The organism is Streptomyces racemochromogenes, assembly GCF_044129415.1.
Classification (GTDB): Bacteria; Actinomycetota; Actinomycetes; order Streptomycetales; family Streptomycetaceae; genus Streptomyces; species Streptomyces racemochromogenes_A.
In genome coordinates, this window is record NZ_JBBDHD010000027.1 from 1 (window position 1) to 55,885 (window position 55,885).

The 55,885-nt window shown below is 74.8% G+C and carries 49 protein-coding genes; 23 read left to right on the forward strand and 26 right to left on the reverse strand.

Annotated elements, in window-relative coordinates:
- Positions 1 to 184: 184 nt before the first annotated feature.
- The 4 genes from WDV06_RS13320 to WDV06_RS13335 all read right to left on the reverse strand — a co-directional run bounded on the left by WDV06_RS13320 (position 185) and on the right by WDV06_RS13335 (position 6,351).
- Complete coding sequence (locus tag WDV06_RS13320; protein ID WP_395509908.1) at positions 185 to 1,621, reverse strand: amino acid permease; 1,437 nt, start codon at positions 1,619 to 1,621, stop codon at positions 185 to 187.
- A 220-nt stretch (positions 1,622 to 1,841) separates the two neighbouring features.
- Positions 1,842 to 3,392 carry an APC family permease gene (locus WDV06_RS13325; protein WP_395509909.1) on the reverse strand — a complete coding sequence of 517 codons (1,551 nt, stop codon included), beginning with the start codon at positions 3,390 to 3,392 and terminating at the stop codon, positions 1,842 to 1,844.
- Between the two features lie 84 nt (positions 3,393 to 3,476).
- The gene (locus WDV06_RS13330) at positions 3,477 to 4,421 is read right to left on the reverse strand and encodes a hypothetical protein (protein WP_395509910.1); all 945 of its coding nucleotides are present in this window, start codon (positions 4,419 to 4,421) and stop codon (positions 3,477 to 3,479) included.
- Positions 4,422 to 4,695: 274 nt separating this feature from the next.
- Entirely contained in the window at positions 4,696 to 6,351 is a 1,656-nt protein-coding gene (locus WDV06_RS13335) for an FAD-binding dehydrogenase (RefSeq protein WP_395509911.1), read from the reverse strand.
- A gap of 84 nt (positions 6,352 to 6,435) precedes the next feature.
- Between WDV06_RS13335 and WDV06_RS13340 the strand changes: the two genes are divergently transcribed.
- The 6 genes from WDV06_RS13340 to WDV06_RS13365 all read left to right on the forward strand — a co-directional run bounded on the left by WDV06_RS13340 (position 6,436) and on the right by WDV06_RS13365 (position 11,350).
- The gene (locus tag WDV06_RS13340) at positions 6,436 to 7,002 is read left to right on the forward strand and encodes an NUDIX hydrolase (RefSeq protein WP_395509912.1); all 567 of its coding nucleotides are present in this window, start codon (positions 6,436 to 6,438) and stop codon (positions 7,000 to 7,002) included.
- Positions 6,999 to 7,397 carry a YidH family protein gene (locus WDV06_RS13345; protein ID WP_395509913.1) on the forward strand — a complete coding sequence of 133 codons (399 nt, stop codon included), beginning with the start codon at positions 6,999 to 7,001 and terminating at the stop codon, positions 7,395 to 7,397. The genes WDV06_RS13340 and WDV06_RS13345 overlap by 4 nt, the downstream gene beginning before the upstream one ends.
- Positions 7,394 to 7,714, forward strand: a complete 321-nt coding sequence (locus tag WDV06_RS13350; RefSeq protein WP_395509914.1) for a DUF202 domain-containing protein — start codon at positions 7,394 to 7,396, stop codon at positions 7,712 to 7,714. Before WDV06_RS13345 ends, WDV06_RS13350 begins: the two co-directional genes overlap by 4 nt.
- 353 nt (positions 7,715 to 8,067) lie before the next feature.
- Positions 8,068 to 8,976 (forward strand): MBL fold metallo-hydrolase, encoded by a 909-nt coding sequence (locus tag WDV06_RS13355; protein WP_395509915.1) that lies wholly within the window; start codon positions 8,068 to 8,070, stop codon positions 8,974 to 8,976.
- Positions 8,977 to 9,097: 121 nt separating this feature from the next.
- Positions 9,098 to 10,123, forward strand: a complete 1,026-nt coding sequence (locus tag WDV06_RS13360) for a phosphotransferase family protein (protein WP_395509916.1) — start codon at positions 9,098 to 9,100, stop codon at positions 10,121 to 10,123.
- A gap of 12 nt (positions 10,124 to 10,135) precedes the next feature.
- Positions 10,136 to 11,350 carry an acyl-CoA dehydrogenase family protein gene (locus WDV06_RS13365; RefSeq protein WP_395509917.1) on the forward strand — a complete coding sequence of 405 codons (1,215 nt, stop codon included), beginning with the start codon at positions 10,136 to 10,138 and terminating at the stop codon, positions 11,348 to 11,350.
- Positions 11,351 to 11,372: 22 nt separating this feature from the next.
- Here WDV06_RS13365 and WDV06_RS13370 read toward each other — a convergent pair whose 3' ends face one another.
- Entirely contained in the window at positions 11,373 to 11,741 is a 369-nt protein-coding gene (locus tag WDV06_RS13370) for a MerR family transcriptional regulator (protein WP_395509967.1), read from the reverse strand.
- A 63-nt stretch (positions 11,742 to 11,804) separates the two neighbouring features.
- Between WDV06_RS13370 and WDV06_RS13375 the strand changes: the two genes are divergently transcribed.
- Positions 11,805 to 12,947 carry an alkene reductase gene (locus tag WDV06_RS13375; protein WP_395509918.1) on the forward strand — a complete coding sequence of 381 codons (1,143 nt, stop codon included), beginning with the start codon at positions 11,805 to 11,807 and terminating at the stop codon, positions 12,945 to 12,947.
- A gap of 3 nt (positions 12,948 to 12,950) precedes the next feature.
- Here the strand turns inward: WDV06_RS13375 and WDV06_RS13380 are convergent, their stop codons facing one another.
- The 3 genes from WDV06_RS13380 to WDV06_RS13390 are packed head-to-tail and all read right to left on the reverse strand — an operon-like array spanning position 12,951 to position 16,078.
- Positions 12,951 to 13,562, reverse strand: a complete 612-nt coding sequence (locus tag WDV06_RS13380) for a TetR/AcrR family transcriptional regulator (RefSeq protein WP_395509919.1) — start codon at positions 13,560 to 13,562, stop codon at positions 12,951 to 12,953.
- A gap of 36 nt (positions 13,563 to 13,598) precedes the next feature.
- The gene (locus WDV06_RS13385) at positions 13,599 to 15,308 is read right to left on the reverse strand and encodes a class I adenylate-forming enzyme family protein (RefSeq protein ID WP_395509920.1); all 1,710 of its coding nucleotides are present in this window, start codon (positions 15,306 to 15,308) and stop codon (positions 13,599 to 13,601) included.
- Positions 15,305 to 16,078 (reverse strand): SDR family oxidoreductase, encoded by a 774-nt coding sequence (locus WDV06_RS13390; RefSeq protein WP_395509921.1) that lies wholly within the window; start codon positions 16,076 to 16,078, stop codon positions 15,305 to 15,307. Before WDV06_RS13390 ends, WDV06_RS13385 begins: the two co-directional genes overlap by 4 nt.
- 100 nt (positions 16,079 to 16,178) lie before the next feature.
- On the opposite strand from WDV06_RS13390, the gene WDV06_RS13395 reads away from it, so the two are divergent.
- From WDV06_RS13395 to WDV06_RS13410, 4 genes are all read left to right on the forward strand, one after another.
- Positions 16,179 to 17,426, forward strand: a complete 1,248-nt coding sequence (locus tag WDV06_RS13395) for an exo-beta-N-acetylmuramidase NamZ family protein (protein WP_395509922.1) — start codon at positions 16,179 to 16,181, stop codon at positions 17,424 to 17,426.
- Between the two features lie 112 nt (positions 17,427 to 17,538).
- A complete protein-coding gene (locus tag WDV06_RS13400) occupies positions 17,539 to 18,930 on the forward strand; it encodes a serine-threonine protein kinase (RefSeq protein WP_395509923.1) in 1,392 nt (463 codons plus the stop codon).
- Between the two features lie 158 nt (positions 18,931 to 19,088).
- The gene (locus WDV06_RS13405; RefSeq protein WP_395509924.1) at positions 19,089 to 19,718 is read left to right on the forward strand and encodes a hypothetical protein; all 630 of its coding nucleotides are present in this window, start codon (positions 19,089 to 19,091) and stop codon (positions 19,716 to 19,718) included.
- The gene (locus tag WDV06_RS13410) at positions 19,715 to 20,461 is read left to right on the forward strand and encodes a 3-keto-5-aminohexanoate cleavage protein (protein WP_395509925.1); all 747 of its coding nucleotides are present in this window, start codon (positions 19,715 to 19,717) and stop codon (positions 20,459 to 20,461) included. The genes WDV06_RS13405 and WDV06_RS13410 overlap by 4 nt, the downstream gene beginning before the upstream one ends.
- A gap of 44 nt (positions 20,462 to 20,505) precedes the next feature.
- Here the strand turns inward: WDV06_RS13410 and soxR are convergent, their stop codons facing one another.
- Positions 20,506 to 20,955 carry a redox-sensitive transcriptional activator SoxR gene (gene soxR / locus WDV06_RS13415; RefSeq protein ID WP_395509926.1) on the reverse strand — a complete coding sequence of 150 codons (450 nt, stop codon included), beginning with the start codon at positions 20,953 to 20,955 and terminating at the stop codon, positions 20,506 to 20,508.
- 119 nt (positions 20,956 to 21,074) lie between these two features.
- On the opposite strand from soxR, the gene WDV06_RS13420 reads away from it, so the two are divergent.
- A complete protein-coding gene (locus tag WDV06_RS13420; protein WP_395509927.1) occupies positions 21,075 to 21,536 on the forward strand; it encodes a MaoC family dehydratase in 462 nt (153 codons plus the stop codon).
- On the opposite strand, the gene WDV06_RS13425 is transcribed toward WDV06_RS13420, so the two are convergent.
- On the reverse strand, positions 21,527 to 22,171 hold the full coding sequence (locus WDV06_RS13425) for a TetR/AcrR family transcriptional regulator (RefSeq protein ID WP_395509928.1): 645 nt from the start codon (positions 22,169 to 22,171) through the stop codon (positions 21,527 to 21,529). The two genes, WDV06_RS13420 and WDV06_RS13425, sit on opposite strands and share 10 nt — an antisense overlap.
- A gap of 83 nt (positions 22,172 to 22,254) precedes the next feature.
- Positions 22,255 to 23,409 (reverse strand): acyl-CoA dehydrogenase family protein, encoded by a 1,155-nt coding sequence (locus WDV06_RS13430; protein WP_395509929.1) that lies wholly within the window; start codon positions 23,407 to 23,409, stop codon positions 22,255 to 22,257.
- Between the two features lie 78 nt (positions 23,410 to 23,487).
- On the opposite strand from WDV06_RS13430, the gene WDV06_RS13435 reads away from it, so the two are divergent.
- Positions 23,488 to 24,153 (forward strand): TetR/AcrR family transcriptional regulator, encoded by a 666-nt coding sequence (locus WDV06_RS13435; RefSeq protein ID WP_395509930.1) that lies wholly within the window; start codon positions 23,488 to 23,490, stop codon positions 24,151 to 24,153.
- Positions 24,154 to 24,287: 134 nt separating this feature from the next.
- On the opposite strand, the gene WDV06_RS13440 is transcribed toward WDV06_RS13435, so the two are convergent.
- From WDV06_RS13440 to WDV06_RS13475, 8 genes are all read right to left on the reverse strand, one after another.
- Positions 24,288 to 25,367, reverse strand: a complete 1,080-nt coding sequence (locus WDV06_RS13440) for a Zn-dependent alcohol dehydrogenase (RefSeq protein WP_395509931.1) — start codon at positions 25,365 to 25,367, stop codon at positions 24,288 to 24,290.
- An 86-nt stretch (positions 25,368 to 25,453) separates the two neighbouring features.
- Positions 25,454 to 26,866 (reverse strand): aldehyde dehydrogenase family protein, encoded by a 1,413-nt coding sequence (locus WDV06_RS13445; RefSeq protein WP_395509932.1) that lies wholly within the window; start codon positions 26,864 to 26,866, stop codon positions 25,454 to 25,456.
- A 105-nt stretch (positions 26,867 to 26,971) separates the two neighbouring features.
- Entirely contained in the window at positions 26,972 to 28,444 is a 1,473-nt protein-coding gene (locus WDV06_RS13450) for a CitMHS family transporter (protein WP_395509933.1), read from the reverse strand.
- Between the two features lie 73 nt (positions 28,445 to 28,517).
- The gene (locus tag WDV06_RS13455; protein WP_395509934.1) at positions 28,518 to 30,761 is read right to left on the reverse strand and encodes a molybdopterin oxidoreductase family protein; all 2,244 of its coding nucleotides are present in this window, start codon (positions 30,759 to 30,761) and stop codon (positions 28,518 to 28,520) included.
- Positions 30,762 to 30,892: 131 nt separating this feature from the next.
- Positions 30,893 to 31,513 carry a TetR/AcrR family transcriptional regulator gene (locus WDV06_RS13460; protein WP_395509935.1) on the reverse strand — a complete coding sequence of 207 codons (621 nt, stop codon included), beginning with the start codon at positions 31,511 to 31,513 and terminating at the stop codon, positions 30,893 to 30,895.
- 20 nt (positions 31,514 to 31,533) lie between these two features.
- Positions 31,534 to 32,838 (reverse strand): hypothetical protein, encoded by a 1,305-nt coding sequence (locus WDV06_RS13465; protein ID WP_395509968.1) that lies wholly within the window; start codon positions 32,836 to 32,838, stop codon positions 31,534 to 31,536.
- Between the two features lie 86 nt (positions 32,839 to 32,924).
- Positions 32,925 to 33,740: a cupredoxin domain-containing protein gene (locus WDV06_RS13470; protein ID WP_395509969.1), complete on the reverse strand. Its 816-nt coding sequence runs from the start codon at positions 33,738 to 33,740 to the stop codon at positions 32,925 to 32,927.
- 142 nt (positions 33,741 to 33,882) lie between these two features.
- Positions 33,883 to 35,967 carry a right-handed parallel beta-helix repeat-containing protein gene (locus WDV06_RS13475; protein ID WP_395509936.1) on the reverse strand — a complete coding sequence of 695 codons (2,085 nt, stop codon included), beginning with the start codon at positions 35,965 to 35,967 and terminating at the stop codon, positions 33,883 to 33,885.
- Between the two features lie 135 nt (positions 35,968 to 36,102).
- On the opposite strand from WDV06_RS13475, the gene hmgA reads away from it, so the two are divergent.
- Complete coding sequence (hmgA, locus tag WDV06_RS13480) at positions 36,103 to 37,416, forward strand: homogentisate 1,2-dioxygenase (RefSeq protein ID WP_395509937.1); 1,314 nt, start codon at positions 36,103 to 36,105, stop codon at positions 37,414 to 37,416.
- A 72-nt stretch (positions 37,417 to 37,488) separates the two neighbouring features.
- Positions 37,489 to 38,238, forward strand: coding sequence for a GntR family transcriptional regulator (locus tag WDV06_RS13485; RefSeq protein WP_395509938.1), 750 nt, complete (start codon positions 37,489 to 37,491; stop codon positions 38,236 to 38,238).
- Positions 38,239 to 38,256: 18 nt separating this feature from the next.
- On the opposite strand, the gene WDV06_RS13490 is transcribed toward WDV06_RS13485, so the two are convergent.
- On the reverse strand, positions 38,257 to 38,427 hold the full coding sequence (locus WDV06_RS13490) for a hypothetical protein (protein ID WP_395509939.1): 171 nt from the start codon (positions 38,425 to 38,427) through the stop codon (positions 38,257 to 38,259).
- A 165-nt stretch (positions 38,428 to 38,592) separates the two neighbouring features.
- Between WDV06_RS13490 and WDV06_RS13495 the strand changes: the two genes are divergently transcribed.
- The gene (locus tag WDV06_RS13495; protein ID WP_395509970.1) at positions 38,593 to 39,714 is read left to right on the forward strand and encodes a type ISP restriction/modification enzyme; all 1,122 of its coding nucleotides are present in this window, start codon (positions 38,593 to 38,595) and stop codon (positions 39,712 to 39,714) included.
- A gap of 60 nt (positions 39,715 to 39,774) precedes the next feature.
- A complete protein-coding gene (locus tag WDV06_RS13500) occupies positions 39,775 to 40,971 on the forward strand; it encodes a CaiB/BaiF CoA transferase family protein (protein WP_395509940.1) in 1,197 nt (398 codons plus the stop codon).
- A gap of 114 nt (positions 40,972 to 41,085) precedes the next feature.
- Here WDV06_RS13500 and WDV06_RS13505 read toward each other — a convergent pair whose 3' ends face one another.
- Entirely contained in the window at positions 41,086 to 41,355 is a 270-nt protein-coding gene (locus tag WDV06_RS13505; protein WP_395509941.1) for a hypothetical protein, read from the reverse strand.
- Positions 41,356 to 41,626: 271 nt separating this feature from the next.
- On the opposite strand from WDV06_RS13505, the gene WDV06_RS13510 reads away from it, so the two are divergent.
- A complete protein-coding gene (locus WDV06_RS13510; protein ID WP_395509942.1) occupies positions 41,627 to 43,282 on the forward strand; it encodes a serine/threonine-protein kinase in 1,656 nt (551 codons plus the stop codon).
- Here WDV06_RS13510 and WDV06_RS13515 read toward each other — a convergent pair.
- Complete coding sequence (locus WDV06_RS13515; RefSeq protein WP_395509971.1) at positions 43,252 to 44,052, reverse strand: SGNH/GDSL hydrolase family protein; 801 nt, start codon at positions 44,050 to 44,052, stop codon at positions 43,252 to 43,254. The genes WDV06_RS13510 and WDV06_RS13515 overlap by 31 nt on opposite strands.
- 206 nt (positions 44,053 to 44,258) lie before the next feature.
- Here WDV06_RS13515 and WDV06_RS13520 point away from each other — a divergent pair, with 206 nt between their 5' ends.
- Positions 44,259 to 45,353, forward strand: coding sequence for a DUF5925 domain-containing protein (locus WDV06_RS13520; RefSeq protein ID WP_395509943.1), 1,095 nt, complete (start codon positions 44,259 to 44,261; stop codon positions 45,351 to 45,353).
- 212 nt (positions 45,354 to 45,565) lie between these two features.
- On the opposite strand, the gene WDV06_RS13525 is transcribed toward WDV06_RS13520, so the two are convergent.
- Positions 45,566 to 45,955, reverse strand: coding sequence for a GntR family transcriptional regulator (locus WDV06_RS13525; RefSeq protein WP_395509944.1), 390 nt, complete (start codon positions 45,953 to 45,955; stop codon positions 45,566 to 45,568).
- A 55-nt stretch (positions 45,956 to 46,010) separates the two neighbouring features.
- Here WDV06_RS13525 and WDV06_RS13530 point away from each other — a divergent pair, with 55 nt between their 5' ends.
- From WDV06_RS13530 to WDV06_RS13540, 3 genes are all read left to right on the forward strand, one after another.
- Complete coding sequence (locus WDV06_RS13530) at positions 46,011 to 46,967, forward strand: GNAT family N-acetyltransferase (protein ID WP_395509945.1); 957 nt, start codon at positions 46,011 to 46,013, stop codon at positions 46,965 to 46,967.
- Positions 46,964 to 47,446 carry a ribonuclease FAU-1 family protein gene (locus WDV06_RS13535; protein WP_395509946.1) on the forward strand — a complete coding sequence of 161 codons (483 nt, stop codon included), beginning with the start codon at positions 46,964 to 46,966 and terminating at the stop codon, positions 47,444 to 47,446. Before WDV06_RS13530 ends, WDV06_RS13535 begins: the two co-directional genes overlap by 4 nt.
- Positions 47,447 to 47,659: 213 nt before the next feature.
- Positions 47,660 to 48,742 carry a lytic polysaccharide monooxygenase auxiliary activity family 9 protein gene (locus WDV06_RS13540; protein ID WP_395509947.1) on the forward strand — a complete coding sequence of 361 codons (1,083 nt, stop codon included), beginning with the start codon at positions 47,660 to 47,662 and terminating at the stop codon, positions 48,740 to 48,742.
- A 16-nt stretch (positions 48,743 to 48,758) separates the two neighbouring features.
- On the opposite strand, the gene WDV06_RS13545 is transcribed toward WDV06_RS13540, so the two are convergent.
- Entirely contained in the window at positions 48,759 to 49,619 is an 861-nt protein-coding gene (locus WDV06_RS13545) for an esterase/lipase family protein (RefSeq protein WP_395509948.1), read from the reverse strand.
- Between the two features lie 212 nt (positions 49,620 to 49,831).
- Here WDV06_RS13545 and WDV06_RS13550 point away from each other — a divergent pair, with 212 nt between their 5' ends.
- Positions 49,832 to 50,947 carry a hypothetical protein gene (locus tag WDV06_RS13550; RefSeq protein ID WP_395509949.1) on the forward strand — a complete coding sequence of 372 codons (1,116 nt, stop codon included), beginning with the start codon at positions 49,832 to 49,834 and terminating at the stop codon, positions 50,945 to 50,947.
- 107 nt (positions 50,948 to 51,054) lie between these two features.
- Here the strand turns inward: WDV06_RS13550 and WDV06_RS13555 are convergent, their stop codons facing one another.
- Positions 51,055 to 52,128 carry a DNA polymerase Y family protein gene (locus WDV06_RS13555; protein WP_395509950.1) on the reverse strand — a complete coding sequence of 358 codons (1,074 nt, stop codon included), beginning with the start codon at positions 52,126 to 52,128 and terminating at the stop codon, positions 51,055 to 51,057.
- Positions 52,125 to 55,826, reverse strand: coding sequence for a DNA polymerase III subunit alpha (locus WDV06_RS13560; protein WP_395509951.1), 3,702 nt, complete (start codon positions 55,824 to 55,826; stop codon positions 52,125 to 52,127). The genes WDV06_RS13555 and WDV06_RS13560 overlap by 4 nt, the downstream gene beginning before the upstream one ends.
- Positions 55,827 to 55,885: the final 59 nt, after the last annotated feature.

The window sequence follows — 55,885 nt, forward strand, 5'->3', positions numbered from 1 at the left end:
GGGCGTGGGGGTTCAAGTCCCCCCTCGGACACACAGTGAGAAGGACCCCGCTCCGGCGGGGTCCTTCTTCGTTTCCCTCCCCGGCCCCCGGCCCCCGGGGCCGTTCCGGGGGCCCGGAACGGCGGAAGGGCCCCCAGGGCGGGCCGGAGCCCGTCCAGGGGGCCCCTGGGGCCCGTGGGGGTCGTCAGTCGCGCGAGGCGAGCTCGTTCACCCGGCGGCGGACCAGGAACCAGCCGCCGACCAGGGCCGCCGCGATCCCCGGCAGGATCATCACCGTGGTGCGGCCGACGCCGCCGTCGCACCACATCAGCACCAGGACGGTCACCAGGAAGACCAGGGTGACGATCTGCGTGTACGGCGCCCAGGGCAGCTTGTACGAGGGTCGCTCGACCTGCCCGTTCTGCGCCCGGCGCCAGAAGAACAGCGAACAGATCATGACCATGGCCCAGGTGCCGAGGATGCCGATGGAGGCCAGGTTGAGGACGAGCTCGAAGGCCTCGCCCGGCATCCAGTAGTTCAGGCCGACGCCGGCGACGCCGAACGCGGCGGTGAACAGGACGCCGCCGTAGGGGACCTTGCCCTTGTTCATGACGCCGGTGAACTTCGGCGCGGACCCGGACAGGGCCATCGAGCGCAGGATCCGGCCGGTGGAGTAGAGGCCGGAGTTCAGGCTGGACAGGGCGGCCGTGAGGACGACCAGGTTCATGATGCCGGCGGCGCCGGGCACGCCCAGCTTGTCGAAGACCGTGACGAACGGGCTCTGGTCGGCCGAGTACTCGGTGTACGGGAGCAGCAGCGCGAGCAGGACCACGGAGCCGACGTAGAAGAGGCCCACGCGCCACATGATCGAGTTGATCGCCTTCGGCATGATCTTCTCGGGGTTCTCGGTCTCACCGGCGGCGACGCCGCAGAGCTCGACGGAGGCGTACGCGAAGACCACGCCCTGGATGACCAGGAGCATCGGGAGCACGCCGGACGGGAAGATGCCGCCGTGGTCGGTGATGTTGGCCAGGCCCGGGGTGCTGCCGCCGATGTCGTGGCTGGTGGCGACCAGGTAGATGCCGACGATCAGGAAGATCGCCAGGGCGGCGACCTTGACCAGGGAGAACCAGAACTCCATCTCGCCGAAGTACTTCACCGAGATCAGGTTCGCGGTGAGGACCACGGCCAGGGCGATGAAGGCGAGCACCCACTGGGGGACGTCGGTGAACATCGACCAGAAGTGCGCGTAGGTCGCGGCGGCCGTGATGTCGGCCACGGTCGTGGTGGACCAGTTGAGGAAGTAGAGCCAGCCGGCGGTGTAGGCGCCCTTCTCCCCCATGAACTCGCGCGCGTACGAGACGAAGGCGCCGGAGGACGGGCGGTAGAGCACGAGCTCGCCGAGGGCCCGGACGACGAAGAAGGCGAAGACGCCGCACACCGCGTAGGCGATGGCCAGCGAGGGGCCGGCGCCGGCGAGGCGGCCGCCGGCTCCGAGGAACAGTCCGGTGCCTATCGCCCCGCCGATGGCGATCATGTTGATGTGACGGGACTTGAGGTCCTTGCTGTAACCCTCGTCACCTGCGTCGACATGGCGGGAGGACGCCTCGGCGGGGGCCTCGGTCAAGGTGCGGTCACTCATATACGACTTCGCCTTCTTGGGTCGGACAGGCAGGTCCGGGGGCCGCGCGCGGGAGAGCTGGGTGGTATCGCCCGTATCGCGGTTCCGGTGATTTTGTCGCCATAGGAGACCACGAGCCTCCGCAACCGCAAAAATCGGCCACCGGACGCGGAAGCCCCCGGCGACCGCGGGAAGGGTCTCCGGGGGCTTCGGAAGGGTGCCGATGCGGGGCTCCGGGCCCTCAGGCACCCGGTGCGGCCTCGGCGGCCTGGTCGAGGCGGAACGCCTCGTTGCCCAGGCCGATGCGGGCGTGCACCTCGGGCCGGCGGGCCCTGAGCACCAGCCCGTGGGCCAGTCCCGCGAGGGCGGCCACGCCGATGATCGCCGGCAGGACCCGGCCGAGCGCGGAGCCCTCCTCGGCGGCGACCAGGACGCCGAAGTCCTTGACGGTGTAGACGACGATGCCGACCAGGGCCAGCCCGGCGAGGCCCGCCGCGACGAGCCGCCAGACCTGGGCGCCGGCCGCGCCCCGGCGGACGAAGAAGGCGATGACGGCGAAGGAGGACGCGGCCATCAGGGCGGTCACGCCGAGGGCGCCGACGCTGCCCATCCAGGTGAACAGGTGCAGGACGGGTGCGGTCGGGTCGCCGGCCGGGGAGGAGTCGGTGAGCGCGAAGGCGAGGACGACGAGCGCGGCGACGGCGGTCTGGAGCAGGGACCCGGTGGCGGGGGCGCCGGTGCCGGGGTTGGTGCGCCCGAAGCGGGCGGGGAGCAGTCCCTCGCGGCCCATGGCGAAGGCGTAGCGGGCGACGACGTTGTGGAAGCTGAGCATGGCGGCGAACATGCCGGTGACGAAGAGCACGTGCAGGACGTCGGTGAACCCGGCGCCGAGGCGGCTCTGGGTGAGGTCGAAGAGCAGGGCGGGGCCGGCCTCGGTGGCCGCCCTGGTGATCTGGGCGGGCCCGGTGGCCACGCTGAGGGCCCAGGCGCTCAGGGCGAAGAAGAGGGCGACGAAACCGACGGCGAGGAACATCACGCGGGAGACGACGATGTGCGGCTTGCTGGTCTCCTCGGCGTAGACCGGGGACTGCTCGAAGCCGACGAAGGCGGCGATGCAGAAGCACAGGGCGGTGCCGAGGCCGGCGCCGCCGAGGGTGGCGGGGTCGAAGGCGTGCAGGGAGAGGCCCTGGGGGCCGGGCTTGCCGAGGGCGGCGAGGTCGAAGACGACGACGAGGGCGCACTCGATGAGCAGCAGGACGCCGAGGACCTTGGCGTTGAGGTCGATCTTCAGCCAGCCGAGGGCGCCGGTGGCGGCGACCGCGAGCAGGGCGGGGATCCACCAGGCGATCTCGGTGTGCAGGTAGGTGGCGAAGAGGCCGGAGATCTCGAAGCCGAGGATGCCGTAGACGCCGACCTGCATGGCGCTGTACGCGACGAGGGCGACGAGGGAGGCGGAGGCTCCGGCGGTGGGGCCGAGGCCGCGGGCTATGTAGGCGTAGAAGGCGCCGGCGTTGTGGACGTGGCGGCTCATCTCGGCGTAGCCGATGCCGAAGAGGGCCAGGACGACGCCGAGGATCACGAAGAGCAGCGGCTGGCCGACGATGCCCATGACCCCGAAGATCGTGGGCATGACACCGGCGACGACCATCAGGGGTGCGCTGGCGGCGAGTACGGAGAGCAGCAGTCCGGCGGTGCCGAGGCGGCCGGCGCGCAGGGCGCGGTCCTGGCCCTTGTAGGTGCGGATCTCGGCCTGGGGGGCGGAGGCCGTCGCAGTGGATCTGCCCGTCGGCATGGCAGGGTCCTTTCGGGCGACTGGTCGGGTCGCGGGTCGGGGAAGGGGACGGGGGTGGGGGTGGGGGTGGGGGTGGGGGCGGGGTCAGGCGGTGCCGAGCGCGGCGCTGCGCGCGGCGAGGAAGGCCTTGGTGGGGTCGCGGTCCGGGTAGGACCAGGGGGCGCGGGTGGCGTGGGCGCCGATGCGGTGGAAGAGGGCGGCCGCTTCGGCGGGGCGCCCTTCGCACAGCTTGGCGTGGGCGAGGAAGTTGAGGTCGACCCGGTTGCGGGGGTGGTCCTCGCGCTCCCACTCCAGCCACCAGTCGAAGGCCGAGCGCAGCACCTGGCGGGCGCGGCGGCCGGTCCAGTGCTCCACGGCGGCCTCGGGGGCGGTGCGGCCCTGGGCGGCGGCGAGGACGCGGTAGCGCTCGGCGTGGGCGATGACGGGGAGCACGGCGAGCGGGGAGTCCGCCGGGGACTCCTCGGCGGCCCAGGCGGCGAAGTCGTAGACCTCGTGGAGCGGGTCCCGGCCCGCCGCGGGGTCGCGTTCGGCGAGCCGGGCGACCATGAGGTGGTGGGCGTGGTGGTGCTCGCGGTGGCGGGCCCGGACCTGGTCGAAGGTGCGGCTGAACTCCTCGTCGGAGCCGAAGGCGCGGGAGAGCATGAGCAGGCCGAGCCAGGGGGTGGGGTCGGCCGGGAGCAGGGCCGCGGCGTGCCGGCAGGCCTCGTCGGCGGCCTGGGGGGTGCCCTTGCCGCGCAGGGCGGCGTGGACGGAGGCGCAGGCGAGGAGGGTCGCGGCGTCGGCGCTGTCGGGTTCGGCGAGGAGCCATTCGCGGGCCCAGGCGGTGGCGGACGGGGTCTCGGCGAGGACGGTGACGCGGTGGCCGCGGCGGTCCCAGTCGTCGCCGGTGGCCACCAGGAGGCTGCGGACCCGGGCCCACCGCCCCTGGGCGAACTGGCCGCGCACCGAGACGAGTTCGGTGTCGCAGAGGGCCGGGTCGAAGAGCTGGGCGTCCCGCTTGCGGGTGCGGCCGAGGGGCGGCGGGGACATCCGCGGGTTCCCTCCAGAGCGCGGGCGCGGGTGGACGACGTGCGGGGGTGCGGTGTGCGGGGTGCACGGGGGTGCGGTGCCGGAGCGCACGGGGCGCGGCTCCCTCATGCCGGTGGTCAGCCGGATGATCACTCACAGCAAACCGGTACGCACAGCTCCGCGTCAAGGTCCGTGCACAGGGAGTGGCCGGAATCAACTGGTGCGCGAAGGGGGTCAGTTGGGGCGGATGCGACAGGCCGGAACCGGGGCCGGCCTGCCGCGGCGATCCGGCCGTCTAGGACACGGCGGCCGCCGCGGCGCGGCCCGCGGCTCGGCCCGAGAAGAGGCAGCCGCCCAGGAACGTCCCCTCCAGCGCGCGGTAGCCGTGGACGCCCCCGCCCCCGAAGCCCGCCGCCTCCCCGGCCGCGTACACGCCCGGCAACGGCTCGCCCGAGGGGGTCAGGACGCGCGAGGACAGGTCGGTCTCCAGGCCGCCCAGGGACTTGCGGGTCAGGATCGAGAGGCGGACGGCGATCAGCGGGCCGGCCTTCGGGTCCAGGATCCGGTGCGGTGCCGCGGTGCGGATCAGCCGGTCGCCGAGGTACTTGCGCGCTCCGTGGATGGCCGTGACCTGGAGGTCCTTGGTGAAGGGGTTGGCGATCTCCCGGTCGCGGGCGGTGATCTCGCCCCGGACGGTGGCCTCGTCGAGGAGGTCCTCGCCGGTGAGTTCGTTCATCCGGCGGACCATCGCCGACAGGTCCCGTTCGACGATGAAGTCCGCGCCCCGGTCCATGAACGCCTTGACCGGTCCGGGCACGGCCTGCCGGGCGCGGACCAGCACCTCGCGGACGGAGCGGCCCGTCAGGTCCGGGTTCTGCTCGGAGCCGGAGAGGCCGAACTCCTTGCCGATGATCCGCTGGTTGAGCACGAACCAGGTGTGGTCGTGGCCGGTGCGCATGATGTGGTCGAGGGTGCCGAGCGTGTCGAAGCCGGGGAAGAGCGGGACGGGCAGCCGCCGGCCGGTGGCGTCCAGCCACAGGGAGGAGGGGCCGGGCAGGATGCGGATGCCGTGGCGGGCCCAGATGGGGTCCCAGTTCTCGATGCCCTCGGTGTAGTGCCACATCCGGTCCTTGTTGATGTGGCTGGCCCCGGCCTTCTCCGTGATGCCGAGCATCAGGCCGTCCACGTGCGCCGGGACCCCGGAGAGCAGGCGTGCGGGCGGGGTGCCGAGGCGGGCGGGCCACTGGGCCCGGACCAGGTCGTGGTTGCCGCCGATGCCGCCGCTGGTGACGATCACCGCCTGGGCGCGCAGGCTGAAGGAGCCGGTGCTCTCGCGGCTGCTGGCGGCGCCCCGTGCGGCGTCGGAGGGGGCCAGGACCTCCCCGGTGACGGTGTCCACGGCGCCGGCGGTGGAGGCGAGGCCGGTGACCCGGTGGCGGAACCGCAGGCTCACCAGGCCGCGGGCCACCCCGGCGCGGACCCGTCGTTCGAAGGGTTCGACCAGTCCGGGGCCGGTGCCCCAGGTGATGTGGAAGCGGGGGACCGAGTTGCCGTGCCCGTTGGCGTCGTAGCCGCCGCGCTCGGCCCAGCCGACGACGGGGAAGAAGCGGACGCCCTGGGCGTGCAGCCAGGGCCGCTTCTCGCCGGCGGCGAAGTCCACGTACGCCTCGGCCCAGCGGCGCGGCCAGGCGTCCTCCTCGCGGTCGAAGCCGGCGGTTCCCAGCCAGTCCTGGAGGGCCAGGGCGCGGCTGTCCCTGATCCGCATCCGGCGCTGCTCGGGCGAGTCCACGAAGAACAGCCCGCCGAAGGACCAGTGGGCCTGCCCGCCGATCGACTGCTCGGGCTCCTGGTCGAGGAGGATCACCTTCCGTCCCGCGTCGACGAGCTCGGCGGTGGCGACGAGGCCCGCGAGGCCCGCCCCGATCACGATCACGTCAGCGTCGTAGCTCATGCGTCTGCCCGTCCTCCGGTCGGTGGTGGGCAGATCCTTTGCTACGGAGCGGTAACCCGTCAACAGCGGTGGTTGGATGGACGCATGGGCGCAGCGGATGAGGTTCTGGACGTGGTGGACCGCGAGGACCGGGTCACCGGGCAGGCCCGGCGGGGCGAGGTGTACGCCCGGGGGCTGCTCCACCGGTGTGTGTTCGTGCAGGTCAGGGACGAGCTGGGGCGGGTGTTCGTCCATCGGCGGACGGCGTCGAAGCTGGTGTTCCCCGCGCACTGGGACATGTTCGTCGGCGGGGTGCTGGGCGCCGGGGAGGACTACCCGGGGGCGGCGCTGCGGGAGGCGGAGGAGGAGCTCGGGGTGAGCGGGCTGGAGCAGCCGGCGCCGCTGTTCAAGTTCCTCTACGAGGGTCCGGGCGGCTCCTGGTGGTCGTACGTGCACGAGGTGCGGTGCACCCTGCCGGTGGCCCCGCAGGAGTCGGAGGTGGACTGGCACGCCTGGCTGACGCCGGAGGAGCTGGAGCGGCGGGCGGCCGGGCGGGAGTGGGCGTGGGTGCCGGACGGGCTGGAGGCGTACCGGCGGCTGCGCGCCTTCCGGGAGGGCCGGTCCCGGCCGCCCGCGCCCCGCGCCTGGAGGGGACGTAAATTGGACAGGTGATCGACTTCGTCAAGGACGTGCGCCTCTGGTTCGCACCGCAGCGGCTGCGCGGCGAGGGCGAGACCCCGGACTACCGCTTCTCCCTGGCCAACGAGCGGACCTTCCTGGCCTGGATCCGGACCTCACTGGCGCTGGTGGGCGGCGGGTTCGCGGTGGACCAGTTCCTGCCGGACCTGCGCTGGGGGGTGCGGGTGGGGATGGCGCTGGCCCTGTTGGCGGTCGGGGCGGCCTGTGCGCTGCGGGCCGTGCACCACTGGGTGCGGTGCGAGCGGGCGATGCGGCGGGGCGAGGACCTGCCGCTGTCGCCGTTCCCCGTGCTGCTGAGCCTGGGGGTCGGGCTGGTCGCGGTGGCGATGGTGCTGGTGGTCCTGATGGGCTGGACGGCCCGGCCGTGACCCGTCCGGGGACGGCCGCCCGGGACGCCGGGCTCCAGCCCGAGCGGACCCGGCTGGCGTGGCGGCGCACCACCCTGGCCTGCTCGGTCACCGCCGTGCTGGCGCTGCGGCAGGCGCTGCGCGGGACCGGGTCGCCGCTGGAGGTGACCGGGGTCGCCGTGATCGCGCTGGTGTGGGTGGCGTTCCTGTGGGTGGCGCACCGGCGGATCCGGCTGCTCGCGGCGGCCCGGCCGGCGGGTCTGACACTCGGGGCGGCGGCCGGGGCGGCGCTGTGCACGGTGGCGCTGGCGGTGTTCGCGATGGCCGTGATCGTCTGACCCCGGCCCGCCCCTGACCCCGGCCGGGCCCGGCCCTGCCCCCGCGGGCCGGCCCTGCCGCCCTGACCCCGGCCCAACGCTGACCCCGCAGGCCGGCCCTGACCGCTGGCCCTGACCGTGGCCGGGCTCTGCCCCCCGGCCCCGTGGCCCGGACCTGACCGCCCTTGCCCTGACGCCGGCCGGGCCCCGGCCGTCCTGGCCCCGTGGCCCGGGACCCCTGGCCCCCGGCCGTGGACCCCGCCCCGCGCCCGCCCCGCCCGGTGGGCCCTCCCCGTCGAACCCCGCCCTCCGGCGGCCCGGGGGCGGCTGACAGGATGCTGACCGCCTGTCACAGCGACCCGGGGAGAGCGCCCATGACCGTCGAGAAGCCCTACGTCGTCCGGCCCGCGGCCGGGGTGCACGCCTACGTCCAGCCGGACGGTGGCTGGTGTCTGAACAACGCCGGCTGGATCAGTGACGGCACGCACACCGTGCTGGTCGACACCGCCGCCACCGAGCGCCGGGCGCTGGCCCTGCGCGACGCGGTCCTGGCCTCCGGGTCGCCGCTGCCCCGGACCGTGGTCAACACCCACCACCACGGCGACCACACCTACGGCAACGCCGCGTTCGCCCCCGCCCTGATCGTGGGCCACGACGCCGCCCGGACCGAGCAGCTGGCCGCCGGGCGCCAGCTGGAGCTGATCTGGCCCGAGACCGACTTCGGCGCCCTGGAGATCACCGCGCCCGACCTCACGTACGGCGACCGCCTGACGCTGCACGTCGGGGCGACCGAGGTGCGGGTCCTCCACCCGGGCGTGGCGCACACCAGGGGCGACTCGGTGGTGTGGCTGCCCGGGCAGCGGGTGGTGTTCACCGGTGACCTGGTCTTCGCCGGGGGCACCCCGTTCCTGGCGATGGGCTCGCTGGCCGGTTCGCTGCGGGCACTGGAGCTGCTGCGCTCGCTGGACGCGGAGACCGTCGTACCGGGCCACGGGCCGCTGACCGACCCGTCGGCGTACGAGTCCACCGAGCGCTACCTGCGGTACGTGGCGGAGTTGGCGCGGGAGGGCCGGGAGAAGGGGCTGACCCCGCTGGAGACCGCACGCCGGGCCGACCTCGGCGAGTTCGCGGCCTGGCGGGAGAGCGAGCGGCTGGTGGCGAACCTGCACCGGGCGTACGCCGAGCTGGCCGGGGAGCCGGAGGGGGCGCCGCTGGACATCATGGCCGTGCTGCGGGACATGACGGTGATGAACGGCGGCACGCCGATCCTGTGCCACGCGTGAGGCGCTGAGGCGGCGGGCCGGAAGGGCTTCTTTCGGCCCGCCCCCTGGACGGCATACCGACTGGTCGGCATGATGGCTCGGGACACCTGTCGTCGACCCGACTTCCTACGGAGGCGCGCCCATGACCCCAGCCGACCCCCGAGGCCTCGATCTGGAGCGGCTGCGCGCCCACCTCGACGCCGCGCTCCCCGGCCTCGTGGCCGGACCGCTGACCGGACGGCTGATCGAGGGGGGCCGGTCCAACCTCACGTACGCGGTCACCGACGGCCGCGGCCGCTGGGTGGTGCGCCGGCCGCCGCTCGGGCACGTCCTGGCCACCGCTCACGACATGCGGCGCGAGCACCGGGTGATCGCCGCCCTGCACGGGACGGCCGTGCCGGTGCCGGAGGCGCTGCTGCTGTGCGAGGACGAGGAGGTGCTGGGGGCGCCGTTCTACGTGATGGAGCACGTGGACGGGGTGCCCTACCGGACGGCGGAGCAGCTCGCGGGCATCGGCCCCGAGCGCACCCGCCGGGCGGTGCTCGGCCTGGTGGACACCCTGGTGGACCTGCACGCCGTGGACCCGCAGGCGGTGGGCCTCGGGGACTTCGGCCGGCCCGAGGGCTTCCTGGACCGGCAGCTGCGCCGGTGGGGCAAGCAGCTCGCGGCCTCGCGCGGCCGGGAGCTCGCCGGGATCGACGAACTGCACGGCGCGCTGGGCCGGGCGCTGCCCGACTCCCCCGCGCCGGCCGTGGTGCACGGGGACTTCCGGCTGGACAACGTGCTGATCGGCGGGCCGGACGACACGATCCGGGCCGTGCTGGACTGGGAGATGTCCACGCTGGGCGATCCGCTGACGGACCTCGGGCTGCTGGTGATGTACAGCTCGGACCTGGGCCTGGAGGACTCCCCCGTCAGTACGACGAGCCGCGCGCCGGGGCACCCGGAGCCCGCCGAGCTGATCGAGCGGTACGCCTCCCGCTCGGGCCGGGACACCGGGGCGATCGCCTGGTACACGGCCTTCGCCTGGTTCAAGCTCGCGGTGATCCTCGAAGGCATCCACTACCGCTACACGCTCGGTCAGACGGTGGGCGCGGGCTTCGACCGGATCGGCGAGCTGGTGCCGGTCTTCATCGCACACGGTCTGACCACCCTTCAGGAAGGCTGAGGAGCCCCGCAGATGGACTTCGCATTCGACACCCGGACCGAGGAACTCCGCGGGCGGCTGCTCGCGTTCATGGAGGAGTGCGTCCACCCGGCGGAAGCCGTCGCCGCCGAGCAGCGCGCGCGGCTGGCCTCGCCCTGGGACACCCCGGCCGTCTTCGGCGAGCTGAAGGCCGAGGCGCGCCGCCGGGGCCTGTGGAACCTCTTCCTCCCTGACGCGGAGTACGGGGCCGGGCTGACCAACCTGCAGTACGCCCCGCTCGCGGAGATCACCGGCCGCAGCCCGCACCTGGCGCCGATGGCCACCAACTGCGCGGCCCCGGACACCGGGAACATGGAACTGCTGGCCCAGTTCGGGAACGAGCGGCAGAAGAAGCAGTGGCTGGAGCCCCTGCTGGCGGGGGAGATCCGCTCCGCCTTCGCGATGACCGAGCCCGAGGTGGCCTCCTCGGACGCGACGAACATCGAGACCAGGATCGAGCGGGACGGCGACGCGTACGTGGTCACCGGGCGCAAGTGGTACATCTCCGGGGCGATGAACCCGGACTGCAAGGTCTTCATCGTGATGGGCAAGACCGACCCGGACGGCGCCGATCCGCGCCGCCAGCAGTCGATGCTCCTGGTGCCCCGCGACACCCCCGGCGTGGAGGTGCGCCGGGCGATGACGGTGTACGGGTACGCCGACCACGACCACGGCGGACACGCCGAGGTGGTCTTCGACGGGGCCCGGGTGCCGGTGGAGAACCTGGTCGGCGAGGAGGGTTCCGGCTTCGCCATCGCCCAGGCCCGCCTGGGCCCGGGCCGGATCCACCACTGCATGCGGCTGATCGGGATGGCGGAGCGGGCCGTCGAGCTGATGTGCCGGCGCGCGCTGGACCGTACGGCCTTCGGGAAGGAGCTCGCCGCCCAGGGGGTCGTGCAGAACTGGATCGCGGACGCCCGGGTCACCATCGAGCAGCTGCGGCTGCTGGTGCTGAAGACGGCCTGGCTGATGGACACGGTCGGCAACCGGGGCGCGCACACCGAGATCCAGGCCATCAAGATCGCCACCCCGCGCGCGGTGGTGGGGATCCTGGACCAGGCGGTGCAGCTGCACGGCGCGGGCGGGGTCAGCCAGGACTTCCCGCTGGCCGAGCTGTGGGCGGCGGCGCGCACCCTGCGGCTGGCGGACGGCCCGGACGAGGTCCACCAGCGCTCCCTGGCCCGCCGCGAACTGAAGCGCCACGGCTAGGGCGGTGTCTTCGGGACCGGGATCAGGGGGCGACGCGGCCGGAGGCCGTCTCGATGACCTCGTCCAGCACCTCGCGGGAGCGGACGAGGTCGTCGATCATCCGGTCGATCCGGTCCCGTTCGGTGACCAGCTCGGTTACGAGGGCGGGAGTGGCCCGGACCGACGGGCCGCCGTCCTCGTCCCGCATGCAGGGCAGGATCTGCGCGATCTTGGCGCTGTGCAGCCCCGCGGCGTAGAGCTCCTGGACGCGGATGACCCGGTCGACGGCCCGCTCGGGGTATTCCCGGTGGCCGCCGGGCGTCCGGTCGGAGACGAGCAGGCCCTGCTGCTCGTAGTAGCGCAGGGAGCGCTCGCTCACCCCGGTGCGCGCCGCCAGTTCGCCGATCCGCATGGTCACCCCGTCCGCCCTTGAGCTCTTGAACCTGACACCGGTGTCAGGTTCTACGGTACCGGCATGACGCAGACACGACAGACCCCCGCAGCCGGATCCCGTCTCTTCTCCCCCACTCGCCTGGGCCCGCTCGACCTGCCCAACCGCCTGGTGATGGCCCCGCTGACGCGCAACCGCGCCGGGGCCGACGGGGTGCCCGGGGAGGCGATGGCCGCCCACTACGCGCAGCGCGCCTCGGCCGGGCTGATCATCGCCGAGGGCACCACGCCGAACGCCGTCGGCCAGACCTACCCACGCATCCCCGGCATCCACACCCCTGAGCAGACCGCCGGGTGGCGGCGGGTCACCGACGCCGTGCGCGCCGCCGGCGGGCGGATGTTCCTCCAGCTCCAGCACGGCGGCCGGATCGGCCACCCGGACACCAGCGGCCGGATACCGCTCGCCCCGTCGGCCGTAGCGCTGCCGGAGCCGCTGCACACCGCCGCCGGACTCAAGGACTCCGTCACGCCCCGCGCGATGACGCAGGAGGACATCCGGTCCACCATCGCCGACTTCGCCTCCGCCGCCCGCAGCGCGGTGGAGGCGGGGTTCGCCGGGGTGGAGGTGCACGCGGCCAACGGCATGCTGGTCCACCAGTTCCTCGCCCGCAACACCAACCTCCGCACCGACGCGTGGGGCGGGACGGTGGAGGGGCGGATCAGGTTCGCCGTCGAGGTGGTCCGGGCGGTCGCGGAGGCGGTCGGCCCCGAGCGGACCGGCGTACGGATCTCCCCCGGGACGAACGTCAACGGCATCGAGGAGGGCGACACCGGTGAGCTCTACCCGGCCCTCCTCGCGGCCCTGGCGGAGTGGGACCCGGCCTACCTGCACCTCGTGCACGCCGACCCCGACGGGCCCGCCTTCGCCGGATTCCGCAGGGCCTGGCCGGGCACGCTGATCGCCAACCCGAAGCTCACCCGCGAGGAGGCCGCCGCCGACGCGGGCGCGGCGCGGGCCGAGCGGCTGCTGGCCGAGGGCGCCGACGTCATCGCCCTCGGGCGGGGGTTCATCGCCAACCCCGACCTCGTGGAACGCCTGCGCACGGGCGCACCGCTGAACGAGTTCCGTCCCGGGTTCCTGATGCACGTGCACGGCACGGAGGGCTACAACGACTACCCGGCGCTGCCCGAGGTGGCTCTCGTCCAGGGGCCAGGGGCCAGGGGCTAGGGGCTAGGGGCGCAGGGAGCGGAGCAGCAGGTCGGCGAGGTGGTCGGCCACCTGCTGGGGGGTGAGCGGTCCCTCGGCCCGGTACCAGGTGGAGAGGTGGTGCACCGAGCCGAAGTAGTAGTCCACCACCAGGTCGGCAGGGGTGGCCGTGGCGAACACCCCGGCGGCCATCCCCTCCTCGACGAGCGCGCGGAACCGCTCGTGGTAGCGGCGGCGTTCGGCGCGGACCTGCTTGTACTTCTCCGGGCTCAGCTGGTGCATCGACCGGAAGAAGATCATCGCGTCGTCGAGGTTCTCGATGGTGGTGACGACGACGTCGGCGGCCGCGGCCCGCAGCCGCTCCTCGACGGGGGCCCCGGAGCCGGCCACCGCGTCGAGCCGCTGCTGCTGGAGGCGGAGCATCCGCGCGTACACCTCGTGCAGCAGGTCGTCCTTGGAGCCGAAGTAGTGGTAGAGCGCGCCCTTGGTGACCCCGGCCGCCTCGACGATCTCCTGGACGGAGGTGCGGTCGTAACCGCGCTCGGCGAACAGCCGGGTGGCGACGGCCAGCAGCCGCTGCGGCACCGGGGTGTCGCGGTCGCCGGCCTCGGGTCCGGCGGTGTTCCTGGCGGCCATGGTGCTCGCCTTCCTCTCCTGATCCTCCGACTGTTTTCAGCCGCGCTCGCGCAGTTCTCGTCGCAGGATCTTGCCACTGGTGGTCTGCGGAAGAACAGGCAGGACCTCCACCTGGCGCGGGTACTTGTAGGCGGCGAGGCGCTCGGCGCAGTACGCCACGAGGGCGGACGGCTCGGCGTGGGCGCCCGGGCGGAGGCTGACGTACGCCTTGACGGTCTCCCCGCGGTAGGGGTCGGGGACGCCGACGACGGCCGCCTCCCGTACGGCGGGGTGGGTGTAGAGGACGTCCTCGACCTCGCGCGGCCAGACCTTGAAGCCGGAGGCGATGATCAGGTCCTTCTTGCGGTCGACGACGTAGAGCCAGCCGTCGGCGTCCATGAACCCGACGTCGCCGGTGCGCAGTTCGCCGTCCGGGAAGGTCCGCGCGGTGGCGTCGGGCAGCCCCCAGTAGCCCGGGACGACCTGCGGGCCGCGGACAGCTATCTCACCGGTCTGCCCGAGCGGGACCTCGGCGCCGCGCTCGTCGATGATCCGTACGAGGGTCTGCGCGCCCGGGACCCCGACGGAGAGGGTTCCGCTGCCGGGGTCGACGGGGGCTTCGCGGTGCGCGGGGACGGAGGCGCAGGGGGCGGTGCACTCGGTGAGGCCGTAGCCGTTGCGCAGGTGGACCCCGAAATCGGCGCGGAGGCGGGCGACGAGGGCGGGCGGGAGCGGGGCGCCGCCGGAGGAGACCACCTGGAAGGAGGCGAAGTGCTCGCGGGTGGCGGCCGGGTGCGCGGCCAGGGCGGTGAAGGCGGTGGCGGGCCCGATGGTGTAGGCGGGGCGGTGCTCCAGGAAGGCGTCGAGGACGGTCCCGGCGTCGAAGCGGCGGGTGAGGAGGAGGGTGCCGGCGTTGACGAGGCAGGCGGCCAGTTCGCAGACCAGGCCGGTGATGTGGAACAGCGGGGCGAGCACGAAGTACCCGGCCCCCTCGGCGATGGGGTGCCCGGTGACCTGGCGGACGGCGTTGTAGGTGATCGCCCCGTGCGGGTTCATGGCGCCCTTGGGGGTGCCGGAGGTCCCGGAGGTGTAGCTGATGAGGGCGATGTCGTCGGAGGCGAACCGGGGATCGGGCGGCGCGGGGTGACCCTGACGGGCCACGGAGACCAGGTCGACGGGAGCGTCCGCCCCCGGGGCCGCGGCCGCAGGGACGGCCGGGGGCGGGAGGGTGCGGGGGTCGTTGCGGGTTTGGAAGTCCGTGGGGCGGGCCGTCAGGACGGTTCGGACGGCGGTTCCCCGGACGGCCTCCGCCGGACACCCGCCCCACGCCCCGTCCTCGCAGACCAGCACGACCGCCCCGGAGTCCCCCAGCACGTGCCGCGTCTCGGCGGACTTGTACATCGGGTTGACCGGCACGACCACCGCGCCCGCCTTCCACGCCCCCAGCACGGCGAGCACGAAGTGCGGGGTGTTCTGCAGCATGACCGCGACCCGGTCCCCGCGCCGCACCCCCCGTCCGGCGAGGTACCCGGCCAGCGAGTCGGAGAGGGCGTCGGCCTCGGCGTACCCGACCCGCCCGTCGAAGTACGCCAGCGCGGCCCGCTCGGGGGCCCGCGCCACGGCGGCCCGGAAGGCGTCCAGCACGCTGGCCGGCGGCGCCACCGGGGCCAGCTGGGCGGCGCTCAGCAGGCCCAGCCAGGGCCGGGCGGCGTACGGGGACCCGCCCGCCGCGGCCGGCGCCGGAGGGTCGGGGGCCGGATCTGTCACGAGGACTCCCACGTGCGCTGGAGGCGGTTCATGGCGCCCAGCCACCGCTCGGGGTCGCTCGCGCGCCCGGCGTAGTAGTCCGCCACCTCGGGGTGCGGGAGGATCAAGAACCGGCCCTTCTCCATGCCGTCGAACAGGGCGTCCGCGACCGCGTCCGGCTCGATCGCGGTCGGCGCCAGGACGAGTTCGCCCGCCGAGCCCGCGGCGGTCAGCATGTCGGTGCGCACGCCCTGCGGGCAGACGGCGTGGACCCGCACGCCCCGGTGGCGGTAGGTCAACGAGAGCCATTCCGCGAAGGCGAGGGCACCGTGCTTGGTGACACTGTACGGCGCCGCCCCGATCATCGTGAGCAGCCCGGCGGCCGAGACGGTGGACACGAAGCGCCCCTCGCCCCGCTCCAGCCACTCGGGCAGCAGGGCGCGGGCGGCGCGCACGTGGGCCATGACGTTGGTGTCCCAGGCCGCCTCCCAGACCGCCTCCTCGGCGAAGGCGTCGCCGCCCGAGGCGAGTCCGGCGTTGGCGCAGTAGACGTCCACCCGCCCGCCGAGGGCCTCGCGGGCCTCGTCCACGATCGCCGAGGCGTCGCCGGGGACGGCGACGGCGCGGGCGCCGATGGCGTCGGCCACGGCGGCGGCACGGTCGGCGTCGAGGTCGTTGACGACGACGGTGGCCCCTTCGGCGGCGAAGCGGTGGGCGAGGGCCGCGCCGATGCCGCCGCCCGCGCCGGTGACGACGACTCGCTGGTCCTGGTACGCGTTCACGGGGATCACCTTTCGCCGCTGTCTGCCGGGCCCGCAGGGCCACCGGATCCCGGCAGACTAACCAGTCGGTATGTCACGAGGGAAGGGGGCGGCGCGCCACCATGGCGGGATGACGCTCTCGCGACGCGGGCTGCTGGGACTGGCCGGGACGGCAGGGGCCGCGGGCGCCGTCGGGGCGGGACGGCCCGGCGCCCCCCGGCGCCCCGACCGGGTGCGCACCGGCTTCGAACGGCTGGCCGCCGACGGGTACGCGGAGCTCGCGGGCCAGCGGATCGGGGTGCTCACCAACCCCACCGGCATCACCGCCGACGCCCGCCACCTGGTCGACGTGCTCCACGCCGACGAACGGGTCGACCTGGTCGCGGTGTTCGGGCCCGAGCACGGCTTCCGGGGGACCGCCCAGGCGGGCGGCTCGGAGGGGGCCGGGCGGGACCCGGCGACGGGCCTGCCCGTGTACGACGCGTACGGCAAGAGCGGCCGCGAGCTCGCTGACCTGTTCACCGCGGCGGGGATCGACACCCTGGTCTTCGACGTCCAGGACGTCGGCGCGCGCTTCTACACCTACGTCTGGACCCTCTACGACTGCATGCGCGCGGCCGCGCTGTCCGGCACGGAGGTGGTGGTGCTGGACCGGCCCAACCCGGTCGGCGGGCTCCGGGCCGCCGGGCCCGTGCTGGAGCGGCCGTACGCGAGCCCGGTGGGCCGGGAGCCGATCGCGCTCGCGCACGGGATGACCGTGGCCGAGCTGGCCCTGCTGTTCGGCGGCGAGTTCCTGGGCCGCGCCGGGCCGCGCCTGCGGACCGTGCCGATGGCGGGCTGGCGGCGGGGCTCGTTCTTCGGGGAGACCGGCCTGCCGTGGGTGCCGCCGAGTCCCAACGTGCCCACCCCGGACACGGCGCTCGCGTACGCCGGCACCTGCCTGTTCGAGGGCACCACCCTGTCGGAGGGCCGGGGCACGACCACGCCCTTCGAGCTGCTCGGGGCCGAGGGCGTCGACCGGCGGTGGGCGGAGGCGGCCAACGGGCTGGGGTTGGCGGGTGTGTGGTTCCGCGAGGCGTGGTTCACGCCGTCCTTCTCCAAGCACGCGGGGAAGGTGTGCGGCGGGCTCCGGCTGATCGTGCACGACCGGGAGGCCTTCGACCCGGTGCGGGCGGGAATCGGGCTGCTGGTCACGGCGCGGCGGTCGTGGAGCGGGTTCGGCTGGCGGCCGGACCGCTGGATCGACCGGCTGACCGGGTCGGACCGGGTGCGGAGGCTGGTGGACGCGGGGGCGGGGGTGGAGGAGGTCGCGGGCGACTGGGCGGCCGGGCTGGCGCGCTTCGCGGCGGTCCGGGAGCGGTACCTGCTCTATCCCTGACCCGCGGCGGAGCCGTGCGCGAACGTGCTGTCGCGGGTCTGGCCGTCGCGGCCCCGCAGCGGGATGCTGCGACCGACCCGGGCAGGCACGGCGCGCGCGGAAGGGGTACGTCATGACGGACGGCGGAGCGGGGATCGGGGTCGGGCCGTACCAGGAACTGACCTTCGACGCGCAGGGGGACGTGGACCCGGCCACGCGGGCCTCGGTGGCCCGGATGGAGGCCACCGACCTGCTGGTCTTCGCACACGGGTGGAACAGCGACCGCTCCGCGGCGACCCGGCTGTACGACCGCTTCTTCGCCCCGTTCCCGGGGCTGGTGGGGTCGGGGGTGCGGCTGGGATACGTGGGGGTGGTGTGGCCGTCGATCCGGTTCTCCGACGAGCCGATACCGGACTTCGATCCCCCCGGCGTGCTCGCGGAGGCGGAGGCGAGCCCCGCCCTGGACGCGGCGACCCGCACGGCGCTGGGCGCGTTCTGGCCCGGGCGGGAGGCGGAGCTGGACCGGATCGCGGCGCTGCTGGCTCGGCGGCCGGAGTCGGAGGCGGCGTTCGCCGAGTTCGCGGGGCTGGTACGGGAGCTCGTGGGGGCCGGTCCGGCGGCCCCGGCCGGAGCTGCGGCGATGGCGGACGGGACCGGGACGGCGCCGGGCGGGGGTCGGGCCCTCGGCGGTGGCGGGGTGCCGGACGTCTTCGCGCTGGACGCGGTGGCGGTGTGCCGTGCCCTGACCGCGGCCCTGGCGGAGGCGGGGGCCACGGCCGCAGACGGGGTGCGCGGGGGCGCCGCCCCCGGGGACGGGGTGCGCGGGGCCTGGACGGGACCGGGCTTCACGGCGGGCGACGGGCTGCGCGCCCTGTGGGGCGGCGCGAAGGAACTGCTGCGCCAGGCGACGTACTACGAGATGAAGAAGCGGGCCGGGGTGGTCGGTGAGCACGGGCTCGGACCGGTGCTCACCGACCTCGCGGCACGGCGGCCCGCCCTGCGCTTCCACCTCGTCGGGCACAGCTTCGGGGCGCGGGTGGTGTCGTTCTCCCTGCGCGCCGTGCCTGACGGGGCGCGCCACGTGAAGTCGCTGACGCTGCTCCAGGGAGCCTTCTCCCACTACGCGTTCAGTGAGCGGCTGCCCCACGACCCGGCGCGGGGCGGCGTCCTGCGCGGGCTCCAGCGGCGGGTGGACGGACCGGTGGTGGCCTGCCATTCCGCGCACGACTGCGCCCTCGGCGTGTTCTACCCGCTGGCCTCGCGGACGGCGGGCGATTCGGCCGGTCTGCTCGGCTTCGACGAACGGTGGGGCGCCGTCGGTCACGACGGGGTGCAGGCGGTGCCGGGCGCTCCGCGGCTGGCCCTGGACAGGGCCCTGAGCGGGGGACTGCCCGGATCCGGCTGCGTCAGCGTGGACGCGGGTTCCGTGGTCCGCCGCGGCGGTCCCCCGTCGGGGGCGCACAGCGACATCTGCCACGAGGAGCTGGCCCGGATCGTGGTCGCCGCGGGGCGCATGGGGCGCTGATTTCCGGCCATGTGCCACCCGTACGCCTCGACCGCCCCCGCATGCGCCCGTATCCCCTCGGGCATGTTGGGCACGTCGGGGCGGGTCGCTTCGTTCTACGCGGTGGCGCGGAGCGCGACGGACGGTAAGGGCAGGGGTACGGCGGAGGTGAAGGTACGGTGGCGGGTTTTCGGAGTCTGGCCTACCAGGTGCGCGACGCGCGCAACGACCGGGCCCTGCGGCGCCATTCGCTGCGCCGCTGCCTGGAGCGGTTCGCGCCCTACGGGCACCGGGCGACGTGGTGGCACCTGTGCGACCGGCACGGGATCGCCCCCGAGGACCGGGGCGCGGACCCGCTGCGGCTGGTCGCGGCGCTGGAGGAACTGGAGGACGCCCGGGCGGTCTGGCTGGAGTACGAGAGGCAGTTCGCGGCGCGGCGCAGACGGGAGAAGCACCACGGGGTGCGGCGGCCGGAGTGGGCCTGGGGCGGCAGCGGGGACGCCGTGGTGCGGTGCGCCGATCCGGGCGTACGGCCGGAGGGGACGCTCGGCGAGGTGCTGAGACGGCTGGTGCGGGCGCTGGAGTCGGAGCCGGGGACGGCGTGTCCGGTCTGCGGTGAGCGGGAGCTGCGCTGGCCGTCGCCGCTGTCGGGGCCGGCGGAGTGGGGCGGGGCCTGGGCGTGGGACGGGCCGGTGTGCGGGGGCTGCGGCATCGTGGTCCCGCGGCCGGCGCTGGCGGACACGGCGCCGGCGCACCGGGCGTCGGCGGAGGCCGGGGTGGGACACCGGGCGTCGGCGGACGCGGCGTGAGCGGGGCCGGGCGGGGGCCGGTGCTGCAGGTCGCGCTGAACGGGGCGCGGGGCGCGGGCGACGGGGCCGCGGTGCCGCTGTCCCCGGCGGATCTGGCGGAGTCGGCACTGGCGGCGGTCGCGGCCGGGGCGGGTGAGGTGCTGGTGCACCCCAGGACCCCGTGCGGGCGGGAGAGCCTCTCGCCCCGGGTGGTCGGGCCGTTGCTGACGGAGTTGCGCGGCGCGGGGGTCCGCGTACCCGTGGCGGTGCCGGCGGGTGTGGCGGCCGAGCCGGATCCGGCGGGCCGGCTGGAGCGGGTGCGGTCCTGGGCGGTGCTGCCGGACCGGGCGGTGGTGCCCTTCGCCGACCCGGGGGCGGAGGTGCTGGGGCGGGCCCTGCTGGAGCGCGGGGTGGCGGTGGACGCCGTGGTCCCGCTGGGCGGCGGGGCGGGTCCGGAGCCGCTGGCCCGGTTCCTGGCGTGGAGCCCGCCGGTACCGGGGCGGGTCCGGCTGGTGGCGGAGCTGGCGGAGGCCGATCCGGCGCTGGTGGCCGGGATGCGCTGGCTGCCGCCGGTGCCGCTGGTGCTGTACGGGCGTGACGGAGCGGCCTGGCCCGTACTGCGGCTGGCCGCGCGGTGCGGTGCGGGGGCGCGGACCGGCGTCGCCGAGGTGCTGTCCCTGCCCGACGGCCGGCCCGCACGCTCGAACGCCGAACTCGTCGCGGCGGCGCTCGGGTTGTGGGAGGAGGCGAGGGCCTCTCGTTGAAGTCCCGTCGCCGCGGGGGGCAGACGGGACGTTGACGAGGCGCTCTAGGACGAAAGCCGGGAGCCGGTGAGGTTCTCGCCGAAGGCGTCGTCCGGGTTGGACAGCGCGCAGTTCTTCAGCGAGAGGCAGCCGCAGCCGATGCAGTCGGACAAGTGGTCGCGCAACCGGGTGAGTGCCTTGATCCGCTGGTCGAGTTCCTCGCGCCAGTTCTCGGAGAGCCGTGCCCAGTCCTGCGGGGTGGGGGTGCGCTCCTCGGGCAGCTGGGCCAGTGCCTCGCGGATGCTGGCCAGCGGGATGCCCACGCGCTGGGCGGCGCGCACGAACGCGACCCGGCGCAGCGTCTCGCGGGTGTAGCGCCGCTGGTTGCCGGGGGTGCGGCGGCTGCTGATCAGGCCCTTGGTCTCGTAGAAGTGCAGTGCGGAGACGGCCGCTCCGCTGCGCGCGGACAGCTGTCCGACGGTGAGTTCGTGGACGTTTTCGTGAATCTGCGGCACGCGTCCGAGGGTAGTCGGAGGTCCGTTGACAGGCGTGCCCACCCCCCACCATGCTGAGCAAGCGCTTATTCATCTGCGGGGCCGGATGGCCGGACGCAGTGGGAGACAGGGGCAGGGGCATGGCCGAACCGAGGATCTTCACGTCCGCCGAGGAGCTGCGCGCCGCGATCGGCGAGCCGCTCGGGCCGAGCGGATGGCTGGAGGTGGACCAGAAGCGGATCGACCTCTTCGCCGACGCGACCGGCGACCACCAGTGGATCCACGTGGACCCCGAGCGGGCCGCCGCCGGTCCCTTCGGCACCACCATCGCGCACGGTTATCTGACGCTGTCCCTGCTGCCGAGCCTGGTGCCGCAGGTCATGCGGGTCGAGGGGATGCGCATGGGCATCAACTACGGTCTCGGGAAGGTGCGTTTCCCGGCCACCGTGCCGGTCGGCTCGCGGCTGCGCGCCACGGCCGTGATCACGGAGGTCACCGAGGCGGGCGGCGGCGTGCAGGTCGCCGCGACGGTGACGGTCGAGCGCGAGGGCGGCGAGAAGCCGGTGTGCGTGGCGGAGTCGCTGTCCCGCTACTACTTCTGAGGGAGGCCGGCGGCCGGGCGGGCGCCCACCATCCTCAGTACGAGGTCGGCGTAGAGCGCGCCGACCTCGTCGGGCGTGCGCCGGCCGTCCGCGTTGAACCAGCGGGCCACGTCGATGCACAGGGACAGTACGGCGAGGGTGGTGCCGGGGACGTCCGGGACGTCGAACTCCCCCGCACCCACGCCCTCGGAGAGGATCCGCCGCACGGCCGCGTCGCTGAGGCGGCGCAGGGCGATGATCTCGCCGCGGTGCTCGGGGGCGAGGGCGTCGAGTTCGTACTGGACCACGCGCGCGGTGGTGTGGTGCGCGGCGTGCCAGCGCACGAAGGACCGTACGGCGGCGTCGAGCCGCTCGGCCGCCGTCCCCGGGCCGGAGGCGGCGGTGTCCAGGATCTCCAGGGCCTTGTCGTGGCCGATGCGGCTGATCCGGTGGAGCAGCTCTTCCTTGGTCTTGTAGTGGATGTAGAGCGCGGCCGGGCTCATGCCGGCGCGGCCGGCGATGTCGCGGGTGGTGGTCGCGTGGTAGCCCCGCTCGGCGAAGGCCTCGACCGCGGCCACGAGCAGGCGCCGCGCGGCGTCCGGGGTGACCTCCGACCACGCCTGGTAGCCGTCGGTCGTCTCCGCCGCGCCGTCCATCGCTCACCTCTCCGCCCTGTAGGAATGGAACAGCTTACCGGAGGGTGAGCAAGCGCTTAGGAAGCCCGCCGCCGGGGCGGCCCTCAGAAGGCCGAGACGCCGGTGCGGGCTCGGCCGATGAGCAGCTTCTGGATCTGGCTGGTGCCCTCGTAGAGGGTCATGACGCGGGCGTCGCGCAGCAGTTTCCCGGCCGGGTACTCGTCGACGTAGCCGTAGCCGCCGTGCACCTGGAGGGCGTTGGAAGCGGCGCGCACGGCGGCCTCGGAGGCGAACAGCTTGGCGGTGGAGGCCTCGGTGGCGAAGGGCCGTCCGCGGTCGATCAGGTCGGCGACCCGCCAGGTGAGCAGCCGGGCGGCGTCCACGTCGACCGAGATGTCGGCGATCAGCTCCTGGACCAGCTGGTGGTGGGCGATCGGCTTGCCGAACTGCTCGCGCTGCCCGGCGTAGGAGACGGCCGCGTCCAGGGCCGCCTGGGCGATGCCGACGCAGCCGGCGGCCACCGACATCCGGCCCTTGGCGAGGGCGGACATGGCGACGGAGAAGCCCTTGCCCTCCGGGCCGAGCATCGCGGAGGCGGGGACGCGCACGCCGTCGAGGGCGAGTTCGGCGGTGGCCTGGCCGCGCAGACCCAGTTTGCCGCGGACCTCGCGGCGGGTCAGGCCGGGGCTGTCGGCGGGGACGAGGAAGGCGGAGATCCCGCGGTGGCCCGGGTCGGCGGGGTCGGTCCGGGCGAACAGCAGGACCAGGTCGGCCCAGGTCCCGTTGGTGATGAACATCTTGCTGCCGGTGATGACGTACGCGTCCCCGTCGCGCACGGCGCGGGTGGTGAGGGCGGCGGCGTCGGAGCCGGTGCCGGGCTCGGTCAGGCCGAAGCAGCCGAGGGCCTCGCCGGAGCAGAGGCGGGGCAGCCAGGCGCGCTTCTGCTCCTCGGTCCCCCAGGCGGCGAGGGTCTTGGCGACCAGGCCGAGGGAGACGGAGACGATGCCGCGCACGGCGGAGTCCCCGTGGCCGAGCTCCTCGGTGACCAGGGCGTAGGAGAGGTGGTCGCCGCCGGAGCCGCCGTACTCCTCGGGGACGGTCAGGCCGAGGAAGCCGAGGTCCCCGAGCTTTTTGACGATCGACCGGTCCACGCCCTCGGCCCGGTCCCATGCGGCGGCGTACGGGGCCACCTCGCGGTCGGTGAACGCGCGGGCGAGCCGGCGTACGGCCTCCTGCTCCTCGCTGAGCTCCAGGTTCACGGGGTCCCTCCGGGGCGTGGGGCGGCACCGTAACTAGCAGCGCTAGTTTATGGCGGGGCAGGGCCTACTATGTGGCGCATGGCCAGACCGCGCAAGCCCCTCCTCAGCAGAGACCGCATCGTCGAGGCGGCGGGCGAGCTGGTGGACGCGGAGGGGCTGGAGGCCGTCTCGACGCGGCGGCTGGCGGCCGCGCTCGGGGTGAGCGGCCCGTCGCTCTACAACCACTTCCGGACGAAGGACGCGATCCTGGAGGCGGTCGCGGACGCGGTGAGCGCACGGGTCGACCTGTCGATGTTCGACGCCGCGCGGGCCGGGGCCGACGCGGACTGGCGGGGGGCGCTGCACGCCTGGGCCCACTCCTACCGGGACGCCCTGGCCGACCACCCGAACATCGTCCCGGTCCTGGCGCGGGGCCCGGGCCGGCGGCCGGCGGGGCTCCGGCTGGCGGACGCGGTCTTCGGGGCCATGACGGCGGCGGGCTGGCCCCCGGCCCACGCGACCCGGATCGGCGCCCTGATGCGGTACTTCATCCTGGGCTCGGCGGTGGCCTCCTTCGCCCAGGGTTTCGTGGACGACGAGACGGCGTACGACCCGTCGGACTACCCGCACCTGGGCCAGGCCCACCTCCTGGCGGACCGCCGGCACGAGGTCGACGAGGGCGCCTTCGAAACGGGCCTGACGGCCCTCCTGGACGGCCTGACCCTCCAGTACGAGTCCCTCCACCCCGCAACCCCGCCCCCGTAGCACGGGCGCTTGAGGCGGGGGGCAGGGGCGGAGTCCCTGGAAGCGGAGGAGGGGCGGGGCGGGGAGCGGCTCCGCGCAGCGGCACCGGCCCCGGGCCCGCCCCTACCGCACCGGCAGCGGCACCGGCACCGGTCCTAGAACACCACCAGGGAGCGCCCGCCCTTGCCGGCGACCATCGCCTCGAACGCGCCCGCGATCCCGTCCAGCCCGATCCGCTCGGTGACCATCGCCCCCAGTTCCAGCCGCCCCGCCCGCACGTGCTCGGCGATCACCGGAAGATCCCGGGCAGGGTCGCTGTTCCCGTACACGCACCCGCTGAGGGTCCGCGCGAAGTGGAAGATCTCCAGCGCGTGGAACCCGACCCGCTGCTCCTTCCCCCCGATCCCGACGACCGTCGTCCGCCCGCCGCGCCGCGTCGACTCCCAGGCCGCCCGGATGGTCTCCGCCCGCCCGACGCACTCGACGGCGACGTCCGCCCCCCGCCCGCCCGTCAGCGCACGGACCTCCTTGGCGGTGGTGTCGGAGGCCAGGACGAACCCGGTGGCCCCGGCGGCCCGCGCCAGCTCCTCCTTGGCCGGGGAGACGTCGACGGCCACGACCGGCCCCGCTCCCGCGATCCGCGCCGCCTGGAGCGCGGCCAGGCCGACCCCGCCGACGCCGAACACCGCCACCGACTCCCCGGGACGGACCTGCGCGCTGTGGTGCACGGCCCCGTACCCGGTCAGCACCGCGCAGCCGAGCAGCGCCGCCTCCTGGAGCGGGATCCCGGCGGGCGCGGGCAGCACGCAGTTCGCCGCGACGACGGTCTCCTCGGCGAACGCGGCGACGTTCAGCCCGGGGTGCAGCTCCACGCCCTCGGCGTCATGGGCGTAGACCGCCCCGACCCCGGACAGGGCCTTCTCGCAGAGCCACACCTCACCGATCCGGCAGTGGTGGCACTCCCCGCAGGACGGCGCCCAGTTGAGCACCACGCCGTCGCCCGGGGCGACGTGGGTCACGCCCTCCCCTACGGAGAGGACCGTCCCGGCGCCCTCGTGGCCGAGGACGGCGGGAACGGGCACCCGCATGGTGCCGTCGGTGAGGGACAGGTCGGAGTGGCAGACCCCGGCGGCGGCGAGCCGCACCCGGACCTGTCCGGGGCCGGGATCGGGCAGCACGATCTCCCGGATCTCCAGCGGTGCTCCGACGGCGGGCAGGATGGCGGCGCGGACCATGGTCGTCGTCTCCGTGGCGTGTCGTGGACGGGTTCGGGCGGGCTCGGGCCCGCTCGGGCGCAGGCGCCCGGGGCGGTCGGGAGCGGTCAGAACTGCAGGGACTTGGTCTGGAGGTACTCCCCCAGGCCGTGCGGGCCCAGCTCACGGCCCACGCCCGACTGCTTGTAGCCGCCGAAGGGCGCGAGCACGTTGAAGCGTCCGCCGTTGATGTCCACCTGTCCGGTGTCCATGCGGCGCGCGAACGCCACGGCCGTCTCGGTGTCCGCCGCCCAGACCGCGCCGCCCAGACCGTAGACGGTGCCGTTCGCGATGCGCAGGGCGTCGTCCTCGTCCTCGTAGGACAGGATCGCCAGGACGGGGCCGAAGATCTCCTCCTGGGCGATGGTCATGTCGGGCGTGACGTCGGCGAAGACGGTCGGCGCGACGAAGTACCCGCGCTCGTGCGGGGCGTCGGGGCCGCCCGCGACGAGGCGCGCGCCTTCCTCGACGCCCTTGGCGATGTATCCCCGCACCCGGTCGCGCTGGCCGGCGTTGACGACCGGCCCGAGACGGGTGCCCGGCTCGCGGGGGTCGCCCGAGGGGTACTTGGCCACGGCGGCGGCCGCGAGGGCGACGGCCTCCTCGTACTGGTCCCGGTGGACGAGCATGCGGGTGAGCGCGTTGCAGCTCTGGCCGGTGTTGTTCATGACGTGCCCGACGCCCGCCGCGACGGCCTTGGCCAGGTCGGCCCCGGGCAGGATGACGTTCGCCGACTTGCCGCCGAGTTCGAGGGCGACGCGCTTGACGGCGGCGCCGGCGATGGCGCCGATCTTCCGGCCGACGGCGGTCGAGCCGGTGAAGGAGACGAGGTCGACTCCTTCGTGCTCGGCCAGCGCCTGACCCGCGACCGGGCCGGTACCGGTCACCAGGTTGAAGACTCCGGCCGGGATGCCCGCCTCGTGCACGGCTTCGGCGAAGAGCTGTGCGGTCAGCGGGGTGTCCTCGGCCGGCTTGAGGACGACGGTGCAGCCGGCGGCGAGAGCGGGTGCCACCTTGGCAACGACCTGGTGCAACGGATAGTTCCAGGGCGTGATGGCCCCGACCACGCCGACGGGCTCCAGGAACACCGTGGAGTTCCCGAGCCGTTCCTCGAAGGTGTACGAGGCGGCGAGCTCGGCGTAGGAGGAGGCCACCGCGATCGGCGCGCCGACGTGCACGGCCTCGGCGAAGCCGAGCGGGGAGCCGAGTTCGGCGGTGACCGTCTCGGCGATCTCGCCCTTGCGGGCGACGAGCACGTCCCGCAGGGCGCCGATCAGCGCCGCGCGCTCGGCAGGCGGGGTGGCCGCCCATCCCGGGAAGGCGGCCCGGGCTGCGCGCACGGCCGCGTCCACGTCCTCGGCCGTGCCGGCCGGGACGCCGGCGATGACCCGCTCGTCCGCGGGATTGACGACCTCGATGCGGTCGGGTCCGGCGGCGGGCCGCCACTCCCCGCCGATGTACATCCCGTCGTGGGCCTTCATCGCATTCCTCCCGGGCAGGCACCAGCGCGTGGACGCGCTGACTGACGTCGCCGACACCCTACAAACTAGCGTCGGTAGTTTTCGGACGGCCAGGGGGTGCGGCGGTCAGATGATGCCGAAAAGCATCCCCGCCCCGAGGACCACGAGGGAGGTGAGGGCCGCCCACTTGACGGTGAACCGGGTGTGGTCGCCGAACTCGACCCGCGCCATGCCCACGAGGACGTAGACGGCCGGAACCAGCGGGCTGGACATGTGCAGAGCCTGCCCGACCAGGGAGGCGCGGGCGATTTCCAGCGGGGCGACGCCGTGGGCGGCGCCCGCCTCGGCCAGGACCGGCAGCACGCCGAAGTAGAAGCCGTCGTTCGACATGAAGTAGGTGAGCGGCAGGCTCAGCAGGCCGGTGACCAGGGCCATGTGCGGGCCCATGCCGTCGGGGATGGCGCCGACGAGCCAGTCGGCCATGTGCTTGACCATGCCGGTGCCGGAGAGGACACCGGTGAAGACGGCGGCGGCGAAGACCATGCCGGCGACGTTGAGCACGTTGTCGGCGTGGGCGGCGATCCGGGCCTTCTGGTCGGGCATGTGCGGGAAGTTCACCGTCAGGGCGAGGGCGGCGCCCAGCAGGAACAGCACCGGGATCGGCAGCAGCTCCATGATCATCGCGGTGAGCAGGGCGGCGGTGAGGGCGGCGTTGAACCAGTAGAGGCGGGGGCGCAGGGTCGGGCGGTGGGGGTCCAGCCCCTGGATCTCCCCGGGAGCGGGCGCGGGCGCCTCGGAGCCGGCGTCGGGTACGGGGGCCTCGGCGCCGGGCACCTCGGAGCCGGGGGCCGCCTCCGCGTCCGGGCCGGCCCCGCTCCCCGCGCCGGCCGTACGGGAGCCCACGGCGGCCTGCTTCGCGGCGGACGCGGCGGCGACGAGGGGTGCGGGCTCGCGCTGCTCCGCCTCCTCGCCGGGCATCACCAGGGAGCCGACCCGGCGGCGCTCGCGGACGCCCAGGACGTAGGCCAGGACGAACACGAAGACCAGGCCGGCGGCCAGGGCCGGGATCATCGGGACGAAGATGTCGGCGGCGTCCAGCTTGAGCGCCGTGGCGGCGCGGGCGGTGGGGCCGCCCCAGGGCAGGGTGTTCATGACCCCGTTGGCGGTCGCGGCGACCCCGGTCATGACCACCAGGCTCAGGCCGAGCCGCTTGTAGAGCGGGTACATGGCCGAGACCGTGATCATGAAGGTGGTCGATCCGTCCCCGTCCAGCGAGACGATCGCCGCGAGGACCGCGGTGCCGACCACCACCCGCACGGGGTCGGCCTTGCAGAACCGCAGGATGCCGCGGACGACCGGGTCGAAGAGGCCGACGTCGATCATCACGCCGAAGTAGACGATGGCGAACATCAGCATCGCGGCGGTCGGCGCGAGCTTGCCGACGCCGTCGATGACGTAGTCCCCCAGGTGCGCGCCCTTGCCGGCGAACACGCAGAACAGCGCGGGGATGAGGACGAGCGCCGCGATGGGCGACATTTTCTTCAGCATGATCAGGACCAGGAAGGTCGCGATCATGGCGAAGCCGAGGAAGGTCAGCATGCAGGGAAGGTAGGTGCCGCCTCCTGGGGCCAACAAGACGTCCGGGCGTGAGCAATACGAGCAAAACCCCAGCTCAGGGCAGGGGTGTCAGGGTGACGGGGAAACCGTTGAGCACGGCGGTGCCCGACAGCGGATCGAGGCGGCTGCCGTCGAGGAGCTGGTTCACGTTGGCCCCCGGTGCGGCGCCGGCCACCGTGAGCCGGGTGCCCTCGCGGTCGTGGCCCCAGCCGTGCGGGAGGCTGACCACTCCGGTGCGGACGGTGTCGGTGACCTCCACGGGGACGTCCAGGCTGCCGCCGTCGGCGGTGACCCTGGCCCGGCCGCCGTCGGCGAGGCCGAGACGCTCGGCGTCCTGGGGGTGGACCTGGAGGGTGCAGCGGTTGGAACCTCCGACCAGGGCCGGGACGTTGTGCAACCAGCTGTTGTTGGACCGCAGGTGGCGGCGGCCCACGAGCACCAGGGCGGCGGGGCGGTCGGCGAGCGCCGCGCGCAGCCGGGGCAGCTCGGCCGCGATCGGGTCCGGCAGCAGCTCGATCCTGCCGCTGCGGGTCTTCAGCAGTCCCGGGAGCCGGGGCCGCAGCGAACCCAGGTCGATGCCGTGCGGGTGCGCGAGGAGCCGCTCCAGGCTGAGCCCGTCCTGGACCGCGTCCGCGCCGGCGGCGCCGAACAGGTCCCCGTACGGGCCGAGTCGGAGCATCAGGTCGAGCCTGCGCTCGGGGCCGCTCGCGCCGGTCAGCAGCCCCGCGAGGCGGGCCGGGTCGGCTCCGTGCAGGGGGGACTGCCGGTCGGCTGTCTCCTTGGCGAGGGCTGCCGTGATCGCCATCTCGTCGACGGCCGTCGGCTCGGCGGAACCGTGCATGCCGGAGACGGCCAGGACGAGGCGGGCGAGGATCTCGCACTCGTCGAGCCGGCCCGCCTCCAGGGGGACGGCTGCCCGGGTGTAGCGGACCTGGTTGCGGATGGCGAACCCGTTGAAGGCGAAGTCGTGGTGGGCGCTCTGCGAGGGCGGCGGCGGGGGCAGCACGACGTGGGCGTGGCGGGAGGTCTCGTTCAGGTAGGGGTCGACGCTGACCATGAAATCGAGCCCGGCCAGGGCGGCGTCGAGCCGCCGGCCGTCGGGGGTGGACAGCACGGGGTTGGCCGCGACGGAGATCAGGGCGCGGATGCGCCCCTCCCCCGGCGTCTCGATCTCCTCGGCCAGGGCGGACATGGGGAGTTCGCTCTTGACCTCGGGGTGCCCGCTGACCCTGCTGTGCCAGCGGCCCAGGGCGAACCCCCTGCCGGGCCCGGCGGGGCGGGGCCGCGGGCCGGTGGCGGAGAGCGGGAAGAGGGCCCCGCCGGGCCGGTCGAGGTTCCCGGTGAGGACGTTCAGGACGTCGACCAGCCAGCTGGCCAGCGTCCCGTACTCGACGGTGCAGCTGCCGATCCGCCCGTAGACGGCTGCGGTCGGCGAGGCCGCGAGATCCCGGGCGAGGGTGCGGATCTCCTCGGCCGGCAGGTCGCAGGCGGGGGCGACGGCCTCGGGAGTGAAACTCCCGAGCGCGGCGGGGAGTTCCCCGAGTCCGTCCAGGTGCTCCCCGAGGGCGCCGGGGTCGGCGAGCTTCTCCTCCAGGAGGGTGTGCGCGAGCGCCGCCAGGAGGAGGGCGTCGCTGCCGGGGCGCGGGGCGAGGTGCCGGTCGGCGAGCCGGGCGGTGCGGGTGCGGCGCGGGTCGACGACGACGAGCGTGCCGCCCCGGGCCCGCAGGGCCTTGAGCCGGCCGGGGAAGTCGGGGGCGGTGCACAGGGATCCGTTGGACTCGACGGGGTTGGCACCGATGAGCAGGAGGAAGTCCGTGCGGTCCAGGTCGGGCACCGGGATGGCGAAGGGGTCGCCGAACAGGAGCCCGCTGGAGACGTGTTTGGGCATCTGGTCGAGGGTGCTGGCGGTGAAGAGGTTGCGGGTGCCGAGGGCGCCGAGGAGGAGGGGCGGGTAGAGGGCGCCGGCCATGGTGTGGGTGTTGGGGTTGCCGAGGACGACGCCCACGGACTGGGCTCCGTGGGCGCGGACGAGGGCGGGCACGGCGGCGGCGACGGCCTCGTACGCCTCGTCCCAGCCGGCTTCGCACAGCCGTCCGTCACGGCGGACGAGGGGGGTGCGCAGCCGGTCGGGGTCGGCGTCGAGGGCTCCGAAGGCGGCGCCCTTGGGGCAGATGAAGCCGCGGCTGAAGACGTCGTCGCGGTCGCCGCGGGCGCCGGTGACGGTCGTGCCCTCGATGGTGAGGGTGAGGCCGCAGGTGGCTTCGCAGAGGGGGCAGATACGCGGGGCGGTGCGGGGCATGGGCCCTCCCGGGGGCGGCAGGCGGCGGCACGGGCGCGGGCCTGCGGGTTCCGCCGCGCGGAGCGGGCCCCGCGGGCGCCCTGAGCATACCGACCGGTAGGGACGGAGGGGAGGGGGTCGGGGCGGCCGGGTCAGTCCAGGACGCGGGCCAGGTAGGCGTGCATCATCGCCCGGGTCTCGTCGATGATCCCCGGGTCCCCGGCCGGGTCCGCCCGGAAGGCCAGCTGCACCAGGGCGTCGGTCGCCTCGACCGCCACCAGGACCGCGCGCGCCAGGGCCGGGTCGGGGGTGAGGCCGAGGTGGGCGCACAGGAGCTCGGTGAGACGGTCCGCGACCTGGTGGTTGGGATCGGCGGCGGGCCCTTCGGCGGGGGGTGCGGGGACCCCGAAGTCGACGAGGGCGAAGCCGGGGACGGTCCGCTTCATGGCCAGGTACTCGTCGAGCACCGCGTCGACGACGGGCCGCCAGTGGGTGGCGGGGAGGGCGGCGAGGCGCGCGTGGACGCCCTCCGCGTACCGGTCGAGGTTGCGCTGGGCCAGGGCGGCGGCCATGGCCCGCTTGTTGCCGAAGAAGCGGTAGACCGAGCCGATGGGGACGCCGGCGCGCACGGCGACGGCGCGGGTGCTGAGGTTCTCGTAGCCGGTCTCGTCGAGGAGTTCTGCGCAGGCGTCGAGGATGCGGGCGAGGCGGTCGGCGCTGCGCTGCTGGACGGGGGCCCGGCGCAGGGGGTGGGCGGGAGGCACGGGATCCATCATGCCCTTCCCGGCGGCGCTCAGTTCAGGAGGAGGGTGAGCCCGCCGATGGTGTACGTGATCATCAGCGCGAGGAGCGGCAGTTGTCCGGCGACGGCCTTCGCGGGCGGGAAGAGACGTACGGAGCGGTCGTGCGCGGCGATCACTCCGAGTACGTGACCGGCGACGACGGCGATCACCTGGAGGGCGGCGAGGGCGCCGGGACCCAAGGGGGGACTGGGATCGGGGGCGTTGTCAGTACCGAGTGCCATGCTTACTGTGCGTGGTCCTTCGGTGACGAGGAGGGAGAGGTAATGGGCGATGAGATAGCCGAGGGCGATCGGTACGAGTGAGTGCGCGAAGGCGGTCAGCGGGCGGGGGTGCGGCCCGCTGACGAGGCGGGTGGCCCCCGCGCACAGGCAGTACAGGGTGGCGACGAGGGCGATGGAAGCGAGCAGTCCGAGCGTGGCCGTGGGGGTGCGGCCGAGGGAGGAGGTCTGAGTGGCGTCGATCCATGAGGGGTCGTCGGAGTAGCCGTCGTAGGCGGTGGATCCGAGCAGGACGCAGACGGTGGCGACGAGTCCGGGCCGCTCGGGCGTCGCGTCGAGTCCGTGGAAGGGGTTGCGCAGGACGAGCCGGCCGTCGTCACGGCGGCCGAGGGGGGAGAGCCGGGAGAGGAGGTCGGAGTAGGCCTCGAAGGCGTCGGCGGCGGTGAACCAGTCCTCGCCGAAGCGGGCGGCGAGCAGCAGGTGAACGGCGGCGTAGCAGGCGAGGGCGGTCAGGAGCGAGGTGGTGGAGGCGGGATCGGGCGAAACGAGTTCGAGCCAGGTGAAGGCGAACAGCCCTGCGGCGGCGGGCCATTGGCCGAGTGCGGGCGGCAGGGGGCGGCCGGCTCCCGGCGGGCGGCGGCGGGCCCGGCTGAGGAGGCGGTGCAGGGTGCGGAGCGGGTTGAGCAGGCGCCAGACGGGGCCGAGGAGGAGGGAGGCGGGCACGAGTCCGACCCACAGGAGGACGTAGACGGCGCCCGGAGCGGGGTTGCGGGCGGGGTCGTCGGGACCGAGGAGGAGGTGGAGGAGTACGGCGAGGGCTGCGGCGAGACCCAGTCCGCGCAGGGCGGTGCGGGTGGCCGGCGCGTCGGCCGCCCGCTGGAGCCCGGCGGGCAGGGCGAGTCCGGAGCGGTTGCCGCGGAAGCGGGACGCGGACCAGAGGAGGCCGAGCGCGAGGAAGGAGACGAACAGCGCGGCGAAGGCGCCGGCGAAGGCGTAGAAGGGCGAGATCGGCAGGTCGTGCCGGGAGCCGATCCCGTGCGCGAGGAGGGCCGACGGGTCGGCCGGGTGGAGGACCACGCCCTGGCCGGCCCCGTGGCCGGGAGCCGCGCCCGGCCAGCCCCCGCCGGATTGACCGCCCGGGAGGGCGGGCGCGGGGCGGGGGGTCATCGGACGAGGAGCTGGGTCAGGACGAGCCGGGACGCGTGGGTCTCGACCTCGAAGAGACCGGTGCGGTCGGCCGTCAGGACCAGGGTGGCCTCCTGGCCCGCCGGCAGGGCGAGTTCCTCGTCGTAGCCGTGGACGTGCAGGGTGTCGGCGCGGTCGCTGGTGACGCGCAGGGCGATCCGTTCGCCGCGCTTGAGCTCGGTGCGGGCGGGGGGCGGGGACACCTTGCCGTCCCGGACGGTGAGGGTGACGGTCCGGTCGGCGGCGGGTGTCTGCGGGGGCTCCGGGGAGCCGGTCGGGGCGGGTGCGGGGTGGCTGTGGGGGTCCTGGCCCGGGGGGCCCGCCGTCAGCTGCACCGTCGCCTCGACGGGTTTCCCGGCGACTGCCCAGGCCGTGTGGTCGTCCGCGTAGAGGCGGGCGGTCAGGGTGTGCGGGCCCTCGGGCACCTGCGCCGCGGGCAGGTGGAACCAGGGGCCGTACAGGCGGGCCAGCTTGCGGCCGTCCAGCTCCAGGTGGGCGTGGCCGGCGCCGGGGAGGGCGGCGCCGCCGGTGCTGTCGGGGGTGAAGCGGAAGCCGGTCACGGCCAGCTGGAGGTTCCAGCCGTCCTCGGAGTCGGGGCGGACGGTGAGCCGCACCTGGGGGGCGCCCTGGGCGGGGACCTCGCGCAGGCGGTGCCCGCTGCCGTCCCGGGTGTCGAGCAGGGTGCCCGCCTCGCCGGAGGCCTGTTCGTGGGTGGTGCCGGGTTTGTGGTGGGTGGTGGCGCGGCCGCCGCAGCCGGCGGCGCCACCGGTGAGCAGGAGGAGGAGCGCCACCAGGGCGGCCGTCCGGGCGCGGCGGCGGCGCGGGCGGTCCCGGCGGGCGGCGGCCCGGCAGGAGTCGCACGGAACGTGGGGCTCGGCGGGGTCGGTCACTGCGTGTCTCCGGGGGTCGGACGGATCGGGCCGGCGGGATGCCCGGTCATGCGCCGTTGGCCGGGGCCGGGGTGGGGACCGGGGCGTGGGCGCCGGGCCGGGGGTCGGTGGGGGCGGGGGGTGTGGGGCGGGCGGAGGCGATGGCCGCCCACAGGACCCACACCACGGCGACCAGGCCGCGGATCCAGGCGGGGCTGAGGGGGATCCACGGGATCATCAGGACGGCCTTGTCGAAGGCGTCGAGCAGGGTCAGGGCGCCGAGGAGGAGGGTGATGCGGGCCGGCCACGGCCGTTCGGGGCGCAGGGCCAGGCCGGTGCCGGTCCACCACAGCCCGAGCAGGAGGAGGGCGAGGGCGGGGACCGGGGTGTGTTCCAGGGACATCGTGGAGCCGGCGACGTCCAGGGCCAGGCCGGCCAGCCCCAGCAGGGCGGCCGCCGTGCCCAGCCGGGAGCGGCGCAGGCGGCGCCCCCACAGGACTCCGCCGACCAGCAGCAGGACCGCGGCCACCGCCAGGGCGATCTGGGTCTCCACCCGCTCCAGGCCCCGCGCCCCGTACCAGTCGCAGCCGGCCGGGAGCCTGCGGGCCTGGACGTTGTAGTCGGCGCAGACCAGCAGCTGGGTCAGCTTCACCGGCTCGCCCACGAGCCGGGCCGATGCGCCGCTGACCCGGCCCGGCTCCTTCCCGCACTGCGGGAGCGTGCCCGGGGTGGAGCCGTCGGGGCCGTCCTGCCAGCAGTTCCCGCGGCCCTGGCCGTCCCACCAGACGTCGCTGCCGTTGGGTCGGGAAGCGCCGGAGCGGTCCTTGCCGAGGACGTTGTCCGCGTAGCGGTTGTGGTGGGAGGTGTCGGCCTGCCTGGACCACTTCTCCTCGCCGCGGATGAACGCCGGCACCGCGCTGAGGAAGAACCCGGCGCGCCGGTGCCCGTAGACCCAGTTGCCCTCGTAGACGTTCCAGTTGCCGCCCGCGGTGATGATGCCGGTGCCCGGCGGCATGGAGATCTGCGGGCAGACCACGCCCTGCTCGTAGCCGCGGGCGGCGGGCGGTCGGGCGCAGGTGCCGTCCGCGACGTAGTGGTAGTAGTCGGCGTTGTTGTCGTGGATCAGGTTCCGCTCGAAGCGGGCGTGGTTCTGCGGGAGGCCGGGGTGGCCGGGGAAGGCGCTGTCCATCGAGGCGCCGCCCATGTTCTGGTCGAACTCGTTGTCGTGGACGTACACGGAGTCCCCGGCGGTGCCGGAGTAGCCGACCATGTTGTGGTGGCTGCGGCAGCCGGTGATCTCGATGGAGTAGCGGGGCACGTCGTAGCCGCGGCCGTCGTTGATGTTCGAGGCGCTGCCGGGGTAGATGCCCGAGTCGCCGTTGCCGTAGGACTCGCAGTTCTTGTAGAGCCCGTGGTCGCTGGCGAAGGTCAGGAAGCCGTACTCGTCGTTCCAGCGGGTCAGGACGTCGTCGATGACGAAGCCGTCGGCCGCGAGCACGTAAAGGGAGTTGAAGGTCGTGCGCTGCGCGGTGAAGTTGCGGAAGTAGATGCCGTCGGAGCCGTCGGCGCGGATGGCGTTGAGCTTCTGGTACTTGGCGTCGATGACCACGTCCGTGCGGGCGGCGCCGGTGCCCTCGATCTGGAGGTCCTTCTTGCCGAGGATCGCGACGAGGTTCTGGTTGTGGCGGCAGCGCACCTGCTGCTCGTAGGACAGGATCTGGTAGCCGAGCGCCGAGTCGGGGGCCTTGAGGTGCGCGCACTCCCCCGCGGGCTTGGGGAGCGAGGGCTCCTCCTCGTAGAGGCCGGGGAGGACCGCGATGTTCACGCCCGGCCGGTCGACGGCGTCCACGGCGTCCTGGAGGTGGCGGTAGCCGCCCGTCTGGCAGCGCTCGTACAGGGCGAGGTTGCGCTGTCTGAGCGGCTCGGGGAAGGCCGCGGTGCGGCGTTCGAAGTCGGCCCGGTCGGTCTTGCAGACCAGCAGGTCGGGCTCGGCGGCGCGGTAGCGCGGCACGGATCCGCGGCCGTCGGGGAGGGCGACGGGGCGCTCCTCGTGCGCGCGGGCGGCGGGCGCGGCGGCGAGGAGGGACAGGAGCGCGAGGAGGGCGGCGAGGAGCGCCGCCGGCACGGCAGGGAACCTGCGGGTCCACGACATGCGCGAGAGAGTAGAGCAATGTTCATCTTTTTGGATCCCCCCGTGCGCGCCCTGGCCGGAAACACGGCGTTGACGTGCGGGTCGCGGAATCCTACTGTCGAGCATAGGATTCCTTCGACGGAGCGGGAGCAGCCCATGAGTGAGCAGGCCAGGAAGACGGCGCAGACGCTGGAGTACCTCACCGGCTTCGGCAACGAGCACAGCTCGGAGGCCGTGCCCGGCGCCCTGCCGCTCGGCCGCAACTCCCCTCAGCGCGCCGCCCTCGGCCTCTACGCCGAGCAGCTCAGCGGCAGCGCCTTCACCGAGCCCCGCCGCCACAACCGCCGCTCCTGGCTCTACCGGATCCGCCCCTCCGCCGCGCACCCGGCCTTCACCCGCGTCGACAACGGCGCCCTGCGCACCGGCCCCTTCACCGAGACCGTCCCGGACCCCAACCGGCTGCGCTGGAACCCGCTGCCCGACCCGGCGCCCGGCACCGACTTCCTGGCCGGCCTGTGGACCCTCGGCGGCAACGGCGACGCCACCCAGCGCACCGGCATGGCCGTCCACCTCTACTCCGCCAACGCCGACATGACCGACCGGGTGTTCAGCGACTCGGACGGCGAGCTGCTGATCGTCCCCGAGCGCGGCGGCCTGCTGCTGCGCACCGAGCTCGGCCTGCTGTCCGCCGGCCCCGGCGAGGTGGCACTGATCCCGCGCGGCGTCCGCTTCCGCGTCGAGCTCCTGGACGGCGACGCCCGCGGCTACGTCTGCGAGAACTACGGCCGGCCCTTCGAGCTGCCGGACCTGGGCCCGATCGGCGCCAACGGCCTCGCCGCCGCCCGCGACTTCCGGGCGCCGGTCGCCGCGTACGAGGACTCCGAGCGGCCGACCGAGGTGGTCAACAAGTTCTGCGGCAACCTCTGGGCCGCGACCTACGACCACTCCCCGCTCGACGTGGTGGCCTGGCACGGCACGCACGTCCCGTACGTCTACGACCTGCGGAAGTTCAACGTCATCGGGTCCATCAGCTACGACCACCCGGACCCGTCCATCTTCACGGTCCTGACCTCGCCCTCCGACACCCCGGGGCTGGCGGGCGTGGACTTCGTGGTCTTCGCCCCGCGCTGGCTGGTCGGCGAGGATACCTTCCGGCCGCCGTACTTCCACCGGAACGTGATGAGCGAGTACATGGGCCTGATCGAGGGCGCCTACGACGCCAAGGCCGAGGGCTTCGTCCCCGGAGGAGGCTCGCTGCACAACATGATGTCCGCGCACGGACCGGACCGGGAGACCTTCGACCGGGCCAGCGCCGCCGAGCTCAAGCCCCAGAAGATCGACGACGGCCTGGCCTTCATGTTCGAGACCCGCTGGCCGATCACCGCCACCGCCCAGGCGGCCGGCGCCGACCACCTCCAGCGGGGATACGACGATGTCTGGCAGGGGCTGGAGCGGCACTTCCGCGCCTAGTATTCCCCCTGCCACCGCACCGCCCCGCCTGCCGCCCCGCCCCGGGGCGCCAGCCCGTACGGAGAACCACCCGTGACCGCCTTCGCACCCGACTCGCTGGTACTGAACCGGAAGCTGCCGCTCTGGTACCAGGTGTCACAGTCGCTGCGCGCCTCGATACTGGGCCGTGCCCCGGACGCCTCGCTGCGCCTGCCGACCGAGGAGCAGCTCGCCGAGCACTACGGCGTGAGCGTGCTGACGATGCGCCAGGCGCTCAAGGAGCTGGAGGGCGAAGGCCTCATCAGCAGGCACCGGCGGCGGGGCACCTTCATCGAGCCGGGGGCCCGGCGCAGCGCCCCGGTGCGGCTGCTCGGCTCGGTCGACACGATCGTGGCCCAGCAGTCGGGCGAGGCCACGACGGTCCTCGGCCACGAGCGGACGCCGGTGTCCGGGGAGCTGCTGGAGCACTTCCCGGACCTGCCGGAGGTGGTCACGTACCGCCGCCTGCGGCGTGACGGCAGCAGCGGGGAGCCGACGAACTGGGCCGAGAACGCGGTGCGCCCCGAGCTCGCCGACGCGGTGGACCTCGCCGACCTGGAACGCTGGCCGATGACCAAGGTGCTGCGCGACGTGGTCGGCGTGCGCATCAGCCGGATCACGGACACCGTCGAGGCGCGGCTGGCCGACCCGGAGACGGCCGAACTGCTCCGGGTGCCGCTGCTGAGCCCGATCCTGCACTACACGGGCGTGACGTATGGGGAGGACGGGCGGGTGGTCGACGTGGCCCGGATCCGGTACCGGGGCGACCGCTTCTCCTTCACGGTCACCGTCGACGCGCCCTGAGCGGGCCCCGGGAACGCCCTACCTCCGCTGTTCGTTCTCCTCGGTGAGGCGCTCGCCCTCGGCCTGCGAGGGCGTGGTGCGCATCGTCTGGGGGTGGTGCCGCTGCTCCCGCTGCTTCTCGTCCATGTCCTCGTCGAGCCGTTCGCCCTCGGCCTGCGAGGGGGTCGAATACTCGTCGTACTGACTCATGGCCGACTCCTCGGTCGGTGCGGATCCCACGCGTACGCAGGTGACGGACGCGTACGGACGCCTACACAAGGAGCGTAACGCTTCGGCCGGGACACGGCCCGGCCCCGGCCGCCCGTCGCTACCATCTGCCGGGTGAGCGACGACGTACCGCTGCTGGACGATCTGATGCCGTGGGCCGTGAGCGGCCTGCGCCTGGGCCGCGCCTGGGTCGCGGCCCCCGATCCGGCCACGCTGCGCGCCCGCTGGGCGGCCCTGACGGGGGCCGAAGGACCGGAGCGCGAGAAGCTGTTCCGGCCCAGCCGGATCCGCACGCCCTCCGCCGGCGCCGCCGCCCTGCCGGGGCAGCGTTCGGCCACCGCCCGCTTCGCCGACGACCCCGGCCCCTTCCCGGATCCCGTACGGGTGCTCCGCGCGCCCTTCGACGAGCAGTGGCTGCTCCCCGACCAGCGGCTCATCGACGCGGCCCGGCCCGAGCTGTGGCGGGTCCTGGACGGGCAGCAGCTGTTCCTGCTGGAGGCACCCGGCCTGCTGGTCACCCCGCACCTCCCGGCGGGCCGGCTCGGCCGGATCCGCCCGCTGCACCGGCGGCCGGGCGGCGCCGAGCCCAACCTCGCGCCGGGCCTGGCCGCGCTGCTGGGCGGCCGCTACGGCGGCTGGATCACCCCGGAGGACGTGCTGTGCTGGATCCTCGCCGCCGGCCGCCCCGGGCCGCGCGGGTACGAGGTGCCGCTCGCCGCCGACCCCGGGCGCTGGCGGGCCGGGGTGGAGCTGGGCCACCGGCTGCTCACCGTCCAGCTGCGCGGGGCGCGCGGCGGGGAGCCGCCCCGGCTCCCGGGCGGGCGGCGGCCGTACGTCCGGGCTGCGGTCACGGCCTGGCCGCGGGAGCTCGGCTACGACCCGGAGACCGAGACGCTGGCCATCGGTGACGGGACCGTCTCCCCCGTGCCCGCCGGGGCCTGGGCGTACGAGGCGCAGGGCGTGCCGGTGCTGGAGTCCTGGTTCGCCGCCCGGAGCGCGCACCGGGAGCCGGAGGCGCGGGGGCTGGAGGGTTTCGGGCCGGCCGAGTGGCCGCAGGCCTGGACCTCGGAGCTGCTCGCCCTGGTGACGACCCTGTCGCTGCTCGCCGATCTGGCCCCGGAGCGGGCGGAGTTCACCCCCGGCCCGCTGCTGCCGGCCGCCGAGCTGGAGGCCGCCGGAGTGCTGCCGCCGCCGCGCTGGTCCCGCCGCCCGGCCTCGGTCCTGGACCACCAGGAGGAGGGCCCGGGCGGCCAGTTCGCCCTGCTCTGAGCCCCGTCCGCAGCGGTGGGGGGGGTGACAGATCCCGGCCGCACCCGGTAGGCAGGGCCCATGACCACCGAACCCCTCCCCCTCGCCGGGCTCACCGTCGTCGCCGTCGAACAGGCCGTCTCCGCTCCCTTCGCCACCCGCCAGCTCGCCGACCTCGGAGCCAGGGTGATCAAGGTGGAACGGCCCGACGGCGGCGACTTCGCGCGCGGCTACGACACCGCCGCCCGGGGCCTGGCCTCGCATTTCGTCTGGGCCAACCGGGGCAAGGAGTCCCTCGCGCTGGACCTGAAGGACCCGCGGGGGCTGGAGGTGCTGCACGCCCTGCTCGCCGGCGCCGACGTGTTCGTGCAGAACCTCGCGCAGGGGGCCGCCGCCCGGCTGGGCATCGACGCGGCCACGCTGTGCGCCCGCTACCCGCGGCTGGTCGCCGTGGACGTCTCCGGCTACGGCCGGGGCGGCCCGTACGCCCACAAGCGGGCCTACGACATGCTCGTGCAGTGCGAGGCGGGGCTGGTGTCGGTGACGGGGACCCCGGAGCGGCCCGTGAAGGCGGGGATCCCGGCCGCCGACATCGCGGCCGCCATGTACGCCTTCTCGGGGGTGCTCGCGGCGCTGCTGCGGCGCGGGACCACGGGGCGCGGCGGACCGGTGGAGATCTCGATGCTGGAGTCGCTCGCCGAATGGATGGGGCATCCGCTGCACCACACCATGCACGGCGGGGAGCAGCCCGTACGGACGGGCCTGGCGCACGCGGTGATCGCACCGTACGACGCGTACGCGACGGCCGACGGGGACCGGGTCCTGCTGTCGGTCCAGAACGACCGCGAGTGGCGGCGGCTGGCCCGCGAGGTGCTGGAGCGGCCGGAGCTGGCCGACGACCCGCGGTACGCGACCAACGCGGCCCGTACGCGGGGGCGGGAGGACACCGACGCGGTGGTGGCCGGGGCGCTCGGCAAGCTGGGGGCCGACGAGGCGGTGGAGCGGCTGGAGGCGGCCGGCATCGCCTGCGCGCGGCTCAACTCGGTGGCCCAGCTGGCCGCACATCCGCAGCTGGCGGCACGGGACCGCTGGCGGGAGGTGGACTCGCCGGCGGGCCCGCTGCGGGCGCTGCTGCCGCCGATCGGGCTGCCGGGGGGAGCGGAGGCGCGGATGGGAGCGGTGCCCGCGCTCGGCGAGCACACCGACTCCCTGCTGCGCGCCCTGGGGACGTCGGACGAGCGGATCGCGGAACTGCGCGGGGACGGTGTGATCGCCTGAGGCCGGGGCGCCGGGGAGCCGGCGCAGCGTACGCCGGAGGGCGCCGGGGAGGAGACGGGGCCGGGTGCAGCCGGACGGGGCCGGCTGCGCTACGGGGACGGTCGTCGGGGACGGTCAGGAGCGACGGCTGCCGAAGAGGGTGCGCCGCAGCCTGCGCAGCGGTGCGAACAGCGCGACGCGCGCGCTGCGGCTCCGCTGGACGTGGGTGTGGTCGCGGGAGGTGAGTTCCCGCATCAGCAGGGTCGCCTCGGCCACTTCGTGGCGCGGGGCGGCGGGTCCGCCCAGCACGGCGAGGTGGCGGTCGAGGCGCGAGCTGACCGCGCTGCTCCCGCAGGTGATGGCAGGCACGCGGGGCGGCCTGCTGCGCATTGCTATCTGTTCCATGTCTCTCCCCACCCGTACGAGGGCACCCGGCCCGGGCAGGGTAACCCTATCGCCTGCGCAATGTCCTCGGGTATCCCGGTGGTGTGAATTACCCCTGTGAGTACGGGTAGTTGACGATTACTCAGCGAAGTCACCCGTCACTCTCCGTACGGGAAACGGCACTTGGGAACACACTCCGTGAGGGCCGCGGAGAGTGTCGTCACGATGCGGGCCAGCCGAGCCCCGCTGCGCTAACTTGGAGTGATCACCCGGTGACGCAGGGGGGAATCACGTGAGCGCCAACGAAAGCGGCGGGTCCGGGCGTGTCATCGCCGGACGGTACCGGCTGCTCGGTCCGCTGGGCCGCGGCGGCATGGGCGTGGTCTGGCGGGCGCGGGACGAGGTCCTGGCCCGGGAGGTCGCCGTCAAGGAGGTCCGGGCGCCCGGCGGGATGGACGCCGCCGAGGTGGCGCGGCTCTACCGGCGGCTGGAGCGGGAGGCGTGGGCCGCGGCGCGGGTCTCGCACCGGGGGGTCGTCACGGTCTACGACGTCGTCACCGAGGAGGGCCGGCCCTGGATCGTGATGGAGCTGGTGCGCGGGCTCTCCCTGGCGGAGGTGCTGGAGGGCGAGGGCCCGATGACCCCGCAGCGGACCGCGCACCTGGGCGAGCAGGTGCTGGCGGCGCTGCGCTCGGCGCACGGGGCCGGGGTGCTGCACCGGGACGTGAAGCCCGCCAACGTACTGGTCGCCAACGACGGGCGGGTGGTGCTGAGCGACTTCGGGATCGCGAGCCTGGCGGGCGTCTCCCCGCTCACGATGCCCGGCGAGGTGATCGGCTCGCCCGAATACCTGGCCCCCGAACGGGCGCTGGGGCAGGACCCGGGCCCCGAGTCGGACCTGTGGTCGCTCGGGGTGATGCTCTACACGGCCGTGGAGGGGGTCTCGCCCTTCCTCCGGGACAGCCCGGTCGCCACGCTGGAGGCCGTGGTGGACGCGGAGTTGCCCCCGCCGCGCCGCGCCGGGCCGCTGGAGCCCGTACTGGAGGGGCTGCTGCGCAAGGACCCGGCCGAGCGGCTGCCCGCGGCGGAGGCCGCCCGGATGCTGCGGATCATCGGCGCGGGCGGCGCCGTCCGGGATCCGGGCGGGCCGGCGTGGGACCCCGCGGCCGCGACGGCGGTGCAGGCGGGGCCGTACGGGGGTGACCGCGGGACGACGCCGGTCCCGTCGGCGCCCCTGCCCGTGCAGCCGCCGGAGCGGAGCGGGAGCGGGGCGGGCCTGGTGCTCGCCCTGGGCATCGTGGCCCTGCTGGCGGTGCTGGCCCTGCTGGTGTGGCTGCTGCTGCGCGACACCGGCGGCGGGGACGGGGCGCACGGGCCGTCAGGGACCCCGGGCGTGACGGAGCGGCCCTCGCCGTCGGCGCCGGCTTCGGCGTCCCCGTCGGAGGCGGCGACCAGCGGGCCCGCGCAGAACGTCACCCTGTACGTGCACACCCTGCGCGGCGCCTACGCCGGGAGCTGCCCGCCCCCGGCGACGGGCACGCCCTCGTTCACCGGCACCATCGAGGTGGCCGTGACGCCGGCCGTGGTCGAGTACCGCTGGGCCAGGCTCGACGGCTCCACGTCCGCGGAGCCCTGGCGGAGCATCACGTACGAGGCGGGCGGGGCGCGCACCCGTCAGCTGAACCACGACGAGTCCGGGAGCACGGCCGGGGGGAACGTCCAGGACGCGGTACGGCTGGAGGTGCGCACGCCGCTGTTGAAGACCTCGCCCTGGCTGGAGTTCTCCGTGGCGTGCACGGAGGAGACCCCGACGGACGGGGCCTCCTCCCCTGGTCCCGCGAGCCCCTCGGGCCCGCCCGCCGGGACGACGGCGCCGACCGCGGGGCCGGCGCCGACGGGGAGCCCGGCGGCGGATCCTCAGGCCTTGCCGCTGAACACCGGCAGGTAGCCGGAGGACTGTCCGGTGGCGGTGGGGTGGTACGACTCGCCGATGTTGGTCCAGTTGACGCTGTGCAGCCACGCGTCGCCGGAGCAGATCTCGTGGCCGGTGAAGGCCCCGACGACCGAGCCGAAGGTGAACCCGTGGTCGGCGGCGCGCTTGGCGATGGCGGCGTTGAGGTAGTCGGCGGCGCCGTTGATGGCGGTGCGCTCGCCCTCGGTGAGCCCGGCGATGCAGCTGCCGTTCAGCTTGTAGAAGCGGGGATAGCCGAGCACGACCACCTTGGCGGAGGGGGCGCGGCCGCGGATGGCGTCGTAGACCTGGTCGAGCTGGCCGGGGAGGGTGGAGTCGACGTACGCCTTGGCCTGGTTGACGCGGTTGACACAGGTGGACTCGGACTGCAGGACACAGGTCGTCATCACGTCGGAGAAACCGGCGTCGTTGCCGCCGATGGTGATGCTGACCAGGTCGGTACCGGCGTTGAGGGGGCCGAGCTGCCCGGAGAGGACGTCACCCGTCCGGGCGCCCGAGCAGGCGGTGAAGGAGAAGGTCTGCGGGGCGTGGGCGGCGGCCCACAGGGCGGGGTAGGCGCGGGTGGTGCGCTTGCAGTTGCCGCTGGCGGAGTCGTAGTTGCCGGCGCCGACGCCGGACGAGTACGAGTCGCCCAGCGCGACGTAGCCGAAGTCGGCCTGGGCGGAGGCCTGGCCGGCGCCGAAGAGGGCGGCTCCGGCGGCGAGCAACAGGGAGGAGGCGAGGGCGGCGACGCGCGACAGTCTCATGCTCATGTGTGCGGCTCCTTGTGGGGGTTACTCCTGAGTCCGTGGTACAAGCAGCCGAGGATGGCCGGAAGTGTTCATGCCAAGAATTTTCGGGGCGGGGTTGGCGCCGGAATCTTCACGCCCGATGTGTTTGAAGAGGGAACGCGTCCACCCGATCCGGCGAAACACGGGTGCGGGAGGGCAGTTCGTGCCGGATCATGGGCGCCATGCCAGCAGACCCGCATGACGCGCTGCCGATCCGGCTCCATGTAGACGACAGTGACTCACCGTCGGATGTCGTCGACGCGCTCTTCCTCGGCCGGTTCGCGACCGGCGAGCAGCCGTACGCGCAGAGCGTCACCATCGAGCGGGTGAAGGCGGAGGCCACGCTGCTGCCCCCGCGGGCCACCGTGCTCCGCGCGGCGCGGGACACCGACCGCAGCGCCACGCTCGCCGAGGGCGAGGGATGGACGGTGCTGGTCTCCCGCTGGAGCCGGGGCGCGGACGTCACCGTCACCGCGGTCAGCGACGAGCTCGCGCAGCGGGTGCTCGGCGAGGCCACGGACGGGGCCCAGGACGAGCCCGAACCCCAGCCGGACAACGTCACGATGGGCTTCTGGTACGTCTCCCCGCGCCGCGGTCCGTACCGTACGACGCGGCAGATCTCGGCCGGTACGTGGGCGGAGGTGCGGCCGAACTACACGGCGCCGGTGGCGGCGGCGATGGACCGGCTGATGAAGGTCACCCCGGACGACATCGCGGGGCGGCTGCTGCTGTTGCACGGCCCGCCGGGGACGGGGAAGACGTCGGCCCTGCGGACGCTGGCGCGGTCGTGGCGGGAGTGGTGCCAGGTGGACTGCGTCCTGGACCCGGAACGGCTGTTCAACGACGTGGGCTATCTGATGGACATCGCGATCGGCGAGGACGAGGGCACGGCGAAGGGGCGCTGGCGGCTGCTGCTGCTGGAGGACTGCGACGAGCTGATCCGCGGCGAGGCGCGGCACACGGCGGGGCAGGCGCTGTCGCGGCTGCTGAACCTGACGGACGGTCTGCTGGGGCAGGGCCGCAACGTCCTGGTCGGGGTCACGACCAACGAGGACCTGGAGCGGCTGCACCCGGCCGTGGTGCGGCCGGGCCGGTGCCTGGCCCGCATCGAGGTCGGCCGGCTGACGCACGGCGAGGCCGTGGAGTGGCTCGGGACCGACGAGGGGGTCTCCCGGGAGGGCGCGACCCTCGCGGAACTCTTCGCCCTCCGGCGGGGGACGGGCCCGGCGGCGGTGCTGCCGACGCAGCCGCAGTCGGAGGCGGGGCTCTATCTCTGACGCGCCGCTCGCGCGTCCCGGCGCCGGGGCGCCTCCCCGGCTTCGCACCGCTGCGACGGACTCCGTCCGTCGGGCGCCGGGCCGGGCCCGCTCCGGCCCCGCCCGGCATCCGGCCGTCACCTGCGACCCGTTCCCACCGCACGGGGCCGGGGTCCCTGCTCGCTCTTCCAGTGTTCCCGAGGGCTCCGCTGGGTGGGGAGGGGCCGGTGGGGCTACTTGGCGGCGTAGCGGGCCCGGAGGGCGGCGGTGGCCGCGGCGAGGGCCTCGGGCTCCGTGAGGCCCAGGCGGTGCGCGCGGTCGGCGTACGACTGCGCGGCGAGGGCGGCCTCCCGCGAGGACCCCTCCGCCGCCGCGACGAACGTCCCGTTCCGCCCTCGCGTCTCGATCACCCCGTCGGCCTCCAGCGCCCGGTACGCCTTCGCGACGGTGTTCGCCGCCAGCCCCAGCTCCTCCGCCAGCCCGCGCACCGTCGGCAGCTTGAAGCCCACCGGAAGCCGGCCCGAACGGGCCTGGTCCGCGATCTGCGCGCGCAGCTGTTCGTACGGGGCCGCCGAACCGGCCGCACCGTCGATCCTGATCCTGAGGGGGTTGGTCGAGGTCACGCGCCGATTGTAATTGGCAGGCGCCGAAGGCGGATCGGCCCGTAACGTCCCCCGCATGACCCTGCCCGCCGTTCACGTACGCGACCTGCGTCCCGACGACCCCGCCGACGCCGAGGCCGTGGTACGGCTGCGCCGCGCCGCCCTGCCCTTCCTGGTGACCACCCCCGCCGGCGTGGCGTTCGAGCTCGGCTCGGCGCACCCGCGCGCCCGCCACCGCCTCCTGATCGCCGAGACCGCCGACGGCCGGGCCGTCGGCACGGCCCAGGTCGGCCTCGCCCACGACAGCCCCGAGCCCGGCCGGTCGTACGTCAACGCCTACGTCGACCCCGCCCACCGCACCCGCGGCGCCGGGACCGCCCTGCTGCGCACGGCGGAGGAGCACCTCGCCGCGTGCGGGGCCGTGGCCGCGTACGCCTGGGTGCTCGACGAGCCCGCGCACCGCGCCTTCGCCGAGCGGCACGGTTACCGGGCCAGCCGATCCGCGCACTTCCTGCACCTGGACCTGGCGGCGGGCACCCTCCCGCCGCTCCCCCGCGACCTGCCCGCCGGGGTGGAGCTCCGCCCGGCCTCGGCCTTCGCCGACGACCCCCGGCCCCTCTACGAGGCCGACGCCGAGGCCTCGGCCGACGAGCCGGGCGACATCCCGGTGGAGCTCGACGACTACCAGGAGTGGCTGGACGGCGTCTGGCACGACCCGACCCTCGACCACGAACTGACCTCGGTCGTCCTCGTCGACGGGGCCGTGGCCGCCTTCTCGGCCGCCCGGACCGACGGCCGCACCCGCTATTCCTCGGCGATGACCGGCACCCGGCGCGCCTTCCGCGGCCGCGGCCTGGCCAAGCTGGCCAAGACCGACTCGCTGCGCCGGGCCCGCGAGGCCGGGTACACCGACGCCTTCACCGGCAACGACGCCGGCAACGGACCCATGCTCGCGGTCAACGCATGGTTCGGATACGAGATCTGCGCGACCGAGACGCGCTTCACGAAGAGGCTTGGAGGAGCACCACAGTGACCACCACCTGGACCATCACCCTCACCAAGGGCGGCCGGACCAAGATCGGCTATCCGGCGGCGCAGCTGGCCGACGACGGGGACCGGATCACGGTGCGGGCACCGTGGGCGGCCGAGGGCGTACGGGACTTCGGCTTCGTCCGGTTCGAGCCCGGGGACGTGTTCGTCGAGCACTTCTGGAGGACCCGCTGGTACGCGGTCAAGGAGGTCCGGAGCGGCGACGGGGTCCTGAAGGGCTGGTACTGCGACGTCACGCGCCCGGCCGTCGTCCGCGACGGCGGGATCCTCGTGGAGGACCTGGACCTGGACCTGTGGGTGTCGGCGGACGGGAAGACCGTCCTGCGGCTGGACGAGGACGAGTTCGCCGAGAGCGGGCTGGCCGCGAGCGACCCCGAGGCGGCGGCCCAGGCCGTACGGGCGCTGGACGCGCTGGAGGAGCAGGCCCGCTCGGCGCACGGGCTGGCCGCTCTCCTGGGGTGACCGGGCGGCCTTTCTGTGGGGGCGCTTAGCGGTTCCTTAAGCGGAGCCTAAGGATCCTCTCCGGGGGCGCGAAGGCGGCCGGACGGGGTCTCCCGGGGGCTAGCTTGGCCGGGCCAGGGAGGCCGTCGGCGGCACCGGACCCCAAGGGGGGCGGCGCCGCACCGGCCGGTTCCGCTGGTGCAGCCCTGCCCCGCGCCCGAAGGAGATCCGCCCATGCCTGCACGCCGCCGCACCGCCGCCCGCACCGCCGCCGCCCGTATCGCCGCCGCCGGCCTCGCCCCGCTCGCGGTGGCCGCGTACGCGGCCGTTCCGGCGGCGGCCCACGGGTCGATGACGGACCCGGTCAGCCGGGTCGCGGCGTGCTACGCGGAGGGGCCGGAGTCGCCGAAGTCGGCGGCGTGCAAGGCGGCCGTCGCCGCGAGCGGCGCGCAGGCCTTCTACGACTGGAACGCGGTGAACATCGCGAACGCGGCCGGCAAGAGCCGGTCGCTGATCCCCGACGGGCAGCTGTGCTCGGCGGGCAACGCCAAGTACAAGGGGCTGGACCTGCCCCGCGCCGACTGGCCGGCCACCCCGATGACGGCGGGGGCGCACACCTTCCGCTACAAGGGCACCGCCCCGCACCGGGGATCCTTCGAGCTGTACGTGACGAAGGACGGCTACGACCCGTCGAAGCCGCTGAAGTGGTCCGACCTGGAGCCCGCCCCGTTCGCGAAGGTCACCGACCCGGGGATGCAGAACGGGGACTACGTGTTCAGCGGGGTGGTGCCGAAGAAGAGCGGGCGGCACCTCGTCTACAGCGTCTGGCAGCGCTCGGACAGCCCCGAGGCCTTCTACACCTGCTCGGACGTGGTCTTCGGCAAGGACAGCGGGAACGGCGGGAGCGGGAACGGCGGGAGCGGGAACGCCGGCGGCGGTACCGCGGCCACGCCGGGAACGGGCGCCTCCGCTCAGCCGGGTGGGGCCGCGCCCGTCGAGACGCCCAAGGCGCCGACGGACGAGCAGATCTCCGACGGCGCGGGCAAGTCCACCGTGGAGCACGGCGGTCACGGCGACAACGACCCGAGGACGAACGGCCGGGGCGCCGCCTCCCCGATCGCCGCCGCGCCGGCCCCCGCCGCGTCCCCCTCCCCCGCCGGCGGGAGGGAGGGCGGCGGCAACCTCGCGGAGACCGGTGGGAACGGCGCCACCCCGGCGCTGGCGATCGCGGGCGCCGGGGTGGTGGCCGTGGGTGCGGCCGTGCTGTTCGCCGTGGCCCGCCGCCGGGCCACCGGGGTGCGCCGCAGCGTCCGCTAGCCGGGGGCGGGGCGGGTCAGTCGAAGACCGAGGCGCACGTGGTCCGTTCCGCGTGCGCCGGGTCGAGGGCGTTGACCGCCTCGTGCCAGGCGATCCGGTCGGTCAGGCCGATGGCCACGTGCTCCGAGAGGTCCAGGGGGCACAGGTCCTGGAGGACGACGTTGCGGACGCCCGGCCCGTTGAGGAAGGCGCTCCGGTAGGGGGTGACCACCTCGTCGTACTGGGTCGCGATGACGGTGTAGGAGACCCCGGGGACGGTGTCGCCGCCGGCGTTCAGCTTCTGCTGGAAGGCGGATCCGGCGATCTGGTCGGCCAGCCCCGGGGTCGCCGTGCTGATCAGGTCCGCGGCGCCCGGGAAGTACGGGAGCAGTTGGGTGAGCCCGGACAGGGTGGTGCCGTGGTTGTCGGGGGCGAGCCCCACGAGGGCGTTGACCTTGGCGGCGCCGCCCAGGAACTTCAGGTAGTAGCGCGGCATCATGCCGCCCTGGGAGTGGCCGACGAGGTCGGCCTTGGCGGCTCCGGTGGAGGCCAGCACCCTGTCGACGAAGGCGTCGAGCTGGCCTGCCGACTTGTCGATGGGGCCGAGCCCGTTGAAGAGGGGGACGCCGGGCAGCTGGCCGTAGTCGAGGGAGTAGACGCAGTAGCCGCGGTGGACCAGGTAGGGGGCGAACCCGAGCCAGTTGTCGACGGAGTTGCCGAAGGTGCCGTGGACGAGGACGACCGGGCGGGGGTGTTCGGCCGAGGGCTTGCAGGACCAGTTGTTCCAGCCGCTGCTGGGAGCGGACGCCGCCTGCGCTGCGCCGGTGGGGGCGACGAGCGCGGCGGCGGCCAGGGTGAGGACGGCCAGCGAGCGGAGCAGGCGTCTCCAGGGCAGCATCGTGTGATCTCCTCGCGGTTCAAGGGGAAAGGTGGGGGGGGTTCCGTCCCGTGATCCGGATCACAAGGGGTGCTGCTGTCGCCAAATTACGGGCGAGTAGCAAGACTTGGAAGTTACGCGGCGGTAAAAACTCGCGTGTCCAGCGTGCCTCCAGCACCCCTCGGGAAGGATGGACGCCCCCGGACCCCCCGCAACCCGAGGTGAGCGCCGCCATGCACGAGGCCCCTGGAGCCGGCACCGCCCTGGCCACCCCGTCCGCGCTGGCGGCCGACCCGCTGGTCGCCGCCGTCACGGACACCGCCGTACGGCTCCTGCGGCCCGGGGCGGAACGGACGGCGGTCGAGGGGGTGCCGCGTGCGCATCTGGACGCGCTCGCCGCCTGCGGCGCGTACGGGGCGATCGGATACGAACCGGGGCCGGGTTCCGGCCTCACGGCCCGTCAGGTGGTCCGGGAGGTCCACGAGGTGCTGGCGGCGGTGGACCCGTCGACCTGGTTCGTGTGGACCCAGCACGTCCCGCTGGCCAGGGCACTCGTCCAGGCCGCCGACCCGGCGGGCACCGCCCTGCGCGGGATTTGGCTGCCGGCCCTGGCCCGGGGTGAGCGGCGCCCGACGGCGGGTTACGCCTTCCTGCGGCGCCCGCGCCCGCCCGTCACGGCGGTACGGGTGCCGGGCGGCTGGCGGCTGACCGGGCGGATGCCGTGGGTGACGGGCTGGGGGGTGGCCGACTCCCTGTACGCGGGGGCCGTCACCGGCTCCGACGAGGCGGTCCTCGCGCTGGTCGACTGCGCCCCCGGCGCCGGGGCGGAGGGGCTGAGCGCCGTCGAGGAGGCCCCGCTGTGGGCGATGGGCGGGACGCACACGGCCTCCGTCGAGCTGCGCGGGCTGCTCGTCCCCGACGCCCGGGTACTCGGGGTCGTGCCCCGGACCGAGTGGATCCGGGCCTACGACCTGGAGAACGCCGACGCCCAGCCGGCCGTCTTCGGCCAGCTGCGCGCGACGGCCGACTTCCTGCTCCGCTCGGAGCCGTACGGGGAACTCGGCCTGCGCCTCGCCGAGAAGACCGCCCGGCTGCGCGCCGAGGCCTACGCCCTGCGCGACGAGGTCCCGGCCGGCGAGGAGGTCGGGGCCCGCCTCACCCTGCGGGCCGCCGCCCTGGACCTGGCCGTCCGGTCGGCGGCGGCCTGCGTGGCGGTGGCCGGGGGCCGGGCCATCCAGTACGGGCACACCGCGGGGCGGCTCTCCCGTGAGGCCCAGTTCCACCTGATCCAGGCCCAGACCACCCCCCTGCGCACGGAGACGGCCCGGCTGCTGCTCGGCGACCTCTGACCCGCGGTCCGCGCCCTGGCGGCCGCCCGGCCGGGCCCGGCGCCCAGCGCCCGCCCCGCTCGAAGAGCCTGGGGAACGTGCCAGGACCCGCGGGGCGGACGGGACGGTCAGAAGAGGGCGGCCGGGCGGACCGTGCCCGGGCCGAAGCGGGCGTTGGCGCGGTCGATGGCGGCTTCCACCGTGAGGCGGGCCTCGCGGACGGGGTCCAGTGTGAGCTGCCGGGTCACGGCTTCCGCGGCCGCGAGGTCCTCGGCGCGCAGCACCATGCCGGTGAGCCGGGCCCGTTGCAGCCCCGCCGCGTCCATCAGGCGGTACGCGAGGGTGCGGAGGTCCTCGTCGTGGGCGGAGGGTTCCACCAGCCGCCGGGAACGCTCCCACCGGGTGCCGCCTGCGAACTGCAGGGTCAGGCACAGCGACCGGGCGGCCTGGCGGCGGCCGCGCAGCTGTGCGCCGAGCCGGACCACCAGGCCCAGCAGGGCGGCCCGGGCGCGCGGGCCGTCCAGTTCCTGGCGGGCGAAACCGGTCCGGACGGCGGCGGAGGTGGGCAGGTCGCGCGGGGTGACCGGACGCGGGTCGATCCCGCGGGCGCGCTCCGCGACGAGCCGGCCGGCCCGCTTGCCGAGGATCCGCTCCAGGACGCCGGGCGGGACCTGCGTGAGCGCCCCGACGGTGTGCAGCCCGTACCCGCGCAGCGCGTCGGCCTGGCGGGAGCCGAGCCCGTGCAGGGCGTCCACCGGCAGGGGGGCGAGGAAGTCGGCCACCCGCTCCCGGGGCACGGCCAGGACCCCGCCGGGTCCCGGGATCCGGGCGGAGGCCATGGCCGCCACGGCCCAGGTGCCCGCGACCCCGATCCGCACGTCCGTGCCCAGCCGGGCCACCGCGCGCAGCCGGACCACCTCGGCGATCCGGGCGGCGTCGGCCCCGAAGTACCGCCGGGCACCGCCCACCTGGACCAGCGCGGCCCGCGGCGGCAGGGCCTGGACCAGCGGGGAGAACTCCCGCAGCAGCTCCAGCACCTCCCGGTACCCCTCCCCGGACAGGGCGGCCCCGCACCGCACGTGCAGCACCCCGGCTCCACCGGAGCCGGCCCCCGGGGCCTGGGCGGCCGGGGCCTGGGCGGCCGGGGGCAGGGCCGTGGGGGCCGGGGCGGGGCGGGGTCGGGTCGTCGGTGCCGGTGTCATCCCGCGCTCCCCGGGCTGGAGTGCCACAGTTTGCGGCCCGTCGCGGCGCGGTCGCCGGGGGGCTGGAGGTCGGCCCAGGGGTTCAGCTCGTAGCCGGTCGGCAGGTGGATGCGCCGGCCGCTGTCGCCGGGGCCCTCGGGCAGGGGCCGTGCCAGCCGGGCCGTGACCGCCTCCAGGCCCTCGTCCTCGCGCAGCCGCACCAGTTCGGCGAGGTCCCAGGCGGCCGCCCCGACCACGCTCAGGCTCTGCGGGCCGCGCCGCTGCACGACTCCCCGTACCAGCAGCAGGAAGGAGTGGAAGACGGTGTGCGCGCAGGCCTCCTGGCTGTCGTCGAAGAAGGCCAGGTCGACCAGGCCGGTGCCGTCGTCCAGGGTGGTGAAGACGACCCGCCTGCCGGAGCGGATCGGCGGGGTCTGGGTGGCCGCCTTGGCGCCCGCGACGAGCACGGTCCGCCCGTGCGCGGTCTCCCGCAGCCGGCGGGCCGGGACCACGCCCAGCTCGGCGAGGAAGGCGTGGTGGCCGTCCATCAGGTGGCGGGAGGCGTCCATGCCGAGGACCCCGAGTTCGGCACTGAGCCGCTCGGCCTCGGTCAGGTCGGGCAGGCCGACGGGGGCGGTGGACCGGCCACCGCCCAGCGGGAGTTGGGCCCCGCCGCGCGCCCCGGCGGCGCGCTGGACGCCGTGCAGCTCCGTCACGTGCAGCAGGAGGTCGCGCCGGTTGGCGCCGAAGGCGTCCAACGCGCCGACCTGTGCCAGCCGTTCGGCCACCGGGCGGCCCGGGTGGGCGCGGTCCCAGAAGTCGCGCAGGGAGGAGTACGGCTGTCCGGTCTCGATCCGCAGGGCCTCGGCCTCGCTGATGCCGTGGACGTCGGAGAGGGCGAGCCGCAGACCCCACCGCTCCGGGTCGTCGGACACCAGTTCGATGCGGTGGGCGACCGCCGAGCGGTTCACGTCCAGCGGCAGCACCGGCACGCCCCGCCGCCGGGCGTCCGCCAGCAGCAGCCGCTTGGGGTACATGCCGGGGTCGTGGGTGAGCAGCCCGGCGTAGAAGGCCGCCGGGTGGTGGGCCTTGAGCCAGGCCGACTGGTACGTCGGCACGGCGAAGGCCACCGCGTGCGCCTTGCAGAACCCGTAGCTGCCGAAGGCCTCGACGATCTCCCAGGTCCGGGCGACCACCTCCGCCGAGTAGCCGCGCGCGGCCGCGGCCGCCGCGAACCAGGCCTTGATCCGGCCCTGCGACTGCGGGTCGGAGAGCCCGCGCCGCACCCGGTCGGCCTCGTCGCGGCCGCAGCCGGTCATGACGTGCACGATCTCGATGACCTGTTCGTGGAAGACCACCACCCCGTAGGTCTCGCGCAGCGCGTCGGCCAGGTCCGGGTGCGGGAAGCGGACGGGGGCGCGGCCGTGCCGGGCCTCGATGAAGGGGCGGACCATGTCGGCGGCGACCGGGCCGGGCCGGAAGAGGGAGATGTCGACCACCAGGTCGTGGAAGGAGTCCGGCTGGAGCCGTCCGACCAGGTCGCGCTGGCCGGGGGACTCGATCTGGAAGCAGCCCAGCGTCTCGGCCGAGCGGATCAGCCCGTACGTGGCCGGGTCGCCCGGCGGCACCTGCGCGGGATCGTCGAGGTCGAGCTCCCTGCCCGTGGCGCGGCGCAGTTCCGTGACGGCGTGCGCCATCGCGGACTGCATCCGTACGCCCAGCACGTCGAGTTTGAGCAGGCCGAGGTCCTCCACGTCCTCCTTGTCGAACTGGGACATGGGGAAGCCCTCGCCGCTGGTGGGGACCACGGGGGTGCGCGCCGGCAGGGTGGCGTCGGAGAGCAGGACCCCGCACGGGTGCATGGCGGTCCCGCGCGGCAGGGCGTCCAGGGCCTCGACGAGGTCCCACATCCGGGCGTGCTCCTTCCCCCGCGCCTCGTCGCGCATGCCGCGCAGCTCGGGCAGTTCGTCCAGGGCCGCGCGGGCGTCGCGGGCGCGGATGTGCGGGAAGGCCTTGGCGAGCCGGTCGACGGCGGCCGGGTCCATGGACAGGGCGGCGCCGACGTCGCGGATGGCGTGGCGGACCCGGTAGGTCTCGGGCATGGCGACGGTGGCGACGCGTTCGGTGCCGAAGCGGGTGATGATCCGGCGGTAGACCTCCAGGCGGCGGGCGGACTCCACGTCGATGTCGATGTCGGGCAGGACGCGGCGGCGCCGGGACAGGAAGCGCTCCATGAGCAGGCCGTTGGCGACGGGGTCGGCGTGCGCGATGCCGAGGAGGTGGTTGACGAGGGAGCCGGCGCCGGAGCCGCGGGCGGCCACCCGGATGCCCATCTCCCGTACGTCGTCGACGACCTGGGCGACCGTCAGGAAGTACGAGGCGTAGCCGTGGAAGGCGATGACGTCGAGCTCCTCGTGCATCCGGTCCCAGTACGCGCGCTCGCCCGCGTACCCGCGCAGCACCATGCCGGCGCCGGCCCGGGAGGTGAGCACCCGCTGGGCGGTGCGGCGGGCGGCGCCGACGAGGCGGGGCTCGGGGAAGTGGACGGAGCCGAGGCCGAGGTCGTCCTCGGGGTCGACGGCGCAGGCCTCGGCGGTCTCGCGGGTGCGCGCGAGGAGCCGGCGGGCGTCGGCGGGGCTCAGCCCGGCCGCCCGCGCGATCCGGTCGGCGGTCCCGGCCATGGCGGCGGGGTCCTTCAGCCACCGCTCGCCGCTGTCGAGGGGCCCCCGGGGGTCGACGGGGACGAGGCGGCGGGCGGCGTCGAGGACGTCGGCGACGGGGCCCTGGCCGGGGTCGGCGTAGCGGACGGCGTTGGTCAGCACGGCCGGGACGCCCTGTTCGGCGGCGAAGCCGACGGTACGGGCGGCCAGGCGCAGCGAGCCGGGGCCGGTGCCGGTGCGGCCGTGGTGGACGGCCTCCAGGCGCAGGGCGTCCCCGTAGCGCTCCCGCCAGGGCGCGAGCAGCCGCGCGGCCCGGTCGGGACGCCCGGCGGCCAGTGCCCGGCCCACCTCGGACCCGGGCCCGAGCAGCACGAACACCCCACCGCCGCCGAGCGCCTCGAAGGGCACCCGGGGCTGCCCCTGGCCTCCGGCGGGGTACGGGAACCCGGCCGGGCCGGCCCCCGGCCCGGCGAACCCGCCGGCGGGGGCAGCGCCGGCGGGGGCCCCGGCCCGGCCGGAGGAGGAGCCGTCCGGCCCGGCGAACCCGCCCGAGACGGGCGCACCGAAGGGGTCCCCGGCCCGGCGGGAGCCGTCCGCGCCCGGTGCGGAGCCGGAGTCCGGCCAGGGGCCGCCCGTGGCGTCCGGGGCGTGGGCGGCGGTGACCAGGCGGCAGAGCTCCGCCCAGCCGGCGGCGCCGTCGCGGGCCAGGAAGAGGGCGCGGGGGGCGGACTCGTCCACGAAGGCACCGCCCCTGACGGGCACCCGCCGCCGGTACGAGGCCTCGGCCGCGGCACCGCCCGCACCGGCGCCGCCGGGCAGGCCGGACCCGTCGAGCGGCCCCGTGGGGGACACCGCCAGGTCCACTCCGAACAGCGGCCGGATGCCGGCGGCCGCGGCCGCCTTCGCGAAGCGGACCGCGCCCGCGAGGGTGTCGCGGTCGGTCAGGGCGAGGGCGTCCATGCCCCGCTCGGCGGCGCGTTCCGCCAGCCGCTGCGGGTGCGAGGCGCCGTAGCGCACGGAGAACCCCGAAACGGTGTGCAGATGCGTGAAACCGGGCACCCGCGGCCCTCCTGCTTCCCTCGACCTTCTTGCCTCCCCTTCTCCACCATAGAGCAATT

Excerpts from the sequence above, each read along its gene's own strand:
- WDV06_RS13320 (WP_395509908.1), bottom strand. The coding sequence starts at position 1,621 with ATGAGTGACCGCACCTTGACCGAGGCCCCCGCCGAGGCGTCCTCCCGC.
- WDV06_RS13325 (WP_395509909.1), bottom strand. The coding sequence starts at position 3,392 with ATGCCGACGGGCAGATCCACTGCGACGGCCTCCGCCCCCCAGGCCGAG.
- WDV06_RS13330 (WP_395509910.1), bottom strand. The coding sequence starts at position 4,421 with ATGTCCCCGCCGCCCCTCGGCCGCACCCGCAAGCGGGACGCCCAGCTC.
- WDV06_RS13335 (WP_395509911.1), bottom strand. The coding sequence starts at position 6,351 with ATGAGCTACGACGCTGACGTGATCGTGATCGGGGCGGGCCTCGCGGGC.
- WDV06_RS13340 (WP_395509912.1), top strand. The coding sequence starts at position 6,436 with ATGGGCGCAGCGGATGAGGTTCTGGACGTGGTGGACCGCGAGGACCGG.
- WDV06_RS13355 (WP_395509915.1), top strand. The coding sequence starts at position 8,068 with ATGACCGTCGAGAAGCCCTACGTCGTCCGGCCCGCGGCCGGGGTGCAC.
- WDV06_RS13360 (WP_395509916.1), top strand. The coding sequence starts at position 9,098 with ATGACCCCAGCCGACCCCCGAGGCCTCGATCTGGAGCGGCTGCGCGCC.
- WDV06_RS13365 (WP_395509917.1), top strand. The coding sequence starts at position 10,136 with ATGGACTTCGCATTCGACACCCGGACCGAGGAACTCCGCGGGCGGCTG.
- WDV06_RS13370 (WP_395509967.1), bottom strand. The coding sequence starts at position 11,741 with ATGCGGATCGGCGAACTGGCGGCGCGCACCGGGGTGAGCGAGCGCTCC.
- WDV06_RS13375 (WP_395509918.1), top strand. The coding sequence starts at position 11,805 with ATGACGCAGACACGACAGACCCCCGCAGCCGGATCCCGTCTCTTCTCC.
- WDV06_RS13380 (WP_395509919.1), bottom strand. The coding sequence starts at position 13,562 with ATGGCCGCCAGGAACACCGCCGGACCCGAGGCCGGCGACCGCGACACC.
- WDV06_RS13395 (WP_395509922.1), top strand. The coding sequence starts at position 16,179 with ATGACGCTCTCGCGACGCGGGCTGCTGGGACTGGCCGGGACGGCAGGG.
- WDV06_RS13400 (WP_395509923.1), top strand. The coding sequence starts at position 17,539 with ATGACGGACGGCGGAGCGGGGATCGGGGTCGGGCCGTACCAGGAACTG.
- WDV06_RS13420 (WP_395509927.1), top strand. The coding sequence starts at position 21,075 with ATGGCCGAACCGAGGATCTTCACGTCCGCCGAGGAGCTGCGCGCCGCG.
- WDV06_RS13425 (WP_395509928.1), bottom strand. The coding sequence starts at position 22,171 with ATGGACGGCGCGGCGGAGACGACCGACGGCTACCAGGCGTGGTCGGAG.
- WDV06_RS13435 (WP_395509930.1), top strand. The coding sequence starts at position 23,488 with ATGGCCAGACCGCGCAAGCCCCTCCTCAGCAGAGACCGCATCGTCGAG.
- WDV06_RS13440 (WP_395509931.1), bottom strand. The coding sequence starts at position 25,367 with ATGGTCCGCGCCGCCATCCTGCCCGCCGTCGGAGCACCGCTGGAGATC.
- WDV06_RS13445 (WP_395509932.1), bottom strand. The coding sequence starts at position 26,866 with ATGAAGGCCCACGACGGGATGTACATCGGCGGGGAGTGGCGGCCCGCC.
- WDV06_RS13450 (WP_395509933.1), bottom strand. The coding sequence starts at position 28,444 with ATGCTGACCTTCCTCGGCTTCGCCATGATCGCGACCTTCCTGGTCCTG.
- WDV06_RS13455 (WP_395509934.1), bottom strand. The coding sequence starts at position 30,761 with ATGCCCCGCACCGCCCCGCGTATCTGCCCCCTCTGCGAAGCCACCTGC.
- WDV06_RS13460 (WP_395509935.1), bottom strand. The coding sequence starts at position 31,513 with ATGGATCCCGTGCCTCCCGCCCACCCCCTGCGCCGGGCCCCCGTCCAG.
- WDV06_RS13475 (WP_395509936.1), bottom strand. The coding sequence starts at position 35,967 with ATGTCGTGGACCCGCAGGTTCCCTGCCGTGCCGGCGGCGCTCCTCGCC.
- hmgA (WP_395509937.1), top strand. The coding sequence starts at position 36,103 with ATGAGTGAGCAGGCCAGGAAGACGGCGCAGACGCTGGAGTACCTCACC.
- WDV06_RS13490 (WP_395509939.1), bottom strand. The coding sequence starts at position 38,427 with ATGAGTCAGTACGACGAGTATTCGACCCCCTCGCAGGCCGAGGGCGAA.
- WDV06_RS13495 (WP_395509970.1), top strand. The coding sequence starts at position 38,593 with ATGCCGTGGGCCGTGAGCGGCCTGCGCCTGGGCCGCGCCTGGGTCGCG.
- WDV06_RS13500 (WP_395509940.1), top strand. The coding sequence starts at position 39,775 with ATGACCACCGAACCCCTCCCCCTCGCCGGGCTCACCGTCGTCGCCGTC.
- WDV06_RS13505 (WP_395509941.1), bottom strand. The coding sequence starts at position 41,355 with ATGGAACAGATAGCAATGCGCAGCAGGCCGCCCCGCGTGCCTGCCATC.
- WDV06_RS13515 (WP_395509971.1), bottom strand. The coding sequence starts at position 44,052 with ATGAGACTGTCGCGCGTCGCCGCCCTCGCCTCCTCCCTGTTGCTCGCC.
- WDV06_RS13520 (WP_395509943.1), top strand. The coding sequence starts at position 44,259 with ATGCCAGCAGACCCGCATGACGCGCTGCCGATCCGGCTCCATGTAGAC.
- WDV06_RS13530 (WP_395509945.1), top strand. The coding sequence starts at position 46,011 with ATGACCCTGCCCGCCGTTCACGTACGCGACCTGCGTCCCGACGACCCC.
- WDV06_RS13540 (WP_395509947.1), top strand. The coding sequence starts at position 47,660 with ATGCCTGCACGCCGCCGCACCGCCGCCCGCACCGCCGCCGCCCGTATC.
- WDV06_RS13545 (WP_395509948.1), bottom strand. The coding sequence starts at position 49,619 with ATGCTGCCCTGGAGACGCCTGCTCCGCTCGCTGGCCGTCCTCACCCTG.
- WDV06_RS13550 (WP_395509949.1), top strand. The coding sequence starts at position 49,832 with ATGCACGAGGCCCCTGGAGCCGGCACCGCCCTGGCCACCCCGTCCGCG.
- WDV06_RS13555 (WP_395509950.1), bottom strand. The coding sequence starts at position 52,128 with ATGACACCGGCACCGACGACCCGACCCCGCCCCGCCCCGGCCCCCACG.